We start from the raw sequence: 57,671 nt of genomic DNA, 5'->3' as shown, positions 1-57,671 counted from the left end.
AGGTTGGCGCGGATGGTGCGGTCCCAGTCGATGGCGCGGTGCCGCGGGCGGCTGGTCCGGGCGGTGCGGTCCAGCGCCCCGGTGAGCGTGGCCCGGGTGCGGGTGGCCAACCGCTGCTCCAGCTCCGCGACGACCTTGCGGACGACGGCCCGGGCGGTCTCCCTGGTGGTCTCCGGCATCACCTTGTTCAGTGAGAGCAGGGTGCCCACGAGGTGGACGTCGGCCTCGACGGCCTCCAGCATCTCCGGTTCGAGCAGCAGCTCGGACAGTCCCAGGCGGTCGATGGCGTCCCGCTGCAGCACCTGCACCACGGACGACGGGAAGTAGGTGCGGATGTCACCGAGCCAGCGGGCGACCTGGGGTGCCGACGCGCCGAGCCCGGCGGCCCGGGTCCCGCCGTCGTCCCGTGCGCCACGGCCCGGCCGCCGGTGCTGCCGCTGCTGTCCGTAGAGGGCCTCCAGCGCCCCGTCCATCGCGGCGTCCCTGCCGCGCAGTTGGCAGCCGGTGCCGTCCGCTCCGGCCGCCCCGCCCAGCACCAGCCGCCACCGTCGCAGCCGCTCCGGGTCCCGTTCGGTCGTGCTCGTCATCTCCTCGCCCCCGTCAGCTCGTTGGTCCTGTGTCGCGGGTCGGTCGCCTTGCCCGTGGCGGCCGTGCCCTCCCCGATGGCGCCGCCGCGCCTGCTGTGCGCGCCGACTCCTTCGCCTGCTTCTGCGCCGGCCTCTTCTCCGGCCTCTTCCTCCACGTCTTCGTAGCCGTGCTCGGGTATTCCCAGCAGGAGGCGGAGGGTGGGGAGGACGGCGGCGGCGCGGTCGCGGTCCAGGCCGGGGCCGAAGCCGGGCGCCGCCGGCTCCGGGGGGGCGCCGCCGGGGTGGCGGGAGGCGTCGGCCGGGCCGCGGCGGACCAGCTCGCCGAGGGTGCGCCGGACTCCGGTGTCGTACGCGGCGAACGTGCGCCGCAGCAGCGGCAGGACGTCGGTGAACGCGGCGTCCGGTACCCGCGTCAGCCAGGCGTCCACCAGTGCCAGCAGCCGCTCGTCGTGGACCAGCAGCAAACCGCCGTCCGGGCCGCCCACGAATCCCTCGATCCAGCCTGCGGCGTCGGCGGGCGGGGTGCCGGGCGAGAGGGCGAGTGCCATCAGCCGCTCCGCGCCCTCGCCGGACAGTCGTCCGTCGTCCAGCAGCAATCGGGTGGCTTGTCCGCGGAGCAGCCCGGGGACGGCCTCCCGTTCGGCGAGCGCCCGGAGCACCGCCGCCCAGCGCTCCCGTAGGGGCGCGGGCGGGGCCTCGCCGGTCGTCGTCCGGTCCGGTGCCCCGCCGTTCTCGTCGTTGTCGTCGCTGTCGTCGCTGCCGTCGCATTCATCGTTCTCGTCGCTTTCATCGTTCTCGTCGTTCTGCTCCGCGACCTGTCCGAGGAGGCCGACGGCCTGGTGGGTGGTGTCGAGGTGGCCGCGCATCTCGGCCGCTCCGTCGGCGTCGAGGCCCGCACAGGCCGGGGGCAGGCCGACGAAGATCCGGCCGGCCAGGCCCAGCGCCACCTCGCGGAGCCCGGCGGCGTCGGTGCCGCGGACATCCCCGTAGCGCACCGAGCGGACCAGGGCGGGCAGGGCCTGGGCGAGGTGGCCGACATCGGCGTCGAGGGCCGCACGGTCCGCCAGTGCCCGCATGACCACGGGCAGGGCGTCGGGCAGCCCGGCGAGCAGACAGCGCTCGGCGAGCGCGGTCACCTCGGCGAGCGTGCCGGCCTCCGCGGCGTCGGCGGCAGCCTTGGCGGTGGCTGCCGCGAGCACGGTCGTGCCCCAGATGCCGGCCTCCGCGACCCGCACCGACAGCTCCGGCTCCCAGCGCAACCGCCAGGTCTCCCGGAAGGTACCGGTACTGCCCCGGGAACGGACCGGCTCGCCCCAGGGGATGCCGAGCAGCCGCAAGCGGTGCAGCAGCCTGCTGCGACCGGCGTCGGTCTCCTTGCGGAGGTCCAACTCCAGCTCCCGCTCGGCCGCTTCGGCCTTAAGCCGCAGGGACCGCCGGCAGCGGTCGAGATTCCGTTGGAGAGGGACTGCCGGGGCGTCTTCGGGGACCCGGCCCAGGACGTCGCCGACCACCAGGCGGTCGCGGATCAGTGCGGCGGGCACGTCGGAGCCGTCGCCCATCACGGCGCGGACGGCGTCGTCGAGTTCGGAAAGGCCGGGCAGCGGGCGGCCGCGGACCGCGGCGAGCCCCTCGGCGAGCCGCACCGCCTCGATGACATGCGCGGACGAGACGGGGTAATCCTCTTCGCGGAGCAGTCGGGCGGCCTTGGTCAGCCAACGTTCTACGGGACGGTCGGCGGCTTCGAAGAGGTGGCCGTACCAGCCGGGTGAGGCGATGCCGGCGCCGTAACCGCTGCGTCGGGCGAGCCGCCGGTGGGTCCACGGCACCCAGGTCAGTGCCGTCCTGACCTTCGGCAGGCCCTTGAGGAGCTGCCGGTCGGCGGCCGCCGTGGTGTGAGGGCCGGTGCGCTGCCGCCGCCCGTCCGGGAGGGCCAGTGCGGGGACGTGCCAGGCCCCGCAGACGACCGCGACCCGATCGCCGAACTCACGCCGCGCGGCCCGGAGTCGGAGCCGCATATGGGCCTCCCGGAGCGCGTCGCGGTGGTCTCCGCCTTCGCCGTACGCCGCACGCAACTCCCCCATGGCCTCGGCGAGCGCGGCGAACGGAGCCAGCGCATCCGCGCCAGACCCGGGCTCGGCGCGGTGCTCGACCGCGTCCTCCCACCAGCGCTCGGGATCGTCGTGCCCGGCGGCTTCGGCGAGCACCCGCAGCGGGTCCAGCCGCGCGGCCCGCGGCTCTCCACCTTTCGCGTCCTCGGCCTGCTCGCCGGGACCCGCCTCCGCACCGGGCACCGTCTCCCCATTCGGTACCGCCACCCGGTCCGGCATCGCCTTACCGTCCGGTACCGCCTCACCGTCCGGCATCGCCCCACCGTCCGGCATCGCCTCCCCCGCCGGCATCGCCAGCGTGTGCGCCGCCGGAAGGTCGATGAAGCGCACCGGAACGTCGTGCTCCAGTGCCCAGCGCAGGGCCACCCACTCCGGGGAGAAGGCGGCCAGGGGCCAGAACGCCGCGCGGCCCGGGTCGTCCACGGCGTGCGCCAGCAGGGCGACCGGCGGCCGCATCTCCGGGCGGGCGGCCAGCGGCACCAGGGCGTCCGCCTCCGGTGGCCCCTCGATCAGCACCGCGCGGGGTGCGCACTCCTCCAGCGCGGCCCGCACCGCCCGTGCCGAGCCCGGACCGTGGTGCCGCACCCCCAGCAACACCGGCCCCGACGCTCCGTTTCCGCCGGTCATACGCCCACCTCCCGGCAGGCGCGGTAGAAGTCCTTCCAGCCGTCGCGCTCGCGCACCACGCTTTCCAGGTATTCCTGCCAGACGACGCGGTCGGCGGCCGGATCGCGGACCACCGCACCGAGGATGCCGACGGCCATGTCCCCTGGGCGCAGCACGCCGTCCCCGAAGTGGGTGGCCAGAGCGAGGCCGTTGGTGACCACCGAGATCGCCTCGGCCGTGGAGAGCGTGCCCGTCGGCGACTTGAGCTTGGTACGGCCGTCGGTCGTGACGCCGTCCCGCAGCTCGCGGAAGACCGTGACCACCCGGCGGATCTCGTCCATCCCCCGGGGCGCCGGAGGGAGTTGGAGTGAGCGCCCGATCTGCTCGACGCGTCGCGTGACGATGTCCACCTCCTCCTCCGGTGTGGCGGGCAGCGGCAGCACGACGGTGTTGAAGCGGCGGCGCAGCGCGCTGGAGAGGTCGTTGACCCCGCGGTCGCGGTCGTTGGCCGTGGCGATCAGGTTGAAACCGCGGACGGCCTGCACCTCCTGGCCCAGCTCCGGTATCGGCAGGGTCTTCTCCGACAGGACGGTGATCAGGGCATCCTGGACATCGGCCGGGATCCGGGTCAGCTCCTCCACCCGCGCGGTCATGCCCTGCGCCATCGCCCGCATCACGGGGCCGGGCACCAGGGCGTCGGGGGTGGGGCCGTGGGCGAGCAGCTGGGCGTAGTTCCAGCCGTAGCGGATCGCCTCTTCCGGGGTGCCGGCGGTGCCCTGGACCAGCAGGGTGGAGTCGCCGCTGACCGCCGCCGCGAGGTGCTCCGAGACCCAGGTCTTGGCGGTGCCGGGCACGCCGAGCAGCAGCAGTGCGCGGTCGGTGGCGAGGGTCGTCACCGCGACCTCGATGATCCGCCGCGGGCCGACGTACTTGGGTGTGATGACCGTGCCGTCGGCGAGCGTGCCGCCGAGCAGATACGTCGCGACCGCCCATGGTGAGAGCCGCCAGCGCTCCGGCCGGGGCCGGTCGTCGGCGGCCGCGAGCGCCGCCAGCTCCTTCGCGAAGGCGACTTCGGCGTGCGGTCGCAGTACGTCCCCGGCCGCGGGGCGCGCCCGGCCCTTCGTCGTGTTGCCGTTCTCGCTCATGCTTCCCCCTCGTCGCACGATGTGCGGCCGGCACCCCGCGCGGAACCCGCCGGCCGCTTGCGGTTCCAAGCCTGCACCAGACCACTGACAATCCCGCTAAAACCGGCTCCGACCTGCGGAGTTGGCGTCGACGGAGGGCGATTGTCAGTGGCGCGTCGTAGCGTCGAAGACAGCGAATCCGCAGCGGTTCGGCGGCAGAGGTTCGACAGGGGTTCGACAGGTTCGACAGCGGTTCGACGGAAGTCCGCAGGGGGATCGGATGAATCTGCAGGAAGAACGCAGGACGACGGACGAGGTGCTCGCGCCGGCACCTGACGGGGGCCCGCGCGCCACGGACGGAAAGCTCGACGCGGCCCGCCGGCGCGCGGCCCGCCGCAGGCAGCGAATCGGCGCCGGAGCCACGGAGTTGGAGCAGCGGCTGGAGGATCTCCTGCACTCCGGTCTCGCGGCGAGCGGCCGCGCCACCGGCGCCGCCTCCCCGACGGGCGTGGACGGGACCGGTGGCTCGGCCGGGCCGGACTCCTGGGAGGAGACCGCCGCCCGCATGGTCGATGCCCAGGCGCCCGGGCTCGCCTCCCGAGCAAGGGAGTTGGCCGTCCTCGCCTCCTCCGGCCCGGACTGGCCGTCCCGTCTGCTGGAGGAGTGCGCCCTGCTGCACCTTCTCGACCAGGCGTTCCTGGGGCTCGAACGCCTCCCGGTGCCGCTGGCGGCGACGGTCCGCGCCCGGGTCGGCCTGACCACGGAGGCCGCGGACGTCCTGTCCGACCCGGACTCGGTGACGATCCGGGACCGCTGGCTCGTCCTCGCCCAACAGGACGGCGAGGAGGGCGCGTTGACCAGCCGCCGGATCTTCCTCCGCGGCGAGCGGACCGGCCGGATGGCACTGCACCTTTCCTTCGGCGGCCCGCACCGCCCCCTGGAGGTGGCCCTGCCACCCGGTCTGCTGCTCGACGCCGACCTGGCCTACTACCCGGGGGCCCGGCCGCTGCGCGTCGCCCTCGGCGAGCGCCACTCCCCTGCGGTCCCGGGACCGGTCCCGCCCGGCTGCGGCATCGACGCCGCGCTGGCCGCATACGGCCACGCGCTGCGCGACGACCCGTGGCTGGACTCCTGGCCGGTGGTGCTCACGGACGTCACGCCCATACCGGACGGGGAGGGCCGCGGCTGGCAACTGGCCGACTCCGACGGCGAGTCCGCGCTCCCCCTGGACCCGCGCTGCCTGGGCCGTACGGCTCTGTGGCAGCTGGCGGCCATATCGGGCGGCGCACCGGTCACGGTCTTCGGCACCTGCGGCCATCGGGGCTTCCTGCCACTGACGGCCTGGGACCCCTCGCCGGTGCCACTGCCCCTGTGAGCCGCGGCGTGCCGCACAGCGGCCCACCACCGGCAGCGCCGCCCCACCGCCCCTCGCCCACCGCTCGCCGCGCCGGCACCCCCGGCGCGCCAGGCCCCGTCCGCGCACCACCCTCCCCGGAGGCAGGGCATGCCAACCACATCCACGACACCCGACACACCGACGACACTCCACACATCCACGACACCCGACACACCGACGACACTCCACACATCGACGACATCCAACACACCGATGACACCCAACACACCTACGCCAACCGCCACTTCCACCACTTACACCACACCCACCGCGTCCCCAGCCCTCGACGCCCCCGACGCCTCCAATGTCCCCGCCGCTACCCCGGCCCCCTGGTCCGACCTGGTGAGCGCCGCGCTCCTCGGTGTCGCCCGGCGTACCCCGCCGGTGGCCGTCCGGGCCGGGCAGAGCCCCGCGGCGGCGCTGCTGGACGCGGCGGCGGTGAGCACCGTGCGGCGGCGCTCCGCGCTGCGCCCCGCCCCCGCCGGTGAACGGCCCGCGCCGGCCCCCGTCGACCCGCGCCCGCCGCTGCCGCCGGCCGCCCGGCGCCGGCTCGCGCTGCTGCTCGCCGATCGCGATCCGGGCTCCGGCGGCCGGCGCGGCACGGACCCCGATCTCACCGAACTGCTGCCCCAGTGGCTGTCAGCGGCCGACGAGCGCGGCTACCGCGCCCCCGAGGCACTGCTGCCCGCGCTGCTGGACGCCGCCCGGTCCCGTACGGATCTGCGGTCCGCCGCGCTCGCCCTGGCCGGCCCCCGCGGCCTGTGGCTGGCGCGGCTCAACGCCGACTGGAGGTTCGCGCTCCGCGGCATCGGCGGCCCGCTGTCGCTGCCGGGCGCGGACTCCTCCGAGGCGGTGCGACAGCTGTGGGAGGAGGGGCTGTTCGCGGAGCGGGTCGCGCTGCTGACGTCGGTGCGCCGGCGCGACCCGCGGGCCGGGCTGGAGCTGCTGGCCGCCACGTGGGCGACCGAGCGCGCCGAGGACCGCCTGCTGTTCCTGGACTCGCTCGGCGCCTGCCTGACGCCGGCCGACGAGCCGTTCCTGGAGCAGGCGTTGTCCGACCGCAGCCGCAATGTCCGCACCACCGCCGCGGAGCTGCTCTCCGCCCTGCCCGGCTCCGCACTCGCCGCCCGGATGGCCGAACGCAGCCTGGCCTGCGTCCGCCTGGCCGCCCCTGGCCCGGAGGAGCCGGCCCCCGGCGAGGTCCTCGTCCTCGATCCGCCGCGCGTCTGCGACGCCGGGATGCAGCGGGACGGCGTCGCACCGAAGCCGCCCTCCGGTCGGGGCGAACGCGCCTGGTGGCTCGGCCAGTTGGTGGAGGCGACGCCACTGGACCGCTGGCCCGCTCACCTGGGTGGCCGCAGCCCGGCGGAGATCGTCGCGCTCCCGGTGGCGGGCGACTGGCGGACGGAGCTGCACGACGCCTGGTGCCGCGCCGCGGTGCGTCAGCGGCACCCGGAGTGGGCCCGGGCGCTGCTGGGCGCGCCCGGCGATCCCGGCCAGGCCGCGGGCGAGCCGGCACCGGCCGGTTCGCCGGCACCGGCCGGTTCGTCCCGGGATCTGACGAAGCTGCTGACGGTCCTCCCGGGCGGTGAACGGGCGTCGTGGGTAGCCGAGTTCATCGCCGTCCACGGCCTGGCGGACGCCTTCCGGATGCTGGGCGTCTGTGCGGTCCCATGGTCCGACCCGCTGGGCCGGGCAGTGGTCGACGCGCTGGACATCGCCCGGGACGCGGGCAGCTATCCATGGAGCTTCAGCGGGGTGATGGGCCTGGCCGAGCGCTGCCTGGATCCGGCGGCGGCCGACCGGCTGGAGATGCTCACGGCGGTCACGGACGAGCCCGAGGGCGCCTCCCCGGGCTCCGGCGGCTACTGGTCCGAGGCGTTCCAGCGCCTGGTCGGCACGCTCCGTCTGCGCGCCACCATGCACGCCGAGCTCGCCGGGGAGCCGTCATGATCCCCGCGGCCGCCCACCGCCCGTGCGCCAGGACGGCGGGCCCGCTCCGACGACGGCGGCCGGAGCCGCCCCCGGGGACGGACCCGACCACCGTCACACACGAGCCGCCGTACGGACCGTCATGCGAGCCGTCATGGGGGCCGTCGGATGCGGTCCCCTCAGACAGCCAGCGGGCGCACGTTCGCGTTGACCCACGCCACGATCGAGGCGGTGGTCGCCCCCGGCGTGAAGATCTCCGCGACACCCTGCTCCTTCAGCGGCGCGATGTCCGCCTCCGGGATGATGCCGCCGCCGAAGACCTTGATGTCCGTTGCGTCCCGCTCCTCCAGGAGGGCGAGCACCTTCGCGAAGAGGGTGTTGTGGGCTCCGGAGAGGATGGACAGCCCGATGGCGTCGGCGTCCTCCTGGATCGCGGTGTCGACGATCTGCTCCGGGGTCTGGTGCAGCCCGGTGTAGATCACCTCCATACCGGCGTCCCGCAGCGCCCGGGCGATGACCTTGGCCCCCCGGTCGTGCCCGTCGAGCCCCGGCTTGGCGACGACGACCCGGATCGGCCCCGACCGGCCCACCGCTCCCTGGCCCTCCGACTGCGCCCCGTCCTGCCGCGCCACACTCATCCCTGCCTCCAAGCCATGCGCGACACCGCCAGGGCGGTGCCGCCGAGCCGACATCCGATCGCGCCACCGCGATCCGGCGGCCACGAGCGTGAACGAACGTTATCTACAGCATCCCGTACGCAGTCGTTTCGTGACATCCGGCGAGGGGGAAATCACACATGGGACACATTCGCCACGCGCCGCGCTCCGCGTGTCAGCCGCCGCCAGGGACGGCCGGCGCCACACACACGGGCCGGGCGTCCGGGGAGCCGCAGCCGGGTCGGCGCGGGGCCGCCGCATCGCGATCGCCGCTCACGGTTTCCCACAAGGGCATTCGGGGGTCGTCGCCGCCTCCCGCATGCCGTTCGGGAGGTCGGCCATGGGGGCTCTGCCTGTTCTCTCCGCACCCCTTCTCTTCCGTACGACGCTCATGGAGATGGGCGTGCTCGCCGCCCATCTCCTCCTCTATCCCACGGGCATCGCCCAGGAGCAACCCCTGCCCCTACCTTCCTCGGCCGGCGCCCCGGCCCGCCTGCCCACCGAGGGCCGCGCCCACCCGCCGGTCCTGCTGCTCCACGGCTTCGTGGACAACCGCTCGGTCTTCGTCCTGCTGCGCCGCTCCCTGCACCGGCACGGCTGGCGCCATGTCGAGGCGCTCAACTACTCCCCGCTGACCTGCGATCTGCGCCGGGCCGCCGAACTGCTGGGCCGCCATGTGGAGGAGTTCTGCGCCCGGACCGGCCACCGCCGGGTGGACATCGTCGGCCACAGCCTCGGCGGCCTGATCGCCCGCTATTACGTGCAGCGGCGTGGCGGCGACGCCCGCGTCCGGACGCTGGTCACGCTGGGCACCCCGCACTCCGGCACCCGGGTCGCGCCCCTGATGTCGGCGCATCCGATCGTCCGGCAAATGCGCCCGGATTCCCCGGTCATCGCGGAGTTGGCGTTGCCGGCGCCGCGCTGCCGGACGCGTTTCGTGGCGTTCTGGAGTCAGGAGGACCAGGTGATGGTGCCCGCCACCACCGCCCGGATCGACCACCCGGACCTGATGGCGGAGAACGTCCGGGTCATCGGCGTCGGCCACCTCGCGCTGCCGGTCAACGCCACCGTGGCGGCCGGTGTACGGGAGGCACTGACGTCCACCGAAGCGGCCGCCTCCGCCCGCGGAGCGATATCGGTCGCCTGAGGGGCGACCCGAGCGACCGCCCTGCCGCCGGGCGGACCGCCCAGCACCCTCCCCACTCCCCGCGCGGCCACTCCGGCCGCTTCTCCCCCCGCCTCCCGACCTCCCCTTTCCCCAAACGGACTTCTTTCCCCGAACGGACTTCGAACGAGCCGCCAAAAACGCGTATGCGCGCCGGCGAAAGGCGGCCAATTGCCCGGCGTCGCCGGGCCCGAAAGTTCGGGAAGATTGTCGCCGTCGCGTACCGCCGGGTACAGTCGCCGCTAATTCTCCTGCAGCCGAGGCGAAAGAGAAGTTGGTGGACGACCGTCACTCGTCGGGGGCTCAGCTTCCGACCGCCCCCGCTTCCGATGCCTCCTATGCACACCCGGCATACGGCGACGGTGACCCCCTCTTCGGTTCGCACCCCGGCGGCTACGACCACGGCGCCTACGACACCGGCGCCCACCCGGCGGCCCACCACCCCACCGACGCCTACGGAACGGGCAGTTACCCCACCGCCGGATACGACACCGGGTACCACACCGCCGCCTACGGAAACGCCGGCTACGACCCGTACGCACACACCGCCTACGACACCCCCGGCTACGGCACGGACACCACCGCCACCCCGTATGACGCCGGGTACGACACCGCGGCCTACGGGCCCGCCGGAGGCTTCGACTCCGCGCCCCAGGGCGGCGGCAGCGGCTACGGCACCGGCGGCTTCGACAACGGCGCGTACGCCGCCCACGGCACCGGCGCCACCTACGGGGACGCCCTCACCGGCGGCTACGACACGGGCAGTTACCCCGCCGGCGGTTACGCCCCCGCCGCCCACGACACCGCCTCCTACGACACCGGCTACGGCGCCGCGGCCTACGACACCGCCGCCTTCGCGGCCGCCGCCACCGCCGTCCAGGAGCCGATCGGCTACGAGGCCACCGCGGTCTGGTCGACCACGGACTACGCGGACTACGCCGGCCCCACCGCCTCGCCGTCCGCCCCGGCCCCCGGTATCCCGGCCCAGGCGGGCCCGCCCGCGGACGACACCGTCGCGGCCGACGACACCGTCCTGTGGGACGCGCCCCTCGCGTCGTTCGCCACCGGGCCCGCCGAGACCGCCGAGGCCGCGCGGTCCTCCGAGGGCGAGGCCACCGACCCCTCAGCCACCGATCCCTCGGGCACCGGCGCCGCGTCGATCGCCGAGGCGATGACCCAGGCGATGCCGGTCGCCGCCGTCCCGGACGAGGACGCCACCCCCGTGCCGGTCAGCGGTCCCGCGGCGGGCAAGAGCGTCCGCGGCGGCAACCGCGGCCGGCGGCGCCAGGCCAAGCGCTCGGCGCTGCTGACCGTCGCGGTGCCCTCGGTCGCCGCGATGGGTGTCTGCGCGGCGGCCGCGGCCTCGGTCGGCCAGTTCGGCGGGGACGAGAAGGACACCGCGACGGCCCAGGCGGCGCCGGACGCCGGTGCCGTGAAGCAGGCGACGGCGGCCAACAAGAAGCTGGACAGCCAGCTGGCCGGACTCAGCGCCAGCGCCCAGGACTTCCGCGAGCGGGCCAGCCGCACCCAGGAGCGGCTGGACCTCAAGGAGCGGCAGGATCTGGAGCGCAAGCGCAAGGCGGAGGAGGCGGCCCGCAAGGAGGCGGCGCGCCCCAAGTTCGTCCTGCCGGTCACCCAGCACGGCCTGAGCGCGCTCTTCGGCCAGGCCGGGGTGAACTGGATGTCGGTGCACACCGGCATCGACTTCCCGGTCAGCTACGGCACCCCGGTCATGTCGGCCACCGACGGCACCGTCCACACCCAGTGGAACTCCGCCTACGGCAACATGGCGATCGTGACCGCGCCCGACGGCACCGAGACCTGGTACTGCCACCTGAGCAGCACCAAGATCCGCTCCGGTTCGGTCAAGGCCGGCGAGACCATCGCCTACTCCGGCAACTCCGGCAACTCCACCGGCCCGCATCTGCACTTCGAGGTGAGACCCGGCGGCGGCGCGGCGGTCGACCCGATACCGTGGCTCCGCGCCCACGACCTCAACCCGTACTGAGCCCGTACGGGCCCGCGCGCCGCTGAGCGCGGGGAAGAAGCGCCCGGGGCCCGCCGCACACCGCGGCGGGCCCCGGGCGCTTTCCGCTCGGCGAGGGAGGGAACTAGAGCTTCTCCACCGGCGCGTAGCGCAGCAGCAGGCGCTTGGGCTTCTCGCCACCGAAGTCGATGGTCGCCTCGGCGTTGTCCCCGCTGCCCTTGACGCCGACGACGGTGCCCAGCCCGAAGCTGTCGTGGGTGACGCGGTCGCCGACGGCCAGCGAGACCACCGGACGGTCGGCGGCGCGCCGGGTCGCGAAGCCGCTCGGCCCCTTGGCCCGCGCCGACGACAGCGAGGCCCCGATCCCGCCGCCGATGCCTCCCCCGCCGGCGGAACCGCGCGACGACGACAGGCCGCCCATGGACGCGGACGGCGTCGCGGGGCCGGTGCGCTTCCAGTCCACGTACTCGTCCGGGATCTCCTCCAGGAAACGGGAGGCCGGGTTGTACGAGGGCTGGCCCCAGGCGCTGCGCATCGTCGAGCGGGTGACGTAGAGGCGCTCGCGGGCGCGGGTGATGCCGACGTAGGCGAGCCGGCGCTCCTCCTCCAGCTCCTTGGTCTGGCCGAGCGCCCGCATGTGCGGGAAGACGCCGTCCTCCATGCCGGTCAGGAAGACGACCGGGAACTCCAGGCCCTTGGCGGTGTGCAGGGTCATGAGGGTGATGACCCCCGTGCCGTCGTCGTCCTCGTCGGGGATCTGGTCGGAGTCGGCGACCAGGGCGACCTGCTCCAGGAACTCGGCGAGCGTACCGGGGCCCGCGGCGGCGGCCTCCGGCGCCGCGCCCGCACCGCGCTCCTGCTCGAACTCCAGGGCCACGGAGGCGAGTTCCTGGAGGTTCTCGATCCGGGTCTCGTCCTGGGGGTCGGTGGACGCCTGGAGTTCGGCGAGATAGCCGGTGCGCTCCATGACGGCCTCCAGGACCGTGGCGGGGCCGGCCCCGGACTCCACGATCGTGCGCAGCTCCTCCATCAGGACGTTGAACCGCTTGACGGCGTTGGCGGAGCGGGCGGCCATGCCGTACGCCTCGTCGACCCGGCGCAGCGCCTGCGGGAAGGTGATCTTCTCGCGCAGCGCCAGGGCCTCGATCATCGCCTCGGCGCGGTCGCCGATGCCGCGCTTGGGGACGTTGAGGATGCGGCGCAGCGGGACGGCGTCCTCGGGGTTGGCGAGCACCCGGAGGTAGGCGAGGATGTCGCGGACCTCTTTGCGCTCGTAGAAGCGCACGCCGCCGACGACCTTGTAGGGCAGCCCGACCCGGATGAAGATCTCCTCGAAGACGCGGGACTGGGCGTTGGTGCGGTAGAAGACCGCGACGTCGCCGGCCTTGGCGTCGCCGGCGTCGGTGAGCCGGTCGATCTCGTCGGCGACGAACTGGGCCTCGTCGTGCTCGGTGTCGGCGACATAGCCGGTGATCCTGGCGCCGGCGCCGGCGTCCGTCCAGAGGTTCTTGGGGCGGCGGTTCTCGTTGCGCTCGATGACGGCGTTGGCGGCGGAGAGGATCGTCTGCGAGGAGCGGTAGTTCTGCTCCAGCAGGATCGTGGTGGCGTCCGGATAGTCCTCCTCGAACTGGAGGATGTTGCGGATCGTGGCGCCGCGGAAGGCGTAGATCGACTGGTCCGCGTCGCCGACGACGCACAGTTCGGCGGCGGGCGTCTCGTCGGTGCCGGGGCCGACGAGCTCGCGGACGAGGGTGTACTGGGCGTGGTTGGTGTCCTGGTACTCGTCGACGAGGACGTGGCGGAAGCGGCGGCGGTAGTGCTCGGCGACGTCCGGGAACGCCTGGAGCAGATGGACCGTCGTCATGATGATGTCGTCGAAGTCCAGGGCGTTGGCCTCGCGCAGCCGGGCCTGGTACATCGCGTACGCCTGGGCCAGGGTCTTCTCGAAGCCTCCCCCAGACTCCGTCTGGGAGGTGCCCCCAGCGGCCGTGCCGGCGAAGGTCTCCTCGTCGATGAGCTCGTTCTTGAGGTTGGAGATCTTCGCGCTGAAGGACTTGGGCGGGAAGCGCTTGGGGTCCAGATCGAGATCGCGGCAGACCAGGGCCATCAGGCGCTTGGAGTCGGCCGCGTCGTAGATCGAGAAGGCGGAGGTGAAGCCGAGCTTCTTGGACTCGCGGCGCAGGATGCGCACGCAGGCGCTGTGGAAGGTGGAGACCCACATGGCGTGGGCGCGCGGGCCGACCAGCTGCTCGACGCGCTCCTTCATCTCGCCCGCGGCCTTGTTGGTGAAGGTGATCGCGAGGATCTGGCCGGGGTGGACGTGGCGCTCGGCGAGCAGGTGGGCGATGCGGTGGGTGAGCACCCGGGTCTTGCCGGAGCCGGCGCCGGCGACGATCAGCAGCGGGCCGCCGCTGTGGACCACGGCGGCCTTCTGCTGGTCGTTGAGCCCCTCCAGGAGCGCCGCCGGGTCGATCGCCGGGCGGGCGGCGCCGTCGCGGTAGTACGGCTCCCTGGGCGCGGGCGCGTCGAACCTCCCGCCGAAGAGGTCGGCGGGCATCTCCTCCGGGGCCGGGCCGTGCTCGTCCTCGGGAGGCGGCGGGGGCTCCTCGTCCGGAGGGCCGAGATCCGCCAGGAAGCTGTCGTCAAAGAGGCTGCTCATCGCCCACCGAGTCTAGGCCGCCGCACTGACAAGGTGTTGCGGAGTGGTGGATTGGCCGGTACGGCATCGGGCGGGGCGCGACCGTGTGCGGCCGTGCTCAAACCTGGGGCCGCTCACATTCAGGTCACAAAAAGGTTTCGGGCATATCGAACACCGGCCTTCACAGGAGCCACACGAGTTGGCTACGGTCTCGCTCGGGCAGCCCGCCGTCCCAGCGGACGACAGCGTTCGCACGGGCCGCCCCGCCGAGTCCGGGCCTGCCGTCAGGCACCCGGAGCCGGGGACCCACACGCACCACCGGGGTGAATCGACCGGTGCGGCCGTCGCCAGGCGGACGCACCGGTCGTAGGGCCAGCCTTCCGTCAGCACACCGCCCGAACCCTCCCCCAGCCCTGAACGGGCCGGGGGTACCCCCATCGCAACCCGGTAGGCGGTCCACGGAAGGAGTCGCCGGCCTTGGCGTCCCACCGCAAGCCGCGCACCCCCATACTCGCCACGCCCGGCGGCCGTCGTACGGCGGCCGGGCTCACCACGGCCGCCCTGGCCTCGGTCACGCTGCTCTCGCAGACCGCGAACGCCGCCCCCAAGGCGCCGCAGCCGTCCATCGAGGAGGTCAAGCAGCAGGTCGACGACCTGTACCAGCAGGCCGAGGTGGCCACCCAGAAGTACAACGCCGCCAAGGAGAAGGCGGACGGCCAGCAGCGCACCGTGGACCGCCTGCTCGACGAGGCGGCCCGGCGCGCGGACAAGATGAACGAGTCCCGGCGCCGGCTGGGCGCGTTCGCGTCGGCGCAGTACCAGACCGGCGGGATCAGCCCGACCGCCCAGCTGATGCTGGCCAGGGACCCGCAGCAGTTCGTCGACCGCAACCACCTGATGCAGCAGCTCACCGGGCGGCAGAAGCAGGCGATCACCGACTACCAGGAGCAGGCCGCGGCCGCCGCCCGCCAGCGGACGGAGGCGACCCACAGCCTGGAGGGCCTCCAGGAGTCGCAGGCGTCCCTGAAGGAGTCCAAGCGAAACGTTCAGGCCAAACTGGCCGAGGCCCGGCAGCTGCTGTCCCGGCTGACCGCCCAGGAGAAGGCGCGGCTGGCCGAACTGGAGCGGAAGAAGGAGCAGGAGGCCCAGCAAAAGGCCGCCGAGCAGGCCCGGAAGGAGGCCGAGAAGCGGCGGCAGCAGCCCGGCGGCGGCACCGGCCAGGACTCCGGCGGCGGCACGTCCGACGGCGGCACCTACTCCACCAAGGCCGAGAAGGCGCTCGCCTTCGCCCGCGCCCAGATGGGCAAGCCGTACGTCTGGGGCGCCACCGGGCCCAGCTCCTACGACTGCTCGGGCCTGACGCAGGCCGCATGGAAGGCGGCCGGGGTCGATCTGCCGCGCACCACCTGGGACCAGGTCAAGACCGGCTCCCGGGTCTCCACCGATCAACTCCAGCCCGGTGACCTGGTGTTCTTCTTCAACGACATCAGCCACGTCGGGATGTACATAGGCAGCGGCAAGATGATCCACGCGCCGCACCCGGGCGCCAGCGTCCGGGTGGAGTCGATCTACTTCATGCCGATCTACGGGAGCGTTCGGCCCGGGTAGCCGGCGTAACGGGCGCGCGTCCCGCGCGGGAAGCACCGGCGGGGCGGGCGCCCGTGGCCCGTGGGGCTCAGGTCCAGAGCACCGCGAGGAAGATGTTGAGCGTGGTGAGCCCGCCGACCGCGCCGAAGACCGGCTTGGGGAGCTTCTCCTCGTCGCGCTTGACGTAGACCAGCGCCAGGATCACCACCAGGACGGCCATCTTGATGCCGATCTTGATGTTGTTGAGCGAGTTGCCCTGCATCTGGTTCAGGCCGACCAGCACGATGCCGGTGACCAGCATCGTCAGCGCGCCGTGCAGCATCGCCGGCACGAAGCGGGCGGTGCCCGCGCCCATCGCCTTCATCTGGGTCAGGAAGCCGCCCAGGAGGGAGGCGATGCCGATGATGTGCAGGGCGACGAAGACATTGATTACTACGTCCATAGTGCTGGATCGTATCCGCCCCATAGCATGCCCTTTCCGGCAGGGCGCCCGCGATGCCCGCTTCGGTCAGGGCCCGCCGCCCCTCGGCCCCGTCCCGGTCGGAGGGCCGTTCGTCCCCGCGTCGCACGCGGTCGGAAACGGGCAATGCCGGGCAAGGGGGTTCTTCTGTGTGACCCCGGGCTTAGCTTCCTCCTTCAGACGACCGGGCCCGCACCCCGCCGGTCGCCTTCGCCCCGCAGGGAAGGAAGTGACGGCCGCCATGGCGTCGCACCACACGGCCGGTGAGCGGCCGCCGCTCGTACCGCCGCCGGCCCTGGCCCGTACCGGGCGCAGCACCCGCAGCGGGCTGCTCCTCGTCGCGGACCCGCAGCGCTATCTGGACGGCGCCACGGTGCTGGAGCGCACGGGCAGCCACCAGGCGACCGCGGTGGCGGGCTGGGCCCGCCGCCTCGGCAGCGTCCGCCGAGTCGGCAGCCGCCCCACGACCACCACGGACCGCCCACCGGATCCCACCGCCCCAGGGCTGCCGGAACAGGCCGGGCCCCACGCCGGGGGACGGTCCGGCCCCCGCGGGCCGGAGCAGCCTGGCTCCGGCGGGTCGGGGCAGGCCGGCTCCCTCGGTCCGGGGCAGCCAGGCTCCCGCGCCCTGGAGCCGTCAGGCTCCCGCCCCCCGGAACAGGCCGCTGCCGCCCCGTACGCCGCCGAGTGCTCCGCCCCACGCATTCCGGAGTCGGCCGCGACCGTGGCCGCACCGGCGCCGTCTGCGCTGCCCGCCCCGGCGCCCGGTGAGCGTGCTGCCCAGGCCGTGGCCTTCGCCCACGCCGCTCTCGGCAAGCCCTACGCCTGGGGCGCGACCGGCCCGGCCGCGTACGACTGCTCCGGGCTGACCCTGGCCGCCTGGAAGGCCGCCGGCGTCACCCTGCCCCGGACCACCTACACCCAGATCACCTCCGGCGCCCGCGTCACCTGGCCCCATCTCGCCCCGGGGGACCTGGTGTTCTTCTACTCCGGCATCAGCCACGTGGGCCTCTACATCGGCGGCGGCGAGATGATCCACGCCCCGCACCCGGGAGTGCCCGTCCAGATCGCCCCACTCGACCAACTGCCGTTCGCGGGCGCCACCCGCCCCGCGTAGCACGACCACCGCCCCGGGCCCGCCCGATCCACCGGAGGGCCGGCCGGTCAGGCCCGCAGGAACAGCCCGAACCAGCGGAAGATCTCGGGCACTTGGCGCTTCCACACCGGCACGGTGTGTCCGCCCGCGCCGGACGAGATCTGCTCGACGGTCACCGTCGTCGGCTTCTTCGCCAGCTCCTTCAGGCCCGTTCCGGCCTGGTAGCCGTCGCCGCTCGCGCCCGAGATGTACAGCGCGGTGCGGGGCGGCTTCCCGGCCGCGTTGGCGGACTTGAGGATGTGCAGCGGGTTGGTCTCGACGCGCAGCTTGGGGTCCTTGCCGGCGAGCGAGTCGCGTTCTATCGCCGGGTCGTTGTAGCCGGACATACCGACCGCGGCGCGGTACCGGTCCGGGTGGGCCAGCGCCAGTTTGGTGGCGCAGTGCGCGCCCGCCGAGTAGCCGGCCAGGCCCCACGAGTCCGGCTTGTCGCCGGCCCGGAAGTTGTCGATCACCATCTGGCGGACGTCGACGGTCAGCCAGCTGTCGGCGTTGACCTGGCCGGGGAGGTTGACGCACCCGCTGTCGGCGTTGGGCAGGACGTTGGTGCGCGGCGCCACCAGGATGAACGGCTTGACCGCCCCGCTCTGCATCAGCGACCCGAGCTGCTCGTTGGCCTTGAGCGAGCCGAACCAGGACTTGGCGGACCCGGGGTAGCCGGGCAGCAGCTCGACCACCGGGAACTTCTTGTTCTTGTAGGCGGGGTCGTTGTACTGCGGCGGCAGCCAGACGTACACCTCGCCGTTGACGCCGGAGATCTGGCCCTTGAGGTCGGTCATCTGGACGCCGGCGCCCAGCACCGGGTCGTCGGCCGGCCGGAAGTGCTGGAGCACCTTCGGCTGGTCCTTGAGGTTCTTGCCGCCCAGGCCGTCCGGGCCGAGGTTCCGGGCCTGGTCGATGTGGCCGCCGGTGCCGAGCAGGTCGCCCCAGCTGTCGTAGAGGTTGTTGGCGTTGTTGACCATGACGAAGACCACCGTGATGGCGGTGACCTGCGCGAACAACAGCATCAGCAGCCGTGACAGGCCCCGCAGCAGGGGCGGTCCGGCCACCTTGCCCCACAGGGCGAACGGCAGCACGACGGCGACGATCAACAGCAGGATCGAGAAGAGGAAGAAAGGCGTACCCGTCAGGCTCATCGGGATCTCGTCTCCAGGACGTATGCGCGTGGGGCGTGGGCGTGGTTCCGGCCCCGCCTTCGGCAGCGAGCCTCTCCGCGCCCTTAGATGGCGATCCACGCGATCCTGGTTGCCCGGCTTGGGGCCTTCTTTACGCGCCCCCTTCGCGCCCTCCACTGCGGGGGCGGCTCCCCATCGTCCGCCCCCGTGCGCCCCCTTCCCGGCGAAACCGCAGGTCAGACCAGTCGGCGAGCGGCCGCCCAGCGGGTGAGTTCATGGCGGTTGGAGAGCTGGAGCTTGCGCAGAACGGCCGAGACATGTGACTCAACCGTCTTGACGGAGATGAACAGCTGCTTGGCGATCTCCTTGTAGGCGTAGCCGCGGGCGATCAGCCGGAGCACCTCGCGCTCACGCTGGGTGAGGCGGTCCATGTCCTCGTCCACCGGCGGAGCGTCCGTCGAGGCGAAGGCGTCCAGGACGAAGCCGGCCAGCCGCGGCGAGAAGACCGCGTCGCCGTCGGCCACCCGGAAGATCGCGTCGACCAGATCGGTGCCGGTGATCGTCTTGGTGACATAGCCGCGGGCGCCGCCGCGGATGACCCCGATGACGTCCTCGGCCGCGTCGGAGACGGAGAGCGCCAGGAACCGCACCGGCCGCTCGGGGTCGGCCATCATCGCGGCGCTGCGGCGCAGCACCTCCACGCCGCCGCCCCCGGGGAGGTGCACGTCCAGGAGGACGACCTCGGGGCGGGTGGCGGTGATGACCGTGATCGCCTGGTCGACGTCGGCGGCCTCGCCGACCACCTCGACGCGGGTCTGCTCGGTCCGGCCGATCTCGGCCTGGACGCCGGTGCGGAACATCCGGTGGTCGTCGACCAGCACGACCCGTACGGTGCGGCTCTGGTCCTCGCCGCCGGCCTCTCCCTGCTGTGCGTCGTCGCTGCTCATCTCGTCCGTCCGTCCTTCGGTGTCTGCCCCGTCATGATTCCCTGCCCCGGGCCGCGGCGTTCCCGCGGGCCCGCGGCCGGCGCCGTCTCCCTCCGGGGCGGCCGGGAGTGCCGCCGCGCTCATTCCGGCGCCCCCTCTCCGCCGGTGCGGCGCTCGGTGCGGTCGCGGTCCTCGGTGCGCTCCATCTCCAGCTCGACGACGGTGCCGCCGTCGGGGGCGGCGCGCAGCCGGGCGGTGCCGCCGTTGCGCTCCATCCGGCCGATGATGGATTCCCGGACCCCCATCCGGTCGGCGGGGACCGCGTCCAGGTCGAAGCCGGGGCCGTGGTCGCGCACCGAGACGAAGACCGTACGGCCCTCCACCTCGGCGAAAACCTGGACGGCGCCGCCCTCGCCACCGTACTTGGCGGCGTTGACCATCGCCTCGCGCGCGGCCTGCATCTGGGCCCCGAGCGCCTCGTCCAGGGGGCAGTCGCCGACGACCACGACCTCGATGGGGACGCCGTGGTGGTCCTCGACCTCGGCGGCGGCCGCCCGCACGGCCTCGGCCAGCGTCGCCGGCTCCTCGTCCTCGTCCTTGCCGCGGCCCTCGGGTTTGTAGAGCCAGGCGCGCAGCTCGCGCTCCTGGGCGCGGGCCAGGCGGGCCACTTCCCTGGGGTCGTCGGCGTTGCGCTGGATCAGGGTGAGGGTGTGCAGGACGGAGTCGTGGACGTGCGCGGCGACCTCGGCGCGCTCCTGGGCGCGGATGCGCATCAGGCGTTCCTCGGAGAGGTCCTGGGTTATCCGCACGAGATAGGGGCCGGCGAGCAGGGCGATGCCGACGACGACGGCGAGCGCGGCCTGGAGCACCGAGCCGAGGTTCTGCACGGAGCCCTGGAGGAAGACGATGCCGGTGACGCCGGCGCCGACCAGGAGCACGCCGGCCGCACCGCGCACCATCGGCAGCACGCCCTTGCGGCGCCCCAGCTCCAGCCACTGGGCGCGGCGGGAGTTGTCCGCCTGGCGCCAGACCAGGGCGACGCCGGCGCCGATCAGCAGCACCGGCCAGAGATAGACGTTGGCCCGGCCCGGCTGGAACTTGGACGCCACGATCGCCGCCCCCGACAGGAGCGCGATCAGCGCCAGGACCTGCCCCTTGTCGGGCCTGCGGCCGAGCAGGCGCCGCCGGTCCTCCCCGGGTGCGGGCGGCCGGGTCTCGACGCCGCCGACGCCCAGCGGCACGAAGAACCAGAAGGCGGCGTAGAGCAGGGCGCCCATGCCGTCGGCCATGAAGAGCGCGACGAAGACGATCCGCACCCAGGAGACCGGGAGGCCGAGGTGACCGGCGAGACCGCGTGCCACGCCGCCGAGCAGCCGCCCCTCGGCGCTGCGGTAGAGCTTGCGCACGGGCGGGTCGTCGGGGTCCGGCGCCGGGGCGTAGATCGTCTCGGCGCGGGGGGGCGCTGTGGTCATGCCTCAGATCGTCACACGCCGACCGGGCCCGGGACATCAGGGTCGACCCTGAACCGTCCCTGAGCCGGCTCGGGGTTCTTCTGCGGGCCGCTCAGCCCGTCGGCGTGGTTTTCCGGAACCCGTCTTTCACGTTCGAGAAGACCGCCTCGTACCTGGACCAGTCCGCGGACGGCGCGGAGACGTAGACGGCGTATTCCTTGCCGCCCTCGCGGCCGAAGCCGAGGTCGATGCCGCGGAACTCGCGGGCCCGGCCCTGGAAGGTGAACTCCCAGATGGCGGCCGGGTCGCCCTGGAAGACGGTGTCCTGAAGGCGGAGCCGCTGGTAGCGGGGGTACCGGGCCTTGACGTCGGATTCGACGCTCTTGAAGTGCTCGACCTGGTCGGCCGAGGAGAAGTCCAGGCCGCTGACCGTGAGTTGTGCCAGACCGGTGTCCGAGGTGTAGACGATCTGCCGGCCGCCGTCCTGGACTTCCCGCCGCCAGCTGGACGGCACCGGGAAGGATGCCGCGACGCTCTGCTCCGTGGCCCGGCGGTAGCCCTTGGGAGTGGGCGGCGGCGGGCTGGCGCTGGTGTGGGGCGCGCTGGGCAGGACCGGGGGGCTCTTGCCGGCGTCGTTGCCGGATGCGGAACCGTCGTCGCGATGGTTCAGATACCAGGCGGCGCCCCCGCCGCCCCCCGCGATCAGGACGCCGGCGACGGCCCAGGCCACGACCCGGCCGCGGCGCTTGCGCGGGGGCGGGCCGGCCGTCACCACGTCCGTGCGGGCGCCGGCGATCGGCCCGGTGGTCCTGCCGGCCGCCAGGGACACCGGGCCGGTGGCCTCGGCATCCGCGGCCCCGGCGGGGTGGTGCGCGCCGGGGGCGGCGACGGCGGCCGTGCCCGTGGTGGTGGCGGTACCGGTGGTGCTTCCCACGGGCGCGCCGGTGTCCTTGCGTTCTCCGGTCCCGGTCCCGGTCCCGGTGCCGGTGCCGCTCTCGGCGGCCACCGGGGCGGAGGTGGCGGAGGTGTGCGTCACGGGGTGCGTGGGGGCCTCGGACGGCTTGCCCGCCGCGGTCCGGCCGCGGCCCACCGTGCCCAACGCCAGCGTGGGCCAGCCCATCAGCGCGGTGTCCGCCTCGGCCTCGGCGGCCCGCAGCGCCTGCTCGACGACCTCGGCGGTGGGCCGGTCGCCCGGCTCCTTGGCGAGCAGGGCCTCGATCAGCGCACCGAGCTGGCCGGCGTTGCGCGGCGCCTCCAGCGGGTCGACGGCGATCGCGTACGCCGTCTCCACCGCGGTGTTCTTGCGGAACGGAGGCTTCCCCTCGACCGCCTGGTAGAGCGTCGCGCCCAGCGCCCACAGGTCCGAAGCGGGGCCCGGCGTCGAGCCCTTGACCCGCTCGGGCGCCAGGTAGTCGATGGAGCCGACCAGTTCGCCGGTCTTGGTGAGGGTGGAGGTGCCGGTGGCGACGGCGATCCCGAAGTCGGTGAGGACCACCCGGCCGTCCTTGCCGAGGAGGACGTTGCCCGGTTTGACGTCGCGGTGCAGCACACCGGCGGAGTGCGCGGCACGCAGCGCGGCGATCATGCCGCGGCCGATCCGGGCGGCCTCCCGGGGCGTGAGGTAAGTGCCGGACCCGGCCGCCTCCTTGATGGCGTCGCCGAGCGTCGAGGAGGGGACGTACTCCATGACGATGCACGGCGACCCCTCGTCGTCCACGACGTCGTGCACGCCGACGACATTGGGGTGGTTGATCCGCGCGGCGGCCTGCGCCTCCCGGGTGGTGCGGGCGTGGCGGGTGGCGAGTTCGTCCGCGTCCAACTGGGGTGAGACATGCAGGCGCTTGACCGCCACCTGGCGCCCGAGAAGCTCGTCCCGGGCCCGCCAGACGGTACCCATCCCGCCCTGGCCTATCCGCTCGACCAGGCGGTATCGCCCGGCGACCAGTCGCCCCTCATCCACCGACGCCGCTTCCGCCACCGCACGCCCCTCCGGAAACCCGTACGTATTCAGGGCGCAACGATAGTCTTCGGCAGGCCGGAACAGACCTCCGGCCACCGCCGCGACGTGTCTTTTTCCTGTGCGAGCCACGGCCCGCGGGGCATGCGCGGCCCCTGCGCGGGAAATGTTACCGCCGCCGCCTCCGTCCGGCGCCGCCGCCTCCCGCCGCGGCGACAGCCCCCGCACGGGGCCGTGACACCGGTCCTGACGCCCGATCGTGACGCCCGCGGCCGTCACGGCGACCCGGCCACGCTCCCAGGGGAGGCATCAGGGACACCTCAGGGTCGCCTCGGGGGATATCAGGGATCGGCCAGGGTTTTCACCGATACCGCGATCGCCGCCGCGCTTGTCACCATGGCTCCATGAACGATGCACCCACCGCCGCCGAGCCGGCGTCCTCCGGCCCCGCGGCCCCTGCCCCGCCGCCCGCCCCGCTGCGCCGCAGCCGGCGGCACAAGGTCGTCGCGGGCGTGTGCGGCGGCCTGGGCCGGCAGTGGGACATCGATCCGGTGATCTTCCGGGTCGTGCTCGCCGTGCTGTCCATCGGCGGCCTCGGCCTGATCTTCTACGGCTTCGCCTGGCTGCTCGTCCCCCTCGACGGCGAGGAGGAGAACGAAGCCCGCCGGCTGCTCTCCGGCCGCGTCGACGGCTCGGCGCTGACGGCCCTACTGTGCGCGCTGGCCGGCTGCGCGCTGTTCCTCACCACGCTCGGCAAGGGCAGCATGCTGACCTTCGCGATCATGGTGATGCTGGCCGTGGCCGGCGCCGCCTACTGGTCGCGCCGGCGCCGCCGCGCGCAGACCGAGGGTCCCGGCTCGGTGGACGCCGCCACGGCCCAGACGGTCGCCGACGCCCCGCCGGAGGCCACCGCGCCCCCGGCGCCCAACAGCCCCTCCTGGTGGCGCGATCCGCGCACCGAGCCACTGCGGCGCCAGGGCTATCTCTGGGGCCCGGAGGACGCCCGGCTGGAGATCACCTACGACGCGGCCCAAGCCCACGGGGTCACCGACGGCCCCTGCCCGCGCGGCAGTTGGTCCCCGGGGCCCGGCCCCGCGGCCGCGCCGCGCACCGCCGCCGCCCCGCCCCGGCCCGCTCCCGCCGCCGGCCGGGGGATCGGCGGCCGCACGTTCCTGCTGGCCGCCGTGGCGGGCGCCGGCACCGCCCTCGCCGTCTCCCGGCACGCCGCGCTCTCCCCGTCCCTCCAGGCGGGCCTGGCCGCCGCGCTGGTCGTCTTCGGGCTGGGCCTGGTGCTGAGCGCCTGGCTGGGCCGCACCGGTGGCGGCACGGTCTTCATGGCGGTACTGACGGCCGCGCTGCTGGCCGGCGCGACGGCACTACCCGCCAACCTCACCGCCAACTGGCAGCACCGCACCTGGACCCCGACCACCGTCGCCGCCGTCCAGCCGCACTACGCGGTCGGCTCCGGCGAGGGCCGGCTCGATCTCGGCCGACTCCCCCTGAAGCCCGGCACGACGGTCCGCAGCAGCGCGGAAATCGGCGCCGGCCGGCTCGTGGTGACGCTGCCGCCGGGTGCCACCGCGACCCTCCGCCTCCGGCTGGGCGTCGGCGACATCCAGTTGCCGGGCGACGCGGCCAACGACGTGGAGATCGTCGCCGGCCACCGCGAGCGGCTGGTCACCCTGCCCGCCGAGGGCCTCAAGCAGGGCGAGCAGCCGCGCGGTGCGGTGGAGCTCGACCTCAGGGTCGGCGCCGGTCAGCTCGCCGTCGAGCGCGCCAGGGCGGCCCCGCCGTCCACCCCCTCCCCGTCCCCGGCCACGACTCCGCAGGGAGCCCCCCAGTGAAGCGCCATCCCTTCGAGCCCGGCCGGCTCATCGCCGGTATCGCCACCCTCGTCGTCGGTGTCGGCTACGGCCTCGACGCCCTCGGCCGCTGGCACGCCCCCGGCCCCTGGCTGTTCTTCGCCCTCCCCGCCGGTCTGCTGCTCGCCGGGATCACCACGGCCGTGTGGGCCACCGTCCGTCGCCACCACCAGCGGGACGCCCCGCCCCGGCAGCCGTCATGACCGCCGCCCCGCCCGCCCGGCGGCCGTACGCGCGGGGCTCGCCCCGGTCAGCCGTAGAGCCGGGTGCCGTGCCGCCGGCGGCGGTTGGCCAGTGCCGCGTCCAGCGAGAAGGCCGGCGCACCGGCCAGCACCAGCGGCGTCCAGGCCATCAGGTAGGCGAGGTCGTTGCCGTAGTAGTAGGGGGTGGCGGGCCAGCTCACGGTGAGCCACAGCGTCAGCGAGATCAGCGCGCCGCCGAGGGCCGCCAGCCGCCCCAGCAGCCCCAGCAGCGTCCCGATGCCGACCAGCAGCTCGCCGCCGACGATCGCATAGCCGAAGGCCACCGGGCTGCGCTGCGCCAGCTCCACCAGCTGTGGCAGCGCGGCGCTGCCGTGCACCTGCCCCAGCAGCGCGCCGAGCGATCCCCTCCCGTCGGCGGCCAGGAACGCCGGGTCGGTCAGTTTCTGGAGTCCCGCGTAGAGGAAGGTGGCGCCCAGGAAGATCCGCAGCGGAAGCAGTGCCAGCCGCCCCGGCCCGCCGCGGAGTCCGCCGGCCCGGGCCTCCCCGACATCGACGGGATTCGTGCGGTGTGCGTGAGCCATGACGTCCGCCTCTCCGTTGCCACCGGGGGCAGACGATTGTGCCGGTGCCCGCACGGCTTGGCGAGATGCGTACGCATGGACGCGCGGGATTCCCTCCCGCGCCACCCGCGGGGCGGCCGCGCGCCGTTGCGGCGGCCGCGGGGACCCCCGGCGCCCGCCCCGCGCGGACCGCGCGCGGTCGTCGCCGTCCGGCCGCGTCAGTCCTGGACCTCGATGCGGTAGGCCCGCGTCTCCGCCCCGGCCGCCGTGATCACCCGGACGTCCACGGGCCCAGGCTCCACATCGACCGGCACCGGCACGGTCAGCACCCCGTCCGTCGGGTTGGCGAACCCTCCGGGCACCGGCACGAGCGGCACGGGCACATGCACCCCGCCGATCCGGACGACCGTACGGGCCAGCCCGTCCGGGGTGCCCGCACCGGGCGGGACGAAGCCGGCGCCGCGGATCTCGATGTCGTCACCGGTGCGGATCGGCGCGGCGAGATCACCCAACTCCCGTGAGCGGACGACGGAGAGGATCACCGGCCGGCCCCCGGTGACGGCCTTGCCCGCCAGATACGTCACCCCGGAGAGCGCCGCCAGGACGACCAGCACCCAGGGGAGCGCGGGCAGTCGGGCCGGGTCGGCGGCCAGCCGGACCAGTGCGAACGCCAGCACCGCGGCGTTCACCAGCACATACTGGGCGTCGGTGAAGCTGCCGCGGCCCGCGTCGTCCGCCAGCAGGTCGGCGGCCCGGGGGCGGTCCGCCGGGATCTTCTGCACCCGCCCGGAGCGGACCCGTCCGGCCGTCATCCCATAGGCCAGCACCGCCACCGCGCAGCCGATGGCCAGTATGGCCAGCAGCCCGCCCGACGCGAGCAGTCCGAGGCCGGAGAGCAGCCGCTGCCGGGCGTCCGGGCCGGGCACCACCGCCAGATGGACGGCGAGCGTCAGCACGGCGTAGAGCACCGCCGCCACCCAGGCCGCGGCGATCGCGCGGGAGGTGGACAGCCGGCGGTCCTCGCCGATCAACGGGGCCAAGGCACCGCCCTGTTCGCGATGGAGCCAGGCCGCCGCCGTCACCCCGAGGGCGAAGACGGCGGCCGCGGTCAGCGTGGCCGTGCGGCCGGCCGTCCAGCCGGACCCGACGGCGGTCAGCGCCTGCCCCAGCAGCAGCGCCAGCACCGCGGCCCACACCGCCACCACCGTGTGCCGGCGGACGGCCGCCGGCCAGGAGGCGCCCTCGGCGGCGCCGCGCTCGGCCAGCAGCCGTGCGGACAGCGTCAGTTCGTCCGACACCCACTGCCGGGCGGCGCCGGCGGAGTGCGCCAGTCCGGCCGGCACCCCGCGCCCGGCGGCGAACTCCTCACGGAGCGCCACGAACGCCGCGAGCGCCTGCCGGTGCCCCTCACGGGCCCCGTGCGGACACCGTCCGCAGCGGCACGCGCCGCCGTCACCGGGCGCCCCGCCACCCCTCGGCTCGCTCCTTCCGGCCACTGTGCTCGCCGAATCCACCGACACGTCCGTACCGCCCCGCCGCCGCTTGTCTCAACTTCTCGTCTCTCAACGGGAATTGTGCCCCAGGTCACCGGGCGGGCCGGTAATCGTCCTGGTCAGGGAAGTCCCGTACGGCGTCGGCAGGTTGACGCTCGACTGTGCCCCGGGCGCAACGGGCGTCCGGACGCCACCCGGACGCCCGGTCGCGCACTTCCCCCGTTCGGGCGAATCGCCGTCGAACAGGGGCTGCGCGGCCCGGGCGCTGCGCAAGCTTCCCGCCGTGCGCGAGATAAACGAATCCGACAGAACGGACCCGGCCCCACGCCCGGCCCGGCCCCCGTTCACCACCCTGGTCCGCGCCGCGGCGCTGGCGCTGGCCGCGGCATCGACGCTCGCGGCCGCCCTGGCCCTGCTCACGCCCCCGTCGGCCGCCGCCCGCACCGGAGCGCTCCCGCGGCCGGCCGGCGACAACTGCGCCTATGCCGGCACCGCGCCCCCCGTCCACCTGCCCACCGACTTCCCCGTGCCGCCCGGCTGGCACATCCCCTGCACCAAGCCCACGCCCACCCCGACGCCCACNCCCCCGCCCCGCCCCACACCGCCGCCGGCCCCGCCGCCCGCGCCGCCGCCGCGCCCCCGTCCGCGCGTCATCCCGGCCGCCCCCACTCCCCGGCCCGCACCCCCGGCCCCACCGGTCCGCCGTACGCCACCGGCCCCACCGGCGCCCACGCCGTCGCCCGTGCAGCACCTGGCGGCCCCGGTCCCCACGCGCCCGCCCGGCTATACGCCGACCCGCGCCAGGCCGCACCACACGCGCTCCGTGGTGACCAGGACGCTGCTGGTCACCACCCCCGCCGTGCTGGCCTGCGCCGCGCTCCGTCCCCGTTCGCGCTCCGCGTCCCGCTCCGCCGGGCGCGGTTCCTCGTAGGAGGTCTCCATGTCGCAATGGCTGGTGCTGACCATCGCCATGGCCGCGGTCTGCGGCGTCGTCCTGACCATCACCGTCCTCAAGGAGCGCCGGATCGGCGAGGACGACGACCCGTCCGAGACGCCCGATGTGATCGAGTACCTCACGATGATGGTGGGGGTGGTGTACGCGATCGTGCTGGGCCTGGCCATCGCCGGTGTCTGGGAGGCCCGGAGCACCGCCGAGGACACCGTGCGGACCGAGGCGCAGGCGCTGCACGAGGTCAGCGCGCGGGCCCAGGTCTGGCCGGCGCCCGTACGGGACACCATCCGCAAGGACGTCGAGTCCTACGTCGACTACGTCGTCCACAAGGAGTGGCCCGTGATGGCCGAGCGCGGGGAGCTGACCCAGCGGGGCGCCGACCTGCTGGCGAAGGTCCGCACCGACGTCATGGCCTACCACCCGCGGGACGACTACGAGCGGGAGTCCTACCAGCCGCTCGTCGACCAGGTCGCGGCCGCGGACAGCGCCCGGATGGCCCGTTCCGACGCGGCGGACACCACGCTCCCGGGGGTGGTGTGGTTCGGCCTGATCATCGGGGGCCTGATCTCCATCGGGGTGATGTTCACGCTCCAGATCCGGCGTTCGGTGCGGGAGCTGGTGATGGCCGGCGTGTTCAGCGCGCTGATCGCCTTTCTGCTGTTCCTGGTCTGGGACTTCGACGCACCGTTCAGCCGGGGGCTGCCGGCGGCCGCGGACCCGTTCCTGGCCCTGTTCCCACCGAAGTGACGCACAACGGGGCGGCAGCACTGGCACCCAACGGGCGGCGCCCCGCGACCACTTGGGCCGTGGGGGCGCCGTCCCGCTGTACGGGCGGGCGTGCGGTCAGCCGAACGTCTCGGGTTCGCCGTGCGCGATCTGCTGGTACAGCGGCTGGTAATTGATCCACGCGACCAGGTCGCTGCCCAGCTGCTCCCGGGTGCGCAGCGCGTCCTGATGGCCGATCGGCACCGGTTTGCCGGCCGCCTTCGCCGCCAGCTGCACCTGGCAGCAACGCTCCATCGAGAGGAACCACCAGGCCGCCGCGTCGACCGAGTCGCCGACCGTCAGCAGCCCGTGGTTGCGCAGGATCACGGCCTTGCGGGGGCCGAGCGCGGCGGCCACCCGGCGCCCCTCCTCCTCGTCGACCACCACGCCCGTATAGGCGTCGTAGAGGGCATGGTCCTCGTAGAAGGCGCAGGCTTCCTGGGTGATCGGGTCCAGGGGCTCCCCGAGGGCGGCGAGTGCGCGGCCGTGCGTGGAGTGGCTGTGGGCGACCGCGACGACGTCCGGGCGGGCCCGGTGGATCTGCGCGTGGAGGGTGAACGCCGCCTGGTTGACGTGGTGGCGGCCGTCGACGACCTTCCCCTCGCCGTTGACCAGGATCAGGTCGCCGACGGTCAGCAGCGCGAAGGGGACGCCGAACGGGTTGACCCAGAAGCAGTCGACGAACTCCGGGTCCCGCACGGCGACTTGACCCGAGACGCCCTCCTCCAGCCCGTGCCGGGCGAACAGGCGCAGCGCCGCCGCCAGGCGCTCCTTGCGGTACCGCCGCTCCTCGTCGACGCCGGTGTGCGCCGGCGGCATCGCGAACTGCAACCGCTCGATGGGTATCGGTGTCGGCTCGGGCATGGCGGTTCTCCTCCTGGCGCGTACGGCTCACGGCGCTCGGGCGGAAGCTACCCTCCGCTCCCACCGGAGACCAGGCCCGCGCCGTCACGAACCTCCCACCGCCCGTGTCCGCTGAGCGGTTCCACGCCGCGGAGCAGCGCCGAGCGGTCGAGCGCGCCGTCGCCCCGGGCCACCGCGGAGGCGATGAGCTGGGCCGCGTGCCACCCCCGCAAACAGCGACGCCGCCCCCCACAGGTGTGGGCGGCGGCGTCGGCAGGTATCAGCGGGAGACCGCGGAGGTCACTCCCACTCGATGGTGCCCGGCGGCTTGCTGGTCACGTCGAGGACGACGCGGTTGACGTCCGCGACCTCGTTGGTGATGCGGGTGGAGATGCGGGCCAGGACCTCGTACGGCATGCGGGTCCAGTCCGCGGTCATGGCGTCCTCGGAGGAGACCGGGCGGAGCACGATCGGGTGGCCGTAGGTGCGGCCGTCGCCCTGGACGCCGACCGAGCGGACGTCGGCGAGCAGGACCACCGGGCACTGCCAGATCTCGCGGTCCAGACCGGCCGCGGTCAGCTCCTCGCGGGCGATGGCGTCCGCCTCGCGCAGCAGGTCCAGGCGCTCCTGGGTGACCTCGCCGACGATGCGGATGCCCAGGCCCGGGCCGGGGAACGGCTGGCGGTGCACGATCTCGTCCGGCAGGCCCAGCTCGGAGCCGACCATCCGGACCTCGTCCTTGAACAGCTTGCGCAGCGGCTCGACCAGCTCGAACTCCAGGTCCTCGGGGAGACCGCCGACGTTGTGGTGCGACTTGATGTTCGCGGTGCCGGTGCCGCCGCCGGACTCGACGATGTCCGGGTAGAGCGTGCCCTGGACCAGGAAGGCCACTTCCTCGCCCTCGGCGCCGGCCTCGGCGACCAGCTCCGCCTGGGCCTGCTCGAAGACCCGGATGAACTCCCGGCCGATGATCTTCCGCTTCTGCTCGGGCTCGGAGACGCCCTTCAGCGCGTTCAGGAACCGCTCGCTGGCGTCGACGACCTTGAGCTGCACGCCGGTCGCCGCCACGAAGTCCTTCTCGACCTGCTCCGTCTCGCCCTTGCGCATCAGGCCGTGGTCGACGTAGACGCAGGTCAGCTGGTCGCCGATGGCCTTCTGGACGAGGGCCGCGGCCACCGCGGAGTCGACCCCGCCGGAGAGCCCGCAGATCGCCCGCTTGCTGCCGACCTGCTCGCGGATCGCGGCGACCTGCTCCTCGACCACGCTGGTGGTCGTCCACGTGGGCTCGATGCCCGCGCCGCGGTAGAGGAAGTGCTCCAGGACCTGCTGGCCGTGGGTGGAGTGCAGCACCTCGGGGTGGTACTGCACGCCGTAGAGCTGCTTCTCGTCGTTCTCGAAGGCGGCGACCGGGACCAGGTCGGTGGACGCGGTGACGGTGAAGCCCTCGGGGGCCGCGGAGCAGGCGTCGCCGTGCGACATCCACACGGACTGCTCGGCGGGGGTGCCCTCGAAGAGGGTGGAGCCGGGCCGGCTGACCGTCAGTGCGGTGCGGCCGTACTCACGGGCACCGTTGTTGTCGACCGTGCCGCCGAGGGCGGTGGCCATCAACTGGAATCCGTAGCACATGCCGAAGACCGGGACACCGGCCTCGAACAGCGAACGGTCGAGGCTGGGGGCGCCTTCGGCGTAGACCGACGACGGACCGCCGGAGAGGATGATCGCCCGGGGGTTCTTGGCGAGCATCTCCGCCACCGGCATGGTGGACGGGACGATCTCGCTGTATACCCGGGCCTCGCGGACCCGGCGGGCGATGAGCTGGGCGTACTGCGCGCCGAAGTCGACAACGAGGACGACGTCCGGTGCGGCGGCAGGGGGCGCTGATGGCACTTCGGCGGCCTTCCGGCGGTGTGGAGCAGGGGTTGGACTTTCAATTCTAACGGGCTCATACTGAACGCCATGTTCCAGCAGCAGAGCTTCGCCTTTACCTATGGCACCGGCCCGTCCGGCTGCCATGGTCGTGCTGCTTGATCGACTGACACACGACTTCCCCAGGCGCCCCGGGCCGATGACGGTCCGGGGCGCTGGTTGTTCTGTCCGGGACCGTCGGCGGTCCCCAGGCTCCAGGGTCCTCACCCCAGGAGAGACGGACATGACCATGACGAGCAGCAGCGCGCCGACGACGACGCCCGCCACCCCGGCCGCCCCCGCCCCGGACTCCGGCGCACGGACCCCCGAGGCGGCCGAGGTGATCCAGGACGCCCGGCGCCGGATCGACGATCTCGACGGCCGCATCATCGGGCTGATCCAGGAACGGATGGCCGTCTCGGCGGTCGTCCAACGCGAACGGATCGCCTCCGGCGGGCCGCGCCTGAGCCTCTCCCGCGAGATGGAGGTGCTCGGCCACTACCGCGACCAGCTCGGCCGCCAGGGCACCGCGCTGGCGATGACCCTGCTGGAACTCTCCCGGGGCCGCGTCTGAGACCGGCTCCGCACCCGGGCCCGCGGCCGGATCCGATCGGTCGCCCGGCCGGTTCCGGGCCGGTTCCGCGCGGGGGCCCGGCTGGAACTGAGTTCGGGTGCCCTCTCACCCGTACGGCGCGTGACCGGTTCCGGAGAGGGGTCGTTGTTCCCGGTGCCACGCCAGCCAGGCGCGGCCTGCAGGACTACGCGTAGACGCCGCCCCACGGGCGGAAAGCCGGAGCGATGAGACGCCGGCCGCTGGCAGCGGTCCGCGTCGTGGGACCTCGTTCCGGTCCGTGACCGGTCAGCAGGGGACAGCAGCCCGGTCACACCGATGGGGTGGTCGGTCCTGGGGACGCCCGGGACCGACCGCATCCGTCGAAACGGTTGCGCCAGGTGAGGCGCATCCAGGACGATGTTGACGAACCGCGAACCGCCTCCGGTACGGCCCCTCGCCTCGCCCGGCACCGGTCCACACCAGAGCGACAGCGGCCTCGCCCACCACCCCGCGTCACCTTGCAACACCCGATGAGCCAGCGGCGCTACCCCCCAGCGCCGCACATCGGTGCCGGCGCTGCCCTGACGCCGGCACCGAAAGCCAAGGGCCCCGTGGCCTCCGCGTTCCCCCCTCGCGGAAGGATTCCGGGGCCCTTCGCTGTGGGTGGGGTGGGCGATCACTCCGGGGGAATCGCCGGGCGATTTCGGCCAGGGGTGGTCGCGGTGGGGGAACTACCCCTGTTGGTGGGGTAGTTGGGGTGACTGCGGTTACTCCTGGGGTTTCTCCGAGGTCTCTGAGTTCGCTGAGTTTGTTGAATTTGTTGAGTTTGTCGGGTCTTCCGGTCGTGTTGGGTTCGCTGTGGCCGCTGTGGAGTGCGGATTCCTCGGGGGGAGCGGAGGGACAGGCAGAAGGGGGAGTTTGAGGGCGGCGAAGGCGGAGGCGGGGACGGCCGGGTGGAGGGGCTCGACGGGCGTCACGTGGGCGTAGGGCTGTCCGGGGGCCGGACGGGGGTCCGGCTCGCCCTTGTTGGGCCACAGGGACATGGCGCGTTCGGCCTGGGCGGTGATGGTCAGGGACGGGTTGACGCCGAGGTTGGCGGAGACGGCGGCACCGTCGACGACCGAGATGCCCGGGTGGCCGTAGAGGCGGTGGTAGGGGTCGATGACGCCGTGGGCGGCGTCCGCGCCGATGGGGCAGCCGCCGAGGAAGTGCGCGGTCAGCGGGGTACCCATCAGCTCGCCGATGTTGCTGCCCGCGAAGCCGTTGATCTCCTGGGCAAGCAGGGTGGCCGCCTCGGTGGCCGCCGGGATCTGGTCGGGGTTGGGGGCGCCGTGGCCCTGCCGGGCGGTGAGCAGGCCCTTTCCGAGGCCGCGCGGTTTGCGGTACGTGGTCAGGGAGTTGTCCAGGGACTGCATGACCAGGCCGATGATGGTGCGCTCGGACCAGCGGCGGTTGGAGAGCGAGCGGAGCGCCAGCAGCGGGTGGCGGACCATGTTGCCGGCCCAGCCCAGGACCCGGCCGGTCGGGCGGTACGGGACCTGAAGCACCGTCAGGCCGCCCATGGAGTTGGAACCCCTGCCGTAGCGGACCGGCTCGATGTGGGTGTTCTCGTCCGGGTGGATGGACGAGGTGATCGCGACGCCCCGGGTGAAGTCGACCCGGTCGGCGCCGTGCCGCCTGCGGTAGCGCCGGCTGGTGGTCTGCGCGCCCACCAGCGCCTCGGAGTTGGTGCGGGTCAGGGTGCCCAGGCGGTCGGAGAGGTACGGCAGCAGCCCGCTGTCCTTCATGCGGTGCAGCAGTGTCTGGGTGCCGTAGGTGCCGGCGGCGAGGACCACCCGGCGGGCGGTGAACGTCCTGCCCGCACCCTTCTTCCTGTCGTCGGTGGGCAGCGTCCGGACCGCGAAGCCGCCGCGGGAGTCCTCGGTGAGGGCGACGACCGAGGTCATCGGGTGGATCACCGCGCCGGCCCGCTCGGCGAGGTGGAGGTAGTTCTCGGTGAGGGTGTTCTTGGCGCCGTGCCGGCAGCCGGTCATGCACTCACCGCACTCGGTGCACGCCCGCCGGGACGGGCCCGCACCGCCGAAGTAGGGGTCGGCGACCTCCCCGCCGGGCTTCGCCCGCGGCGTGCCGTCGGCGTCCTCGCCGTCGCCGAAGAACACCCCGACCGGGGCCATGTGGAAGGAGTCGCCGACGCCCATGGCCTCGGCGGCCGCCTTCAGGTGGACGTCGGACGGGGTCATCGTCGGGTTGAGCCGGACGCCGAGCATCCGCCGGGCCTGGTCGTAGTACGGCTTCAACTCCTGCTGCCAGTCGGTGATCCCGCGCCACTGGGGGTCGTCGAAGAACGCCTTGGGCGGGACGTAGAGGGTGTTGGCGTAGTTGAGCGAGCCGCCGCCGACGCCAGCGCCCGCCAGCACCATGACGTTGCCGAGCAGGTGGATGCGCTGGATGCCGTAGAGGCCGAGGGCCGGGGCCCACAGGTAGTTCTTGAGGTCCCAGGAGTTCTTGGGCAGGGTGTCGCGGGTGAAGCGGCGGCCGGCTTCGAGGACGCCTACGCGGTAGCCCTTCTCGGTCAGGCGGAGGGCGGAGACGGAGCCGCCGAAGCCGGAGCCGATGATGACGACGTCGTAGTCGTAGTCGTCGGGCTCCTCTTGGGCGGCGCGCCCGGCGTCGGTCTGCCCCTCCGGGACGTGGGGTTGGGCAGAGTTGGGGTGTGGCACCGGTACCTCCGTGTCCGTTTTCGGGGCTCCGCCCCGGTCCCCGCTCCTCAATCGCCGGAGGGGCTGAAGCTTCGCGGGCGAGTGTCTCGTTCAGCGCAGGCGGAGGGTCTTCATGGCGCGCAGGCTGCGGGTCATGAAGGCGGCGTACTTTTCGTCGGTCATGCCGAAGGAGGGGGCCAGGGGCATCAGCCTCTGTTGGGCGACGGTCTGGGCCTCGGTGTACTTGAGGATGCCCTCGGAGCCGTGCCGGCGGCCCAGGCCCGAGTCGCCCATGCCGCCCATCGGGGACTGCACGCTGCCGTAGCCGGCCGCGTAGGACTCGTTGACGTTGACCGTGCCGGTGCGCAGCCGTGCCGCGAGCGCCCGGCCGCGTCGGCCGTCCTTGGTCCAGACGCTGGAATTCAGGCCGTACGGCGTGGCGTTGGCGCGGTTCACCGCCTCGTCCTCGTCGCGGAAGCGGTAGATCGAGACGACCGGGCCGAACGTTTCCTCGCCGCAGACGGCCATCGGCGACTCGACGCCCTCCAGGATGGTCGGCTCGTAGAAGAGCGGGCCGATGTCCGGGCGCGGGCGGCCGCCGGCGAGCACCCGGGCGCCCTTGGCCACCGCCTCCTCCACGTGCCGGGTGACGGTCTCCAGCTGGCGCGCGCCGACCAGCGAGCCCATGTCGGCGCCGTAGGCGAGGGCGTTGCCCAGACGCATGGCCTTCGTCCGGGCGGCGAACCGCTCGACGAAGGCGTCGGCGATCGACTCGTGGACGTAGATCCGCTCGATGGAGATGCACAGCTGGCCCGCGGAGGAGAAGCAGCCGCGGACGGCGCCGGCGGCGGCCTTCTCCACGTCGGCGTCGTGCAGCACCAACATGGCGTTCTTTCCGCCGAGTTCGAGGGAGACGCCGACGAGGCGGGCGGCGGCGCCCTGGGCGACCTCGCGGCCGGTGCGGGTGGAGCCGGTGAACGAGACGTAGTCGGCGTGCCGGACGACCTCCGGGCCGATGACCGGACCGTCGCCGAGCACGACCTGCCAGACGTCCTCCGGGAGCCCGGCCTCGATCAGCTGCTCGCGCGCCCACAGGGCGGTCAGCGCGGTCTCGGTGTCGGGCTTCATGACCACGGCGTTGCCGGCGACGAAGGCCGGCAGGGCGTCGCCGACGGTCAGCTCGAAGGGGTAGTTCCAGGGGGCGATCTGTCCCACCACGCCGCGCGGCTGGCGGAGTTCGGTGACCTTGGTCAGGGTCGGGACGACGCCGGTGTGGCCCTTGGGACGGAGGTAGGCGGGGGCCTTGCGGCCGTAGTGGCGGGCGGCGACGGCGACCGCCTGCACCTCCTCGTGGGCGTGCAGCCGCGCCTTGCCGGTCTCCAGCTGGATCAGGTCGAGCACCTCGGCCTGCCGGCGCAGGACCAGGTCGTGGAAGCGGAGCAGGACCGCGGCGCGCTGCCGGACCGGGACCTTCGCCCAGCGCTCCTGCGCGGCCCGGGCGCGCGCGAAGGCGGTGGCGACGTCCTCGGGGGTGGACTCGGGCAGGTCCGCCAGCTTCTCCCCGGTGAACGGGGTGTGGTTGGCGGTCGCCCCGCTGCCGACCACGGCGCGGGTGAGGCGGGCGGCCACCTCCGGGGGGACGACGTCCGCGGCGGTACGGGTGCCGGGCGCGGCGAGCGCGACCGGGTTGCCGTCGGCAGGGGCCTCGTCGGTGGCGGAGGCGGAAGTTCCGGTGTCCTGCGAGTCCGTCATGCGGGCGAGCGTATTCGTCCGGGACCGCTTTGTGTACCCGGCAGTAACAGGTTTTCGTGCGCGGCACACGATCGCGCCAGTGTCTGCTGGCCGTAAGGGTGCTGGTCTGGGCGGACGGCCGGTGGTGGCGGGCCCGGCGCGCCGGGAGGACGGGGCCGGCGCGCTCGGACGCCAGGATCGGCGCGCCTGGACGTCGGGGCCGGGACGCCTGGGCGACGGGGTCGCCGGGTGGGTCGTTCAGTGTCCGGCTCGCCGGGCTCAGTGTCCGGCCAGCTGGAAGGAGTCGACAGCGGTGTCGAACTGCCGCTTGGCGTCCGCGCGGGAGGCGACCGGCGAGGAGATCCAGATGTCCATCATCCGGCCGCCCTCGTTCCAGCTGAGGTCGTAGGTGTAGCGGGCGCCGGCGTCCTGGGCGCTGCCGTCCCAGACGAACTCCCAGCGGCCGGCCTGGAGGCCGTTGTGGGTGGTCTCGACGACGGTCCCGTCGTGGTAACCGGGGTAGTTCTTCGGCCCGTTGGCGTCCGCCGTGCGCATCGCGCCGATGGGCCCCTCGGGCACCGGCTTCTGCAGCTGCACACCTATCCGGAAGCGCTTGCCCTCGGAGTAGTAGTAGACCCGCGACTTCTCGTAGGAGCGGGTGAAGCCGGTGGGGACGGCCATGGTGAAGCCGGCCGGGTCCCGGACGGTCCGGTAGCCGGGCGGGGCCTGCGCGGCGTCGTGCCCGGCCGACGCGGTCACCGTGATCGCGGGGGCGGGGTCACCCGGCGCGATGCCCTGGGGAGCCGACGAGCCCGCCGGGCCAGGGATGCCGGAGGGGCCGGGCGGGCCCTGCCGCCCCTTCCTCCCCTTGTGGGCGGTCGCCTGCGCCGACGTACCGGTGTGCGCGGCTGTCAGGTCGTCGGTGGCGCGGTCACCGCCTCCGTTGGCCAGGAAGGCGGCGAGGCCGGCCGCGGCACCACCGATGCCGACGACGGCGGCGGCCGCCACCAGGACGAGGCTCTTCCGGCGGGCCTGGGGGCGGACGGCGGGCGGTACGGGGGCGACGGGCGGGGCGGCCGGTACAGGGGTGCCGGGGACGGCGGTCGGTGCAGGGGTGACGGGGACGGCGGCAGGGTGGCCGGGGAGTGCGGCGTGCCCCACCGGGGCGGGAGTCGGGCGGCCGGGCGTGCCCGGCGGCCGCCGGAACGGGTCCGTGTGCGGTGGGCGCGTCCTACCGGGCCGGGCGCCGGCGCCGCGCTCGGCGAAGGGGTCGCGCGTCGGGGCCGGGACGCCGCTCAGCAGCCGCTCCGTCGCGTCGATGCCCAGCCGCCGGCGCGGATCGCGCTCCAGCAGGCCACGGACCGCCTCCGCCAACGGCCCGTCCACCGAGGGGAGTTCGATGTCCTCGTAGACCACGGCGTGCAGCACCCCGGCCATGGAGTCCCGGCGGAACGGCGTCACGCCACTGAGGGCGGCGCACAGCAGCACGCCCAGCGACCACAGGTCGGCCTCCGGGCCGGCGCCGCGCCCGGCCATCCGCTCCGGCGCGGTGTACTCCGGCGACCCGACGAAGCCGCCGGCGTCGGTCAGCGTCGTCACCCCGGGCACCTGGGCGATCCCGAAGTCCGTGAGCACCACCCGGTCACTGCCGTCCTCCAGCAGCACGTTGGCCGGTTTGATGTCGCGGTGCAGCACGTCGCGGGCGTGCGCGGCGCGCAGCGCGCCCAGCAGCGCCCGGCCGATCCGGGCCGCCTCGGCCGACCCGAGCGGCCCGGCGGCCGCGAGCCGGTCGGCCAGCGACGGGCCCTCCACCAGCTCCATCACGATCCACGGCCGCCCGTCCTGCTCGACCACGTCGTGCACCACGATCACGTTCGGGTGCTTGACCTGGGCGACCGTGCGCGCCTCCCGCATCGCCCGGTCGCGCTGCAGCCGGGCCTCGGGCTCGGCCGCGACGTCGTCCAGGTTGAGTTCCTTCACGGCCACCTGGCGGCCGAGCAGTTCGTCCGTGGCCCGCCAGACCGTCCCCATGCCACCGCGGCCCAGGCGAATGCCCAGTCGATAGCGGTCACCGATCAGCCGGCCTTCTCCCCCGAAGATGCCCATGGCGCTATCTTGCCGCACGGCCGGCGCGCGCCCGGCAGGGACTCCCGCCCCAACACCCGCCTGAATACGGGCCGTTACTGCCTCCCTGACAGGAACCCGACCGCCACCTGCACCGGTTGGGAAAATGACCGGAAGCTCCCTTCCCATATGGCCCGCTGCCGTCATGGATGCCGTCACGGCGAGCGCCGCGCATGACGGGTCGGCCCGTTCGCGCGGGGCGGACCGGATCCGTATCTTGATCAACTTGCGACACACGGAGCGGAACCTCCCCCGCCCCTCCGCCCGTCCTTGACACAGTGAGGCGGCGGCAGCGGCGCCGCCGGCGACAACTCCGCAACGGCAGCAGGCAGCACGGCACGGAAACGGGGATCGGCCATGGTGATGCGGGACGGCGACGCGCTGGACGTCCGTCCGGGCGGCGATCCGTCCCGCGCCGCTCCCCACCACCACGGCGCGTACCACACCACCGCGTTCTTCCTCACGCTCTACGCTGCCGCGCTCACCGCCTGGACGGTGTACGGCATCGTCCAGGGCGACGGCTCCGTATGGGACTTCGTCGAGGGGCTCTTCAATCCGGGGGCCTCGCCCGCCTCCCAGCTCGTCGGCCCCTACGAGTGGGCGTTCGCCGCCGCGTTCCTCGCCACCGCCGGGCTCGCCGTGGCGCACCGCCGGCCGGCCCGCAGCGCGGCACTGTTCTCCGGGTCCTTCCTGCTGGCCGTCTCGCTGCGGGAGGCGGTCGGCCTGTTCGACGCGGCCTACCGCGACCAGTACGCCACCGATCCGCTCGGCGGATGGGCGCTGGCCACGCGGGTACTGGGCCTGGTGGTCGCGGTGGTGGTGCTGGCCGCGATGCTCCCGGCGACGGAGGGGCGGAGGCGGGGCCGCGGTGAGCCCGCCGGGTCGGAGGGACGGGGGCCGGGCCGGAGCGAGTCCGCGGCTTCCGGGGAGCCGGGGCGGCGTGGGAGCGGTGCGGACGCGTCCGTCCCCGTCCCCGTGCCGGGTCCGTGCGCCGGTGCCCGGGGCCGCCGCCTCTCCCGTATCTGCGGGGTCCTCTTCCTCGCCATGGGCGCGATCCGGCTCGCCTGGACCACCCGCGACCTGTCCACCGCCGAGATGGACACCTTCCGGTACCTCCGCGGCGCGGTGGACGGCTCGGTGCTGGGCACCCTGAACCTCGCCGCCTCCGCCGAATTCACCACCCTCGGCTCGATCCTGGGCTTCTTCGTCCTGGGCGTGCTGGCCTTCCGCGCCCGCCGCGACGTCCGCGGCGCGCTGCTGGTCTTCGCCTCGGTGGAGCTGTACCTCACCGTCCGCACGGCGGTCTGGCTGACCGTCACCGACTTCTTCAACCAGTCGTTCGAAACGCCCGACGGCGCCCTCTCGATGGCCACCACCGCGTTCAGCCTGGCGGCGATGACGTCGGTGGTGGTGCTGGTGATGGGGTGGGGCCCGGGACGCGAGGGGGAGGCGGGGGCGCCGGAGGGGGGCGGGGTGGCCTGACGCGGCGGGCTCCCGCCACGCGGTCAGTCGTGCGCCCGCAGCGCGTCCATCAGCTCGCGTCCTTCCGGCGCCCCGCGGCGCAGCAGCACCGCCGCGGTGGTGTGCAGCTCCTGCCACGCGTGCGGGCGGCCGACGCCGGACGCGTCGGGGACGCTCGCCAGGGCCGTCGCCAGCGACTGCTCGGCCTCGCCCGCGGCGGCGTGGGCGTGCGCGAGGCAGGAGCGGTACCAGGCCCGGTCCCGGCGGTAGTTGGGCGGCAGGGCGGCCAGCCCGGAGGTGAGATGCGCGGTGGCCGTGCGCCACGCGCCGAGGTGCATGGCCGCCATGCCGTGTTGCAGGGCGAACCACGTGTCGTCGTAGAAGTACATCCACGGCGGCTCGTCCTCGGGGCTCCGTGCGGCCCGGGCGATCAGCTCCTGGGCATCGTCCAGGAGGCGGCGGGCGTTGTCGCCGTCTCGGTCGAGCGCATGGCCCCGGGCCGCCATCTGGGCCGCCATGCCCCGTACGCCCGGGGACGCGCCCGGCGCCGACCAGCGGGCGGCCTCCGCGAGCCGCACACACCGCTCCCCGCGCCCTCCGGACCACGCCATGTGTGCCTTCATGCTGAGCGTCGTCGCGGCCATGTCGGCGTCGCCGGCCTCCAATGCCCACTCGTGGGAGCGGTCGTACCAGGCCAGCGCGGCGGCCGAGCGCCCCTGGTCCTGGGCCATCCAGGCCAGGAACTGGGCGTGTTCGGCGGCCAGCCGGACCACGCGCACCGCCAACGGGCCACGGGCACCGGCGTAGAGGTTCACCACGGTGCGGAGCTGCTGGCCCATGACCTCGACCAGCGGGCCGGAGCCGATGAAGTCCTCGGCCCTGCGGTGTTCGGCCAGGAGGCGGTCGAGCCAGTCCAGGGTCGCGGCGTCGACGCGGTGCGCGCCGTCCACCGCGGTGGTGACCCGGGTCAGGAGGTCCTCGTCCGGAGAGATGCCGGCGAACGCGAGCCCGGGAACGGGCAGTCCGTCCCCGGTCGGCTCCGCACCGGGCAGCCGGTCCGGGGGAATGCCGAGCCCCGTGATGATGCGCTGCCGCACCTCCACCGAGGTGACCCGCCGCCGTCCCCGTTCGATCTCCGAGACGTCCGGCTGGACGAGCCCCACGCGGATGCCGAGCGTCATCTGACTGACACCGGTGAGCCTTCGGTAGGCACGGAAGACCGCGCCCCAGTCCTCCTCGGCGACCGCCGCCAAGAGCCGGGGGTGTGACCACAGGTCCGGAGCAACGTCGCCCATACCTCCAATATAGGGGCGGCTCGATATAGGCCCGCCCTATAGGGAGTTGGGCTGGAGGTCGGGCGCGATCGGCGCGAGGCTCGTCCGCGAGACCGAGGCCGGTCCGCGCGCGGACCGGGCCCACCCACCGAAAGAAAGCAGGCCGACCGTGTCGCGTCCCCATGCCCGTTCCGTTGCCCGGCTGCTCCCCTGGACCGGTTCTTCCGACCAGCCCTGCTATCTGCTGACCGACCATACGGGCGACGGGCCCGTCTCCCGTTACGCGGACCGGATCGAGGCGCTGCAGCTGAGGATGAGCGTCGGGCTGCTGGGCCATGCCGAGCCCATCATCGACGATCCGTCGGCCGACGCCGGGCAGTTGCGGTTCCTGTCGGCGCAGTTGCGGACCGCGCTGGAGGACACCGTTCGGGTCGCGGAGAGCCGGGGCGAGCGGCTGGAGGAGTACCGACGGGCCGAGGAGGCGGACGATGACGATACGGGTGATGCGGGTAATGCGGGTGATGTGAGTGATGTGGACGATGCGGACGACTCGGGTGCATCGGGCGCATCGGAGGAGATCGGCGGCGGGAGCGGCGGCGACAGGACCTCGTAGGCCCCTCATGACCGTTCGGGGGGAAGTCCCCTTCGGGCCGCCCCCGCACGCCGGGGACGTCCGCCGCGTGTGGGGGCCGCGACGGCCGTCGGTGTGAGCTGCAACGCGTCCTGGGCTTGTGGCCTCTTCAGTGGTGCAGCATGTGAACACTCTGCCCGCGGGGCCCGCCCCGCGCCATCGTCCGCAGGTCGGGCGAGGACCCCCGCCGGTCGGCGGGGGTGCGGGGCCCTCCTGAGGGGGACCCGCCGGCAGAGGACGGAGTCGCGCAGCGCCGGGCGGTTCCGGGGCTCGGACGGGAGTGTGGGAAGAAAGGGGCGGCCGGTGATCCGTGTCGCTGTGGTGGACGACGAGAGGCTCGTCAGGTCCGGACTGCGGATGATCCTGGGGACCGCCCCGGACATCGAGATGGTGGCGGACTGCGGCGGTGCGGAGGCCGTGGAGACCGTGCTGGGCTGCGCGGCCGAGGTCGTCCTGCTCGACATCCGGATGCCGGACGTGGACGGCCTGACCGTACTGCGCCGGCTGCGCGCCGCCCCGGAGCCGCCGACGGTGGCGATGCTCACCACCTTCGACGCACAGGAGTACCTGACGGCGGCGCTGCGGGAGGGCGCGGCGGGCTTCCTCCTCAAGGACTCCGACCCGGAGCAACTGGTGCGGGCGGTACGGACCCTGGCGGCGGGCGGCAGCGTGCTGGACCCCGGGGTGACCCGGGCGGTGATAGGCGGCTATCTGACGGCCGAGGACCAGGCCGCCGCGGCCCACGCGGTGAGCGGGCTGACGCCGCGCGAGTCGCAGGTGCTGGCGCTGCTGGGCGAGGGCCTGGGCAACGCGCAGATCGCGGAGCGGATGGGGCTGGCGCCCAGCACGGTGAAGGACCATGTGCGGGCGCTGCTGGCCAAGTTGGGCGGCATCAACCGCATACAGGCGGCGATCGTCGCGGACCGCGCGGGCCTGGTGGCGGGGGTTCCGCGGGGGTCCGGGTGATATCCGGCCGCAGGGGCGACGCGACGGGCCGCGGGCGCGCCCGGCGCCCCGGGCCGGCCGGGGTCCGGGCCGGGGCCCGCCGCGCGGTCCGCCGGCTCCGCCGCGGCCGGCTGTTCCGGCTGCTGCGCCGGATCGGCCCGGTGGTCGTCCCGGTGCTGCTCTCGATCGCCGACGCGCTGCTCGTCAACGGGCTGGAGATGGCCCTGGAGCTGGGCGTCTCGGTGGTCGCGGCGGCGGCCCTGCTGCTGCGCCGCCGCTGGCCGCTGCTGGTGTTCCTGGTGACGCTGCCGGGGCTGTACATCGGCTACATCTGGTTCGCGCCGATGATCGCCCTCTACACCCTCGCCGCGTCGCCCCTCCTCGGCTCCGCACGCACGGGAGGCACTCCCGCGCGGGTCCGCGCCCGGCTCGGCGTATGTGCGCTGCTGCTGGTCGCCGCGCACTTCCTGCCGTATCCGATCTCGGACTTCGAGCCGACCGCGTACCGCGAGAACACCCTGGTGCTGATCGACGCCTGTGTCACCTCCGCGGCGCCGATCGCGCTCGGCCTGCTGGTGCGGACCCGCCGCGAACTGGCCTCCCGGGTCGAGGACCTGACCCGCAGCCTGCGCCGCGAGGACCGGCTGCTGGCGGAGCGGGTGAAGGCCACCGAACGGGCCCGGCTGGCCCGGGAGATGCACGACGTGGTGGCCCACCAGGTCAGCCTGATCAGCCTCCAGGCCGGTGCCGTGCAGGTGAGCACCGCGGACGAGACGGCGCGGGACGGGGCCCGCACCATCCGCGAGCTGTCCGTCCGCACGCTGGAGGAGCTGCGGCACATGGTCGGCGTCCTCCGGGCGGCCGGCGGCGACGTCCAGGACACGGGCGAGCTGGCGCCGCAGCCGTCCCTGGACGAGCTGCCCCGGCTGATCGAGATGAGCGCGCTGGACGTGACGTACGAGGGGCCGGCGGCGGTGGACGACGACGGCGGCGCGGGGTCCGGGCCGGGCCGTCCGCGCGGCGCCAGGACGGTCGAGCGGGCCGCCTTCCGCACCGTGCAGGAGGCGCTCACCAACGTCCGCAAGCATGCGCCGGGGGCGCGGGTGCGGGTCTGGGTCGACGCGGTGGAGCTGGGTGCGCCGGGCGGCGCGGGGGCGGCGGAGCGGGCGCGGGAGGGGCTGCGGGTGGAGATCCGCAACGGGCCGCCGGACGCGACGGTGCCGGTCCCCGCGCTCCCCGGGGGCGGACACGGTCTGGTGGGGCTGCGCGAACGCGCGCAGAGCCTCGGCGGGACGCTGGAGGCGCGTCCGACGTCCGAGGGCGGTTTCGTCGTACGGGCGGAGTTCCCTTACGGGGCGGGGTGACGGACGGGGCGGGGTAACGGACGCGGCGGGGTGAGCCGCGTCGGTCACCGCCCGGCCCGGCGTCCGCCTCAGGCCGACAGCGGGGCCGCCGTCTCGTCCACCGCCGTGAGCAGGTCCGGGTAGACCTCGAAGAGGCGGCGGACGCCGAGGGCGGCCAGGACGCGGTTGACGTGCGAGCCGTCGACTGCGCCCTGGGCGGGCAGGATCAGCCGCAGCCGGCCCTGACAGGAACGCATCAGGCGGCGGGCGGCGATCAGCACGCCGACCCCGCTGGAGTCGCAGAACCGGACCTCGGAGAGATCGAGCACGAGGGACCGCCGGCCCTCGGCCACCGCGTCGTGCACGTGCTGGCGCACCGCGGGCGACGTGACGAGGTCCATCTCGCCGGAGACCTGGAGTACGGCCCAGGGGCCCTTTTCGTCCTCTGCCACCTTCAACGACACGCGCTCGAAGCCTTTCGCTCGCTTTCGGACCGGATGTGCCCGGATTGCAATCCGGAAGCCACCCTTCCCGGCTCGACTGCCCGGCCTCTCCCCCGCGAAACGCTTTCGATTCCGTGGCACGGCGGGCTTCCCGCCCCCAAGGCTATGCCCACAGGACGGCGGATTTTCGCCCGCAACCGGTCACACCCGCGTCACACATGGGTCGATACGGGCATGAACGGTCCACATGGCTCCACTTCGCGCGCCGGAACGGCCCCGATCACCCCAGATCTGCTCACTCCAACTGCTCACCCGCGATCTGCCGCAACGTCATCACGCCCTTACCACCCGCGACGCCCTCGCGGCCGGCTTTGCCGCAAAGGCGCGTCCGTTGTCAGACCCTCGCACTACATTCGGGGGCACGGTCGCCGTCCCGGCGCGCACACGCAGAGCGCCACGGCGTCCGGGCGCCCCACGCCGGTCCACGTCCGGCAGGGCGCGCCGCCGGATCGGGTGACGACCTCGGCGATCGTGAGCGGAGGGGTGGATACGGGTACGACAGTGGGCGGGAGTGACGACACGGGGCCCTGCGGCGCGCGGGCCCTCCGGGGAGGCCGGGGCCGCGACGCGGTCCCCGGCAGAGCGCCGGCCGAGGTGTGAGCCCGGCCGCGACGGGCAGGGATGGGGGTCCCATGGCACACGACGCACCACCGCGCTGGGACAGGCGGATGCAGCAGCGACTCGCCCGCGGCGAGGCCGCCGCGCTCGGCGAGCTCTACGACCGTTTCGCCTCGCTGGTGCACAGCCTCGCCCACCGCGTCCTGGACGACGAGGGCGCCGCCGACCGCATCACCCGCGAGGTCTTCGCCTACCTCTGGGAGCACCCCGACTCCTACGACCCCAAGCAGGGCTCGCTGCGCTCCTGGGTGGCCGGCATCACCCGGCACCACGCCGTCCAGCGGCTGCGCCAGACCGAGGCCGACTCGGCGCGCGACCGCGGCGAGGAGGGCCCCGCGTCCGCCGAGTCGGAGCGCGAGCTGGAGCGGCGGATCCACGAGGCGTCCACCGCCGCCCGCGCCGACTACATCGTCACGTCCATGCCCGCCCCGCTGCGCGAGGCCCTGGAGCTGGCGTACTTCCAGCGCCGGGACTACCGCCAGACCGCCGCCGACCTCGGCGTCACCGAGGACGAGGCGCGGCGCCGGCTCCGCCTGGGCCTCCAGCTGCTGTCCACCGCCCACAACCACAAGGCACTGCCCGCGGTCCCCATGCGCCACGCCCCCCGCGGCCCGCACACCCCGCGCCCGCCGCACTCCACACCACCCGGTCCGGGCCAGGGACGGTCCCTGTGAGGGGCCCGGACGAGTGGGACGGCCGCGAGCGCCCCGGCGGCCCCGGTGAACGGCCCCGGATACCGTCCCCGCGCCCCGCCGCGGAGGACCACGGCCCGCTGCCGGACCTCCCGCCCGTCCCGTCCGCCCGCCACCCGGGGCCCGGTCCCGTCCCGGACCCCGCCCCGCCCCACGACGTCCCTGCGGAGTACGAGAGCGATGACCACCCCGTGACCGGCGACGGCACCGACCCGAGCCACCCGCCCCCGGCCGCCCCGTCCCACAAGGTGCTCAAGTCCCTGCTGGGCGCCTGGGCGCTGGCCGCCTGCTCGCCGGAGGAGACGGCCGCCGTCGAGGCGCACCTGACGGACTGCGCCGCCTGCGCCGACGAGGCGCTGCGGCTGCGCGACGCGGTGGGGCTGCTGCACCCCGCGGACAGCCTCGATCTCGACCCGCTGCTGCGCTCGCGGGTGCTGGAGGGCTGCCTGGGCCGCCGGCCGCCGCGCATCCCCGTCCCCGAGTGGGCCACGCCGTACGACGCGGAGGCCGCCAAGCTGGACGCGCTGCTGCGCGACATGGGCGAGGCGGAGTGGCGGGCCCCGGTGCGGCTGCGGTGGTTCGACGGCCGCGAGCCGGTCGAGCGCGGGACGACGGTCGCCGGGGTGATCGGGCACCTGATGGCGGTGGACGGCATGGTCGCCACCGCCCTCGGGCTGCCCGACCCACTGGGCCCGTCCGCCCCGGAGCAGCCCGGCCCGCGCCGCCGCACCGAGGCGTACTGGCGCACCCTGGGCGAGGACCCGGACCCGCGGGCGCCGCACGACCCGTGGCGCGAGCAGAGCCAGGCGCTGATAAGAACGGCGTCGTTCGCCGGCGGCGGGGTCGCCGAACTCTCCGTCCCCTACGGCAAGTTCACCCTCGCACTGCGCGACGCCTTCCTGGACCGCGCCTTCGAGACCTGGGTGCACGCCGGGGACATCGCCGACGCCGTGGACTATCCGTACAAGCCGCCGGCCGCCGGGCATCTGCACCGGCTCGTCGACCTCGCGGCCCGGCTGCTGCCGAGCACGCTCGCCCAGCGGCGCCGGGACGGGCTGGCCTCGCCGGCGCAGCGGCTGGTCGCCGCGGGCGCCCCGGGCCGCTCGCTCCACCTGGAGGTCGAGGGCAGCGGCGGCGGGGACTGGTACATAGCCCTGGACTCACCGGCCGCGGTCGGCTCGCCCGAGCACGCGGTGGCCCATCTCGCGCTGGACAGCGACGAGTTCTGCCAGCTCGCCGCCGGGCACATCTCACCCGAGGAGACCGCGGCGGGTCAGGACGGCGAGCGCGAGGCGATCCGCGAGGTGCTGTTCGCGACGGCGGCGCTGTCCCGCCTGTGAGCCGGCCCGGCGACCGGCCGGCCGCGGCGCCCGATGCCGGGCCCGCCGCGGCCGGATGCGGCGGCCCGGGTCAGGCGAAGACCACCGTGCGGGTGCCGTTGAGCAGCACCCGGCGCTCGCTGTGCCACTTCACGGCCCGCGCCAGCGCCTGGCACTCCACGTCCCGGCCGATCGCCACCAGCTGATCCGGCGTGACCTCGTGGCCGACGCGCTCGACCTCCTGCTCGATGATCGGGCCCTCGTCGAGGTCCGCGGTGACGTAGTGCGCGGTGGCGCCGATCAGCTTGACGCCGCGGGCGTGCGCCTGGTGGTAGGGCCGGGCGCCCTTGAAGCTCGGCAGGAAGGAGTGGTGGATGTTGATGATGCGGCCGGCCAGCGCCTTGCAGAGGTCGTCGGAGAGCACCTGCATGTAGCGGGCGAGCACCACCAGCTCGATCCGCTCCTTCTCCACCAGCTCCAGCAGCTGCGCCTCGGCCTCGGCCTTGGTGTCCCGGGTCACCGGGATGTGGTGGAAGGGGATGCCGTACGAGCCGACCAGCTCGGCGAATTCGGTGTGGTTGGAGACCACGGCCGCGATCTCGATGGGCAGCGCGCCGATCCGGGAGCGGAAGAGCAGGTCGTTCAGGCAGTGCCCGAACTTGGACACCATCAGCACGACGCGCATCTTCTCGTCGGCCCGGTGGATCTGCCAGTCCATGCCGAAGGAGTCGCCCACCGCGGCGAAGCTGGCCCGCAGCTTCTCGACGTCGACCTGCGTGTCCGCGGTGAAGTGGACGCGCATGAAGAACAGCCCGGTGCTGTGGTCGCCGAACTGCTGGCTGTCCTCGATGTTGCAGCCGGTCATGAAGAGATAGCTGGAGACGGCGTGCACGATCCCCTTCTTGTCCGGGCAGGACAGCGTGAGGACGTACTGGTTGTTCCGGTCCTGCTGACCGGGCTGGGTGGGCTGCGACTCGCTCATGACCTCATAGGGTCGCATATCCGCCGGGCGGCTCCGACCGCAGCGCCGGGAGCGGCGGTCAGGCCGGGGCCTGGAGCGGGCCCGTCAGGGTCGCCAGCGCTGCGAGGGAGTGCGGGGCGGTGTCCGGGTCCTCGCCGTCCGCGGCGGCCATCTGGACGTGCGCCTCGCGGGCGGCCCGTACGGCGTCGGGCCAGCCGGGGTGCTCCAAGTAGGCGGTGACCGGGGCGTCCGGCCCGACGGCGTGCATGATGCGCAGCACCCGCAGCACGGCGACGTCCACCAACTGCGCCTCCTGGACGTCGCGGAAGATCGTGCCGATGTACTTGTCGGCGGACCAGTTGTCCAGCCAGGTGTCCTCGACGAGCCGGTAGACGGCGTCGGTCACGTCCCCGTAGCCGGGCCGGCCGGCGAGCCAGGTGTGCTGCTGGAAGACGGGGTCGGAGAGCATGTGCAGCGCGGAGCGTACATTGCTGCGCCAGCGCCACCACGGCATGTCAGAGAGCGGCATAGCGCCCATGGTGGTCGAGCGGCGGCCGCGACGGGAAGACTTCTCCGAACCTTGCACAGCAGGGAATCGTACGTTCCTCCCGATTGCTCTCGATCGGCCCCCCGGGCTTCACCGCGATGTCACCGTCCGTTGTCCCGATGTCACGCACGCGTTCGGTACGGGGCGCAAGGCTGCGGGGCCATGACCGGTCGGCGACGCTCCTCCCCCCGCCCCTTCCCCCGCGCTTCGGCGACCGCCGCGGCGTGCACGGCGGTCCTCGCGTCGCTGCTGTCCGGCTGCGGCTCCCTCCCCGGTACAGGGGGCGGGGAGGGGGAGCCGGTGACGGTGATGACCTGGGCGCCCGAGGGCACCCGCACGACCAACATGCCGGGCATGCCGGCCATGGCGCAGGCGTACGCCCGCTGGGTCAACTCCCGCGGCGGCATCGCCGGCCACCCGCTGAAGGTCCTCACCTGCAACGAGCACGACGACTCGGCGGAGGCCGCGAAGTGCGCCCGGCGCGCGGTGGACGCCGGGGCGGTCGCGGTGGTCGGCTCGTACAGCCGGTGGGGCCGCTCGTTCATGTCGCCGCTGGAGGGGGCGGGCATCCCGTACATCGGCGGCTACGGCGCGTCCGCCGAGGAGTTCGCCAGTCCGCTGTCCTATCCCGTCAACGGCGGCCAGGCCGCCCTCCTGGCGGGGAACGGGCGCCAACTGGCCGCGGACTGCCGGCGGGTGGCGCTGGTCCGCCCGGACACCATCCAGGGCGACCAGATGCCGAGCCTCCTCGACGCCGGGCTCGGCAGCGGGCGCGGGGCCGGCCGGAGCCCGGCCGTGGACATCAAGGCACCCGAGGGCCGCACCGACTACTCGGCGCAGGTGGCCGCCGCCCTGAAGGCGGTGGGCGCGGAGCCCGCCCGCTACGGGACGGCGCGCTCCGGCGGCGAGGCGCCCGGCTCCTGTGTGGCGGCCTCGCTGGGCGGCGACACCGACACCTTCTTCGACTCCTTCCGGCGCCTCCAGGAGAGCAGCCCCCAGGTGCGGGTCGGCTCCGTCCTGGGCAGCGTCGACCAGTCGATGGTCAACCGCAGCGGCGGCGCCTCGGGGCCGCTGGAGGACGCGGACGTCACCGGCTGGTACCCGGTGCCCGGCGATCCGCGGTGGGCGCCGATGCGCCGGGTGATCACCGAGGAGGCGTTCGACGACAACCGCCTCGACCCGGCCGACCAGGGCGTCCAGACGACCTGGATCGCCTACACCGTGCTGAACGCGGTGATCCGGCAGCTGGCCGACGAGGGCGTGGCGGACATCACCGCGCACGCGCTCCAGACCGCCCTGGACCGCGGCGACCGGGCCGTCGACACCGGCGGCCTGACGCCCAAGCTGCGCTGGCGCGACGACGACATGCTGGCCGTCGCGGACTTCCCGCGGATCGTCAACGCGAACGTGACGTACCAGGTGGTGCGGAACGGCGAACTGGTCGCCGCCCAGGAGGGGTTCGTCGACGTCGGCAGGACGATGGAGCGGCGGCCCGCGGACGGCGACTGACGGCCGTGCGGCCGGCCGCGGGCGTCACAGCTGCTCGGGCTGGTGCTCCCGGAGGCCGTACTTCTGCGCGAGCGGGTTCCACAGGCCCGCCGCCTGCCGCTTGGCCTGGGTGGCCGCGCCACTGGCCGCGTTCCCCTGGGACGCCTCCTTGCCGCCCTTGGCGTGGCCCTTGTCGCAGCCGCCCTTGCCGCCCACCTTGTCGGCCCAGGCCGCGTAGTGGTTGTCGGCGGCGGCCGAGGACTGCCATGCCGTGGTCAGCGCGGCGGTCAGCTCCGCGCTGTTCGGGATCTTGTCGACGGGGAGCTGCTGGAGCCGCTTGACCAGGTCGTTGCGCTGGCCCGCGGCGGACCGCAGGTCGGACGCGGCAGCGGGGAGGTTGCTGCAGGACTTGATGTTCTGGACGGCGCCGATGACCGCGGAGCGGCTGTTGTTGCTGTCGGCGAGCAGCGCGTCCAGCCCCTTGGCCTGGCCCGCGGCCGGGTCGTCGGCCGACTTGGAGGCGTCGTCGCCGGCCGACTTGGCCGTACTGGAGCCGGGCTCCTTCTTCTTCTGGCCGGTGTCGTCGCCACTGCTGCCGCTGAGCGCCCAGCCGACGCCGAGGCCGACGGTCGCCAGCGCGACCACGATCGCGCCGACGATCGCCGCCGCGGGAATCTTGCGGCGCCGGGGGCCGTCGTCCTCGTAGGGGGCGTACTGGTCCTGCGCGCCGCCGGGGGCGAACGGGCCGCCGGGGCCGCCCTGTTGGCCGTAGGGCGGCGGCGGGGCCTGGTGGTCGAAGCGCGGCAGCTGCGCGGTGGCGTCGGGGGCGGCGGCCGCGCCCGGGCCGGCCGGGCCGTCGCGGAACAGGCCGTCGAACTCGGCGGGGGTCGGCCGGTCGGCGGGCGCACCGGGCGGGACGCCGTAGGGCGCGCCGGGCGGCGGGGTGGGCGCCCCGGCGCCGGCGGCGGCCCCGACCGGCGGGATCAGCTGGGTGGGCTCGGAGCCCTCGGTGCCGGCGCCGGGCATCGGCGGGGACTGCGGCATCGGCTGGGCGGCCGGCGGCGCCTGGTGGGGCTTGATCGCCCGCAACATCTGGGTGGCCGCGTCGCGGGGCTCCGGGGCGGCGCCCTGGGGCGGCAGCGGGGCGCTACCGGGGCCGCCGGCGATGGGCGGCAGGACGGTGGTGGCCTCGGCGTCGCCGGCGGCGGGCGGCAGCGGCGCGCCGGCCTGCCGGGTGGCGCGGACTATCTCGCCGGACGGGGGCTGCTGCTGGCCGGCGTACGGGGCGTTCTGCGGCGGCAGGGCGCCGGGACCGGGCCGCCCGGCGGCGGGCGGCAGCGGGCCGGCGGCGGGCGGGCCCGCCTGGGGCGCCGGGGCGGGCTGCGGGGGCGCCTGCGGCGGCATCGGGGGCGCCGCGGCCGGCATCGGCGGGGTCTGCGGCTGCCCCTGGGGCGGCTGCGGGAAACCCTGGTGCGGAGGCTGCTGCGGCGGCATCTGCTGCTGCGCGGCCGGGGGCTGGGCGGCCGGATAGCCCTGCGCCGCGTGCTGCCCGTACGGCTGCGGTCCGCCCGGGGCGCCCTCGGGCTGCGCGGGCGCCTGCGGGGCGGCCGGCTGCCGGCCGGGCCCCCAGGGCTGGCCCCACGGCTGTCCGGCGGGTGGTGCGGCCTGCTGCTCCGGCGCCCAGGCGTCTCCGCCGCCGGCGGGCAGCACTATGCCCTCCCTGGCCGGGCCGGCCGCAGAATTCTGCGGGTCGTGACCCTGTCCGCTCTGCGTCACCGGGACTCCTACCATCGTGCAGACCTACGGAATCGTCGGCTGCACGCTACCGGTTCGCAGCAACGTTCGACCATGTGTCCTGGTAACCGCCGGGAGCGCGGACCGGCCGCGGCCCCGGCGCCGCCGCGCGCCCGGCGGGCGGACCGGAATCCCGGCCCACCCCGGCAGCACACGGCCGAACACCCCTCGGCCCGTTCCTCCTTCCCCGCGCGGCCGGCCCCCGTTTTCCCGGCCCGCGGCCACCCGCTGAGGCGTTGCTCACGCCGCGGCGCGGAGTTCCATCCGTGCGGTGAATTCCCTTACGACGGGTTCGTCCTGATACGGCTCCAGGCGCTGCCGGAAGTCGTCCAGGTATTCCGTACCGCGATTCGAGCGCAGCGCGCCCAGCAACTCGACCGCCTGGGCGCCCGTATGGCAGGCCAGCTCGACCTCCCGCTGCTGCGCCTGGGCGCTGGCCAGCAGCACCAGCCCGATGGCGCGGCGGCGCGCCCGGCCCGGCGGATGGCCCTCCAGCGCCTCCTGCGCGCGCTGCGCGGCCGGGACCGGCTGGCCCAAGTCGCGGTGGCAGTGGGCCAGTTCGTCGGCCAGATACGCCGGGTCGAAATGGCCGATCCACGCCGGGTCGTCGCCGGCGTCGGCGGCTGCCTCGGCGCGCTCCATGGCCGCCACCGCGCGGCCCGCGACCGACTGGAAGGCCCGGGCGTCGCCCATCAGGGCGTGACCGCGCGCCTCCGCGGCGAAGAACATCGCCTCCGCCCGGGGCGTGACCTGCCCCCGCGCCCCCTCCTGGGCGGCCCGCGCCAACTGGGCGATCTCCCGCGGATTCCCCAGCGAAGCGGCCAGATGGCTCATGCTGGCGGCCAGCACATAGCCGCCGTAGCCGCGGTCGCCGGCCGCCTGCGCCAGCCGCAGCGCCTGGATGTAGTAGCGCTGCGCCAGGCCCGGTTGCCCCGTGTCGACGGCCATGTAGCCGCCGAGTTCCGTCAACCGCGCGACCGCGGCGAAGAGTTCCCGTCCGACCGCCTCACGGTACGAACCGGCCAGCAGCCCGGAGACGACGCTGTTGAGGTAGTGCACGACGACGGGCCGGACGTGCCCGGAGCCGAAGCGGTGGTCCAGTTCACTGAGCGCCGACGTCATGGCCCGTACGGCCGCGACATCCGAAATGCCCACCCGGGCCCCGGCGTTGCGGGACACCTGGCTGTCCGCCCCGGTGATCAGCCAGTCCCGGCTGGGCTCGACCAGCGCGGAGGCGGCGACCGTGGACCCGCTGAGGAAGTCCCGGCGCCCCACGTCGCTGCGCCACAGCTCGCAGACCTGCTCGATGGCGCCCGGGACGGTCGGCGAGAACTGCAGCCCCACCCCGGACGCGAGGTTCTTGCCGTCGGCCATCCCGATCTCGTCGATGGTGACCGTGCGGCCCAGTTTGCGGCCCAGTGCCTCGGCGATGATGGCCGGGGCGCGGCCCCGCGGTTGCTGTCCGCGGAGCCAACGGGCCACGGAGGTCTTGTCGTAGCGCAGGTCGAGGCCGTGTTCCGCGCCGCACATGTTGACGCGGCGGGCCAGACCGGCGTTGGAACAGCCGGCCTCCTGGATGAGCGCCTGCAGCCGTTCATTGGGCTGGCGCGCGACGAGTGGCCTGGCGGCCATGGTGTGTACCCCCTGTACTGCTGCTGCGCGTTCACCGGCGAACGCCGTCCCCGCGATCAATTCCCCGTACATATCCGGGATATCCAAGACATCCGGTATATGCGGCGGTACGAAACGGGTGATGCACTTCGCATCGGATGCCCGGGATACGTGCGATGTGCGCGTTGCCCGTGCGTCGTCGTGCGAAGCGCGGCATCCCGACGTCCGTGCCGCGAAGGGCTGGTCCACGAGGAGGGGGCGCCCGGTGCCCGTGCACCGGTCACGGCGGGCGATGCAGCTCTCCCCTGCTGCACCGGCCGACCGCCGGGCGGCCTCTCCGCCCGTCACGCAGGTGGCTACCCGCTTCCCGGGCCCCTTCCGCACACGCGCCCCCACTGGTGCATCCATGCGCCCCACGTGCGGGAACGATGCGCCGGGGCTGTCACCCATTCGGCCGTAACCGTTGGTGACACGTGCAGTTGTCCTCTGCGTGGAAGAGACCATCGGAGTCACAGGAGCCCCGCAGATCCCCAAACAGCGCGGCGAGCAACTCATCGAAACTGCGGTGCGTTACGCGGAGGAACGCCATTGGGAGGTGTTCCCCGGCGCATGGCTGGAGCACGACGGCGACCGGCCGCGCTGCTCGTGCGGCGCCGTCAACTGCCCCTCCCCCGGCGCCCATCCGACCGCACCGGGCTGGGCCGGCACGGCCACCGGCAGCGCCACCGCCGTCCGCCGGATGTGGGGCAAGCACCCGCGGGCGTCGATCCTGCTGCCGACGGGCCGGGCGTTCGAGGCGCTGGACGTCCCCGAGATGGCGGGCTGCCTGGCGCTGGCCCGGATGGAGCGACTGGGCCTGACCCTCGGCCCGGTGACCCGCACCCCGGACCGCCGGATGCTCTTCCTCGTCCTCCCCGGCGCCTCCGCGAAGGTCCCGGACCTGGTGCGCAACCTCGGCTGGGCGCCGGCCGCGCTCGACCTGATCTGCCGCGGCGAGGGCGAGTACATCGCCGCGCCGCCGACCCGGGTCGGCTCGCACGGCGCGGTGCAGTGGGCGCGCCGCCCCACCGCCAGCAACCGCTGGCTGCCGGACGCGGAAGAGCTGATCAGCCCGCTGGCGTACGCCTGCGCATGCGACGCGGCGGCGCTCCGCGCCCGCTGACGCGGGCCACAGCTGGCATGTCAGTGCCTGCCCGTATCGTGGGACGCCTGGACGGGGGCCGGGACCAGGCCCCTGCGGGGACGTCGAAGGGCAGGCCGTGGCCAGCGAACCGGAGAAGACGCAAGAGCGGGACGGGTCGGTCACGACCCCGGGCGGCGCCGTGGACGGCCCGCCCGCGGTCCGCATCGAGGGCCTGTGGAAGCGGTTCGGCGAACAGACCGCCGTCCACGGCGTCGACCTGACGCTGCCGGCGGGCCACTTCATCGGCCTGGTGGGCCCCAACGGCGCCGGCAAGACCACCACGCTCTCCATGGTGACGGGCCTGCTGCGGCCCGATTCCGGACTGGTCGAGATCGGCGGCCACGACGTCTGGCGCGACCCGGTGGCGGTCAAGTCCCGGATCGGCGTACTCCCCGAGGGCCTGCGCCTCTTCGAGCGCCTCTCCGGACGGGAACTCCTCGGCTACATAGGCAGGTTGCGCGGCCTGCCGGGCACCGAGGTGGACAAGCGGGCCGGCCAGCTGCTGGACGTGCTCGACCTCTCCGGCTCCCAGCACAAGCTCGTCGTGGACTACTCCACCGGCATGCGCAAGAAGATCGGGCTGGCCGCGGCCCTGCTGCACAACCCGGAGATCCTCTTCCTGGACGAGCCCTTCGAGGGCGTCGACCCGGTGTCCGCACAGACCATCCGCGGCGTCCTGGAGCGCTACACCTCCTCCGGCGCCACGGTGATCTTCTCCAGCCACGTCATGGAACTGGTGGAGTCGCTCTGCGACTGGGTCGCCGTGATGGCCGCCGGCAAGATCCGCGCACAGGGCCCGCTGGCCGAGGTGCGCGGCGCCGCGCCCACGCTCCAGGACGCCTTCCTCGAACTGGTCGGCGCCCGCGGCCGCGGCGCCGGACAGGACCTGGACTGGCTGGGCGGCGCCCGATGAGCGCCGAAGCCACCGCCACCGCCCCCTCGTCGCCGATCTCCGTCTTCGTACGGCTGAAGCTGGCACTGCTGCGCAACGGCATGCGCCAGTCGCCGGGGCGCACGGTGGGGTACATCGCCTCCGCGGTCATGGGCCTGCTCGTCGCGGGCCTGGTCGTCCTCGGCCTGATAGCGCTGCGCGGCAATCCGCACGCCGGCGCGCTCGCCGCCCTTCTCATCGGCCTCCTCACCCTGGGCTGGGCGGTGATGCCGCTGTTCTTCCCCACGGGCGACGAGACCCTCGACCCGACCCGGCTGGTGATGCTGCCGCTGCGGCCGCGCCCGCTGATCCGTGCACTGCTGGTGACATCGCTCGTCGGGATCGGGCCGGTCATCACGCTCGCCGTGGTGACCGGCGCGGTGATCTCGGTCGCCAACGGGGCGGTCGCAGCCGCCGTCGGCGTCACGGCCGTCGTCCTGGTGGTGCTCGTGTGCGTCTCCCTGGCACGGGCGATCGCCACCGCCTCGACGCGGCTGCTGACCAGCCGCCGCGGCCGCGACCTCGCCGTACTGGGCGGCCTGTTCACCGCCCTCGGTGCCCAGGGCATCAACCTCGTCACCCAACGACTGGGCCGCCCCGACGGCCTGTCCATGCTCGAACCGCTGGGCAGCGTGCTGCGCTGGGTGCCACCGGCCTCCGCGATCAGCGCGGTGGACGACGCCGGGCACGGCGCCTACGGGCGCGCGGCGGCCGGCCTGGCACTGACGGCACTGGCCCTGGCCCTCCTCCTGTGGTGGTGGCAGCGCACCCTGACAACCCTGATGACCGCGCCGGACTCCTCCACCCTCCAGGCCGTGGAGAAGGACAGCGCGCGCCGGTCGAAGGGCGGGGAGACGGGCCTCATACGCCTGCTGCCGGGCGGGCGGACGGGCACCGCCATGCTGCGTACGCTGCGCTACGCCTGGCGCGACCCCAAGTCGAAGATGTCCTGGTCGATGTCGCTCGGCTTCGGCCTGCTGATGCCGATCGTCTGGTCCTTCCAGGGCAACCGCAGCATCTACACCGCCTTGTGGGCGGCCGGGATGCTCGGTTCGCAGATGTTCAACCAGTTCGGGCAGGACACCTCGGCATTCTGGATGGTGGCCTCGACGATCTCCACCGCGCGCGACGCCTACGAGGAACTGAGGGCGCGTGCGCTGGCCGTGGCACTGGTGGCCGTCCCGTACGTCACATTGGTCACCGTCGCCGCCGCGGCTCTCCTCGGCCCGTGGTCGGCCTTCCCGGAGGTCTACGGCCTCTCGCTGGCCCTGTTCGGCTCGCTGGTGGCCACAGGGGCGGTGGCCTCGGCACTGACCCCGTACTCGGTCCCCGCGGAGAGCAACAAGGCCGCGGCTGCCGGCCAGGGCTCGCTCGCCTGGGGCGGCTTCCTTGTCGGCCTGCTGGCTGCCACCGCGCTGATCGCCCCGCTGCTGGCACTGACCATCGGCCTCCATGTGGCCGACCTGCACAGCCTGTTGTGGACCCTGCTGCCGGCCGGTGCGGTGTACGGGCTGGGTATCGCGACCCTGGGGCTGCGGGTCGCGGCCCCGCGGGCGGCGGCGCGCCTACCGGAGATTCTGGCGGCGGTCAGCAAGGGGTAGGCCCCTTTGGGGCCGTTGTTCTCGACGGTAGCCCCACGTTGTCGCCTGACGGCGGGGGCGCCCCACGTTGTCGGCCTTCCCGCCGTGGGGGTTCGGTCTTTCCGCCTTCGGCGGAGGGGTGTGTGTCGGGCGGGGCTCGCCTCTGTGTGTGGTGAGTGGCGGGTGCGGGGCCTCCGGGGTGGGTGTGCGGACTGCTTCGCTTTACGTCCGAACACCCACCCCTCCGGCCCC

General features: G+C 74.0%; 42 protein-coding genes and 1 pseudogene (1 of these 43 running past the window's edge). 20 read left to right on the top strand and 23 right to left on the bottom strand.

Translation table 11 applies throughout. The features are described 5' to 3' along the window. The 3 genes in view from B073_RS0129235 to B073_RS0129225 are tightly spaced (each overlapping or abutting the next) and all read right to left on the bottom strand, a layout consistent with a single transcriptional unit that may run on beyond the window. Window positions 1-587: the start of a VWA domain-containing protein gene (locus B073_RS0129235; protein ID WP_018541636.1), read on the bottom strand. Its footprint begins 610 nt before the window's first position; the window shows 587 of its 1,197 coding nt (coding positions 1-587); the start codon lies at window positions 585-587; its stop codon lies beyond the left edge, outside the window. Continuing rightward, entirely contained in the window at window positions 584-3,322 is a 2,739-nt protein-coding gene (locus B073_RS41450) for a DUF5682 family protein (RefSeq protein WP_063740915.1), read from the bottom strand. Before B073_RS41450 ends, B073_RS0129235 begins: the two co-directional genes overlap by 4 nt. Beyond that, window positions 3,319-4,446 carry an ATP-binding protein gene (locus B073_RS0129225; protein WP_018541634.1) on the bottom strand — a complete coding sequence of 376 codons (1,128 nt, stop codon included), beginning with the start codon at window positions 4,444-4,446 and terminating at the stop codon, window positions 3,319-3,321. The genes B073_RS41450 and B073_RS0129225 overlap by 4 nt, the downstream gene beginning before the upstream one ends. Window positions 4,447-4,705: 259 nt before the next feature. Between B073_RS0129225 and B073_RS41445 the strand changes: the two genes are divergently transcribed. Together B073_RS41445 and B073_RS0129215 are read left to right on the top strand one after the other, a co-directional pair. Beyond that, complete coding sequence (locus tag B073_RS41445; protein ID WP_018541633.1) at window positions 4,706-5,800, top strand: hypothetical protein; 1,095 nt, start codon at window positions 4,706-4,708, stop codon at window positions 5,798-5,800. A 234-nt stretch (window positions 5,801-6,034) separates the two neighbouring features. Beyond that, on the top strand, window positions 6,035-7,774 hold the full coding sequence (locus tag B073_RS0129215) for a DUF5691 domain-containing protein (RefSeq protein ID WP_234025193.1): 1,740 nt from the start codon (window positions 6,035-6,037) through the stop codon (window positions 7,772-7,774). Between the two features lie 158 nt (window positions 7,775-7,932). Here B073_RS0129215 and B073_RS0129210 read toward each other — a convergent pair whose 3' ends face one another. Continuing rightward, window positions 7,933-8,343 (bottom strand): cobalamin B12-binding domain-containing protein, encoded by a 411-nt coding sequence (locus tag B073_RS0129210; RefSeq protein ID WP_026247837.1) that lies wholly within the window; start codon window positions 8,341-8,343, stop codon window positions 7,933-7,935. 406 nt (window positions 8,344-8,749) lie between these two features. Between B073_RS0129210 and B073_RS0129205 the strand changes: the two genes are divergently transcribed. Further along, entirely contained in the window at window positions 8,750-9,556 is an 807-nt protein-coding gene (locus tag B073_RS0129205) for an esterase/lipase family protein (RefSeq protein WP_026247836.1), read from the top strand. Window positions 9,557-9,851: 295 nt separating this feature from the next. Further along, window positions 9,852-11,582 carry a M23 family metallopeptidase gene (locus B073_RS0129200; protein WP_018541629.1) on the top strand — a complete coding sequence of 577 codons (1,731 nt, stop codon included), beginning with the start codon at window positions 9,852-9,854 and terminating at the stop codon, window positions 11,580-11,582. A gap of 103 nt (window positions 11,583-11,685) precedes the next feature. On the opposite strand, the gene pcrA is transcribed toward B073_RS0129200, so the two are convergent. After that, window positions 11,686-14,220, bottom strand: a complete 2,535-nt coding sequence (gene pcrA, locus B073_RS0129195) for a DNA helicase PcrA (protein ID WP_018541628.1) — start codon at window positions 14,218-14,220, stop codon at window positions 11,686-11,688. Window positions 14,221-14,676: 456 nt separating this feature from the next. Here pcrA and B073_RS0129190 point away from each other — a divergent pair, with 456 nt between their 5' ends. Then, window positions 14,677-15,807: a C40 family peptidase gene (locus tag B073_RS0129190; protein ID WP_018541627.1), complete on the top strand. Its 1,131-nt coding sequence runs from the start codon at window positions 14,677-14,679 to the stop codon at window positions 15,805-15,807. A 67-nt stretch (window positions 15,808-15,874) separates the two neighbouring features. Here B073_RS0129190 and B073_RS0129185 read toward each other — a convergent pair whose 3' ends face one another. Beyond that, entirely contained in the window at window positions 15,875-16,228 is a 354-nt protein-coding gene (locus B073_RS0129185) for a hypothetical protein (protein ID WP_018541626.1), read from the bottom strand. Between the two features lie 769 nt (window positions 16,229-16,997). Here B073_RS0129185 and B073_RS49410 point away from each other — a divergent pair. Then, window positions 16,998-17,363: pseudogene (locus B073_RS49410) on the top strand (C40 family peptidase); the annotation flags it as partial. A gap of 47 nt (window positions 17,364-17,410) precedes the next feature. Here B073_RS49410 and B073_RS0129175 read toward each other — a convergent pair. The 4 genes from B073_RS0129175 to B073_RS0129160 form a co-directional block, all read right to left on the bottom strand. Further along, window positions 17,411-18,535 carry an alpha/beta hydrolase gene (locus tag B073_RS0129175; RefSeq protein WP_018541624.1) on the bottom strand — a complete coding sequence of 375 codons (1,125 nt, stop codon included), beginning with the start codon at window positions 18,533-18,535 and terminating at the stop codon, window positions 17,411-17,413. A gap of 215 nt (window positions 18,536-18,750) precedes the next feature. After that, window positions 18,751-19,461, bottom strand: a complete 711-nt coding sequence (locus B073_RS0129170; RefSeq protein WP_018541623.1) for a LuxR C-terminal-related transcriptional regulator — start codon at window positions 19,459-19,461, stop codon at window positions 18,751-18,753. Window positions 19,462-19,580: 119 nt separating this feature from the next. Beyond that, on the bottom strand, window positions 19,581-20,912 hold the full coding sequence (locus B073_RS0129165; RefSeq protein WP_018541622.1) for an ATP-binding protein: 1,332 nt from the start codon (window positions 20,910-20,912) through the stop codon (window positions 19,581-19,583). Between the two features lie 91 nt (window positions 20,913-21,003). Next, window positions 21,004-22,869, bottom strand: coding sequence for a serine/threonine-protein kinase (locus B073_RS0129160; RefSeq protein ID WP_018541621.1), 1,866 nt, complete (start codon window positions 22,867-22,869; stop codon window positions 21,004-21,006). 383 nt (window positions 22,870-23,252) lie between these two features. Here B073_RS0129160 and B073_RS0129155 point away from each other — a divergent pair, with 383 nt between their 5' ends. Continuing rightward, window positions 23,253-24,692, top strand: coding sequence for a PspC domain-containing protein (locus tag B073_RS0129155; RefSeq protein ID WP_018541620.1), 1,440 nt, complete (start codon window positions 23,253-23,255; stop codon window positions 24,690-24,692). Next, complete coding sequence (locus B073_RS0129150; protein WP_018541619.1) at window positions 24,689-24,913, top strand: hypothetical protein; 225 nt, start codon at window positions 24,689-24,691, stop codon at window positions 24,911-24,913. The genes B073_RS0129155 and B073_RS0129150 overlap by 4 nt, the downstream gene beginning before the upstream one ends. A 47-nt stretch (window positions 24,914-24,960) precedes the next feature. Here B073_RS0129150 and B073_RS0129145 read toward each other — a convergent pair whose 3' ends face one another. Next, entirely contained in the window at window positions 24,961-25,494 is a 534-nt protein-coding gene (locus B073_RS0129145; RefSeq protein ID WP_018541618.1) for a TQO small subunit DoxD, read from the bottom strand. 197 nt (window positions 25,495-25,691) lie between these two features. Next, window positions 25,692-26,969, bottom strand: coding sequence for a hypothetical protein (locus B073_RS0129140; RefSeq protein WP_063740914.1), 1,278 nt, complete (start codon window positions 26,967-26,969; stop codon window positions 25,692-25,694). A 937-nt stretch (window positions 26,970-27,906) separates the two neighbouring features. On the opposite strand from B073_RS0129140, the gene B073_RS0129130 reads away from it, so the two are divergent. Continuing rightward, the gene (locus tag B073_RS0129130; protein WP_018541616.1) at window positions 27,907-28,665 is read left to right on the top strand and encodes a DUF4239 domain-containing protein; all 759 of its coding nucleotides are present in this window, start codon (window positions 27,907-27,909) and stop codon (window positions 28,663-28,665) included. 96 nt (window positions 28,666-28,761) lie between these two features. Here the strand turns inward: B073_RS0129130 and B073_RS0129125 are convergent, their stop codons facing one another. Both B073_RS0129125 and guaA read right to left on the bottom strand, forming a co-directional pair. Next, complete coding sequence (locus tag B073_RS0129125; RefSeq protein ID WP_018541615.1) at window positions 28,762-29,547, bottom strand: class II aldolase/adducin family protein; 786 nt, start codon at window positions 29,545-29,547, stop codon at window positions 28,762-28,764. Between the two features lie 279 nt (window positions 29,548-29,826). Then, window positions 29,827-31,413 carry a glutamine-hydrolyzing GMP synthase gene (guaA, locus tag B073_RS0129120; protein ID WP_018541614.1) on the bottom strand — a complete coding sequence of 529 codons (1,587 nt, stop codon included), beginning with the start codon at window positions 31,411-31,413 and terminating at the stop codon, window positions 29,827-29,829. Between the two features lie 262 nt (window positions 31,414-31,675). Here guaA and B073_RS0129115 point away from each other — a divergent pair, with 262 nt between their 5' ends. Next, on the top strand, window positions 31,676-32,005 hold the full coding sequence (locus B073_RS0129115; RefSeq protein ID WP_018541613.1) for a chorismate mutase: 330 nt from the start codon (window positions 31,676-31,678) through the stop codon (window positions 32,003-32,005). A gap of 746 nt (window positions 32,006-32,751) precedes the next feature. Here B073_RS0129115 and B073_RS0129110 read toward each other — a convergent pair. The 3 genes from B073_RS0129110 to B073_RS0129100 all read right to left on the bottom strand — a co-directional run bounded on the left by B073_RS0129110 (window position 32,752) and on the right by B073_RS0129100 (window position 38,520). Further along, window positions 32,752-34,704, bottom strand: a complete 1,953-nt coding sequence (locus B073_RS0129110; RefSeq protein ID WP_018541612.1) for a GMC family oxidoreductase — start codon at window positions 34,702-34,704, stop codon at window positions 32,752-32,754. Window positions 34,705-34,794: 90 nt separating this feature from the next. Further along, on the bottom strand, window positions 34,795-36,435 hold the full coding sequence (locus B073_RS0129105) for a succinic semialdehyde dehydrogenase (protein WP_018541611.1): 1,641 nt from the start codon (window positions 36,433-36,435) through the stop codon (window positions 34,795-34,797). A 258-nt stretch (window positions 36,436-36,693) separates the two neighbouring features. Further along, window positions 36,694-38,520, bottom strand: coding sequence for a serine/threonine-protein kinase (locus B073_RS0129100; RefSeq protein WP_018541610.1), 1,827 nt, complete (start codon window positions 38,518-38,520; stop codon window positions 36,694-36,696). A 375-nt stretch (window positions 38,521-38,895) separates the two neighbouring features. Here B073_RS0129100 and B073_RS0129095 point away from each other — a divergent pair, with 375 nt between their 5' ends. Beyond that, window positions 38,896-40,020 carry a hypothetical protein gene (locus B073_RS0129095; protein ID WP_018541609.1) on the top strand — a complete coding sequence of 375 codons (1,125 nt, stop codon included), beginning with the start codon at window positions 38,896-38,898 and terminating at the stop codon, window positions 40,018-40,020. Between the two features lie 23 nt (window positions 40,021-40,043). Here the strand turns inward: B073_RS0129095 and B073_RS0129090 are convergent, their stop codons facing one another. Further along, window positions 40,044-41,294: a helix-turn-helix domain-containing protein gene (locus tag B073_RS0129090; RefSeq protein WP_026247834.1), complete on the bottom strand. Its 1,251-nt coding sequence runs from the start codon at window positions 41,292-41,294 to the stop codon at window positions 40,044-40,046. 148 nt (window positions 41,295-41,442) lie between these two features. Here B073_RS0129090 and B073_RS48265 point away from each other — a divergent pair, with 148 nt between their 5' ends. The 3 genes from B073_RS48265 to B073_RS0129075 all read left to right on the top strand — a co-directional run bounded on the left by B073_RS48265 (window position 41,443) and on the right by B073_RS0129075 (window position 44,213). Next, entirely contained in the window at window positions 41,443-41,886 is a 444-nt protein-coding gene (locus B073_RS48265) for a hypothetical protein (protein WP_018541607.1), read from the top strand. Between the two features lie 321 nt (window positions 41,887-42,207). After that, window positions 42,208-42,870 (top strand): response regulator, encoded by a 663-nt coding sequence (locus B073_RS0129080; protein ID WP_018541606.1) that lies wholly within the window; start codon window positions 42,208-42,210, stop codon window positions 42,868-42,870. Next, window positions 42,867-44,213, top strand: coding sequence for a histidine kinase (locus tag B073_RS0129075; RefSeq protein ID WP_018541605.1), 1,347 nt, complete (start codon window positions 42,867-42,869; stop codon window positions 44,211-44,213). The genes B073_RS0129080 and B073_RS0129075 overlap by 4 nt, the downstream gene beginning before the upstream one ends. Before the next feature lie 68 nt (window positions 44,214-44,281). Here the strand turns inward: B073_RS0129075 and B073_RS0129070 are convergent, their stop codons facing one another. After that, window positions 44,282-44,656 carry an STAS domain-containing protein gene (locus B073_RS0129070; protein ID WP_018541604.1) on the bottom strand — a complete coding sequence of 125 codons (375 nt, stop codon included), beginning with the start codon at window positions 44,654-44,656 and terminating at the stop codon, window positions 44,282-44,284. Window positions 44,657-45,327: 671 nt separating this feature from the next. On the opposite strand from B073_RS0129070, the gene B073_RS0129065 reads away from it, so the two are divergent. Next, window positions 45,328-45,987 (top strand): RNA polymerase sigma factor, encoded by a 660-nt coding sequence (locus tag B073_RS0129065; protein ID WP_018541603.1) that lies wholly within the window; start codon window positions 45,328-45,330, stop codon window positions 45,985-45,987. Then, window positions 45,984-47,345 (top strand): zf-HC2 domain-containing protein, encoded by a 1,362-nt coding sequence (locus B073_RS0129060; protein ID WP_018541602.1) that lies wholly within the window; start codon window positions 45,984-45,986, stop codon window positions 47,343-47,345. Before B073_RS0129065 ends, B073_RS0129060 begins: the two co-directional genes overlap by 4 nt. Window positions 47,346-47,415: 70 nt before the next feature. Here the strand turns inward: B073_RS0129060 and purU are convergent, their stop codons facing one another. After that, window positions 47,416-48,306 carry a formyltetrahydrofolate deformylase gene (purU, locus tag B073_RS0129055; protein WP_018541601.1) on the bottom strand — a complete coding sequence of 297 codons (891 nt, stop codon included), beginning with the start codon at window positions 48,304-48,306 and terminating at the stop codon, window positions 47,416-47,418. 58 nt (window positions 48,307-48,364) lie between these two features. Further along, on the bottom strand, window positions 48,365-48,823 hold the full coding sequence (locus B073_RS0129050) for an SCO4402 family protein (RefSeq protein WP_026247833.1): 459 nt from the start codon (window positions 48,821-48,823) through the stop codon (window positions 48,365-48,367). Window positions 48,824-48,994: 171 nt separating this feature from the next. On the opposite strand from B073_RS0129050, the gene B073_RS0129045 reads away from it, so the two are divergent. Next, window positions 48,995-50,341 carry an ABC transporter substrate-binding protein gene (locus B073_RS0129045; RefSeq protein ID WP_026247832.1) on the top strand — a complete coding sequence of 449 codons (1,347 nt, stop codon included), beginning with the start codon at window positions 48,995-48,997 and terminating at the stop codon, window positions 50,339-50,341. Between the two features lie 24 nt (window positions 50,342-50,365). Here B073_RS0129045 and B073_RS0129040 read toward each other — a convergent pair whose 3' ends face one another. Together B073_RS0129040 and B073_RS0129035 are read right to left on the bottom strand one after the other, a co-directional pair. Beyond that, a complete protein-coding gene (locus B073_RS0129040) occupies window positions 50,366-52,096 on the bottom strand; it encodes a hypothetical protein (protein WP_158690244.1) in 1,731 nt (576 codons plus the stop codon). A gap of 258 nt (window positions 52,097-52,354) precedes the next feature. Beyond that, window positions 52,355-53,746, bottom strand: a complete 1,392-nt coding sequence (locus B073_RS0129035; RefSeq protein ID WP_018541597.1) for a hypothetical protein — start codon at window positions 53,744-53,746, stop codon at window positions 52,355-52,357. A gap of 469 nt (window positions 53,747-54,215) precedes the next feature. Here B073_RS0129035 and B073_RS0129030 point away from each other — a divergent pair, with 469 nt between their 5' ends. The 3 genes from B073_RS0129030 (at window position 54,216) to B073_RS0129020 (ending at window position 57,440) form a co-directional block, all read left to right on the top strand. After that, the gene (locus B073_RS0129030) at window positions 54,216-54,887 is read left to right on the top strand and encodes a bifunctional DNA primase/polymerase (RefSeq protein WP_026247831.1); all 672 of its coding nucleotides are present in this window, start codon (window positions 54,216-54,218) and stop codon (window positions 54,885-54,887) included. A 97-nt stretch (window positions 54,888-54,984) separates the two neighbouring features. Beyond that, a complete protein-coding gene (locus tag B073_RS0129025; protein ID WP_018541595.1) occupies window positions 54,985-55,821 on the top strand; it encodes an ATP-binding cassette domain-containing protein in 837 nt (278 codons plus the stop codon). Further along, window positions 55,818-57,440 (top strand): hypothetical protein, encoded by a 1,623-nt coding sequence (locus B073_RS0129020; protein WP_018541594.1) that lies wholly within the window; start codon window positions 55,818-55,820, stop codon window positions 57,438-57,440. The genes B073_RS0129025 and B073_RS0129020 overlap by 4 nt, the downstream gene beginning before the upstream one ends. Window positions 57,441-57,671: the final 231 nt, after the last annotated feature.

Origin of the sequence: Streptomyces sp. MspMP-M5, assembly GCF_000373585.1 — a bacterium.
GTDB lineage: Bacteria > Actinomycetota > Actinomycetes > Streptomycetales > Streptomycetaceae > Streptomyces.
This window is presented reverse-complemented; position numbering and strand designations above follow the sequence as displayed.

Excerpts from the sequence above, each read along its gene's own strand:
- B073_RS41450 (WP_063740915.1), bottom strand. The coding sequence starts at position 3,322 with ATGACCGGCGGAAACGGAGCGTCGGGGCCGGTGTTGCTGGGGGTGCGG.
- B073_RS0129225 (WP_018541634.1), bottom strand. The coding sequence starts at position 4,446 with ATGAGCGAGAACGGCAACACGACGAAGGGCCGGGCGCGCCCCGCGGCC.
- B073_RS41445 (WP_018541633.1), top strand. The coding sequence starts at position 4,706 with ATGAATCTGCAGGAAGAACGCAGGACGACGGACGAGGTGCTCGCGCCG.
- B073_RS0129215 (WP_234025193.1), top strand. The coding sequence starts at position 6,035 with ATGACACCCAACACACCTACGCCAACCGCCACTTCCACCACTTACACC.
- B073_RS0129205 (WP_026247836.1), top strand. The coding sequence starts at position 8,750 with ATGGGGGCTCTGCCTGTTCTCTCCGCACCCCTTCTCTTCCGTACGACG.
- pcrA (WP_018541628.1), bottom strand. The coding sequence starts at position 14,220 with ATGAGCAGCCTCTTTGACGACAGCTTCCTGGCGGATCTCGGCCCTCCG.
- B073_RS0129185 (WP_018541626.1), bottom strand. The coding sequence starts at position 16,228 with ATGGACGTAGTAATCAATGTCTTCGTCGCCCTGCACATCATCGGCATC.
- B073_RS0129175 (WP_018541624.1), bottom strand. The coding sequence starts at position 18,535 with ATGAGCCTGACGGGTACGCCTTTCTTCCTCTTCTCGATCCTGCTGTTG.
- B073_RS0129170 (WP_018541623.1), bottom strand. The coding sequence starts at position 19,461 with ATGAGCAGCGACGACGCACAGCAGGGAGAGGCCGGCGGCGAGGACCAG.
- B073_RS0129165 (WP_018541622.1), bottom strand. The coding sequence starts at position 20,912 with ATGACCACAGCGCCCCCCCGCGCCGAGACGATCTACGCCCCGGCGCCG.
- B073_RS0129155 (WP_018541620.1), top strand. The coding sequence starts at position 23,253 with ATGAACGATGCACCCACCGCCGCCGAGCCGGCGTCCTCCGGCCCCGCG.
- B073_RS0129145 (WP_018541618.1), bottom strand. The coding sequence starts at position 25,494 with ATGGCTCACGCACACCGCACGAATCCCGTCGATGTCGGGGAGGCCCGG.
- B073_RS0129130 (WP_018541616.1), top strand. The coding sequence starts at position 27,907 with ATGTCGCAATGGCTGGTGCTGACCATCGCCATGGCCGCGGTCTGCGGC.
- B073_RS0129125 (WP_018541615.1), bottom strand. The coding sequence starts at position 29,547 with ATGCCCGAGCCGACACCGATACCCATCGAGCGGTTGCAGTTCGCGATG.
- B073_RS0129115 (WP_018541613.1), top strand. The coding sequence starts at position 31,676 with ATGACCATGACGAGCAGCAGCGCGCCGACGACGACGCCCGCCACCCCG.
- B073_RS0129105 (WP_018541611.1), bottom strand. The coding sequence starts at position 36,435 with ATGACGGACTCGCAGGACACCGGAACTTCCGCCTCCGCCACCGACGAG.
- B073_RS0129100 (WP_018541610.1), bottom strand. The coding sequence starts at position 38,520 with ATGGGCATCTTCGGGGGAGAAGGCCGGCTGATCGGTGACCGCTATCGA.
- B073_RS0129095 (WP_018541609.1), top strand. The coding sequence starts at position 38,896 with ATGGTGATGCGGGACGGCGACGCGCTGGACGTCCGTCCGGGCGGCGAT.
- B073_RS0129090 (WP_026247834.1), bottom strand. The coding sequence starts at position 41,294 with ATGGGCGACGTTGCTCCGGACCTGTGGTCACACCCCCGGCTCTTGGCG.
- B073_RS0129065 (WP_018541603.1), top strand. The coding sequence starts at position 45,328 with ATGGCACACGACGCACCACCGCGCTGGGACAGGCGGATGCAGCAGCGA.
- purU (WP_018541601.1), bottom strand. The coding sequence starts at position 48,306 with ATGAGCGAGTCGCAGCCCACCCAGCCCGGTCAGCAGGACCGGAACAAC.
- B073_RS0129050 (WP_026247833.1), bottom strand. The coding sequence starts at position 48,823 with ATGGGCGCTATGCCGCTCTCTGACATGCCGTGGTGGCGCTGGCGCAGC.
- B073_RS0129045 (WP_026247832.1), top strand. The coding sequence starts at position 48,995 with ATGACCGGTCGGCGACGCTCCTCCCCCCGCCCCTTCCCCCGCGCTTCG.
- B073_RS0129035 (WP_018541597.1), bottom strand. The coding sequence starts at position 53,746 with ATGGCCGCCAGGCCACTCGTCGCGCGCCAGCCCAATGAACGGCTGCAG.
- B073_RS0129020 (WP_018541594.1), top strand. The coding sequence starts at position 55,818 with ATGAGCGCCGAAGCCACCGCCACCGCCCCCTCGTCGCCGATCTCCGTC.